Below are 55030 nucleotides of genomic sequence, written 5' to 3'. Positions count from 1 at the left end.
CGATCAGGAAGCTCGGCTGATGGCCGAACAGCTTGAATGCCGCCTTCGACTTCTTCTCGGCCTCGGCATCGAGATAGTGCTTCTCCAGTTCGGCGCGCAGCGCGGCAACGTCCGGGTCCTCGGAAGGTTTATTGTCCTCTTGGCTCTTGGAATAGACGCACGCGATCATCGCGTCGGCGTCCGCGCGGGCAGTGTCGGCATCCAGCCCGCCGCGCTCCAGATCGGCGGCGATCACGGGGGCGAGCGCGGCGCGGTAGAGGATCACGGCCTCACGATCCACGACGACGATTTGCGCCTTGAAGCCGTCCGGCTGGCACACCGCCTTGAAGTGCTCCCAGATGTCGCGCGCGATCAGGCGGATGCGCTCCGGGTGCTTGGCGATGGTGGCGACGGTCAGCCCCTTGCGCTTCAATGCGTCGCGCTTGTCGTCGGGCAGATCGACGAACCAGCGGTCGAACAATATGTCGATCTCGGCCTCGTTGATCGCCCAGTCGGTCTTGCGGCCTTCGTAGAGGATCGGGACGGTCGCACCGTCGCGCACCGCATCGTCGATGCCGTATTTGTCGAGATAGCCCTCGCCCTCGATGCTGAAGCGGGCATAGGTATCTTTGTCGATGCTCTTGATCGGCGTGCCGGTGAAACCGAAGAAAAAGGCATCGGGCAGCGTGGCTTGCAGATAAGCCCCGAGGTCCTTCTCCTGCGTGCGGTGCGCCTCATCGACCAGCACGATCCAGTTGGCCGAGTTGGGGATCGGGTCTTTCGACCCGGCGAACTTGAAGATCGTGGAGAGCAGGATTTGCCCGTTGCCGCCGCGCGCGACGGCGTCGCGGAGTTCGCCGACCGACGCGGCCTGCTTGGGATTGGGCAGCCCGCACGCGACGAAGGTGGTGCTGATCTGATTGTCGAGGTCGATCCGGTCGGTCAGCACCAGAATGTTGGGATTGGCGAGCGTCGCCGCGTCGAGGGTCAGGTGCGTCTTGAGCTTGAGCGCTAGGAACACCATCGTCAGGCTCTTGCCCGAACCCTGCGTGTGCCAGATCAGCCCCTTGCGGTGCACGCCCTCTGCAACCCGTTGCACCGCCTTGTTGACCGCGCGGAACTGCTGATAGCGGCAGACCTTCTTGATCTTCCTGCCCGTCTCGGGATCGGTCTCGAACACGATGAAATGCGCGAGCAGATCGAGCAGCCGGACGGGCTCACACAGGCACCACAGGTCCTTGGCGAGATCGTCGGCGAAGTCGGCGCGCCTGCGCGGCCATGCGTCGGGCCAAGGCGCGTAGAACTGCGAAGGCGCGCCCGTCGCGCCGTAGAGCGTGGCGATGCCATCGGTGACGATGTTGAAGGCGTTGGACGCGAACAAGCGGGGCACGTCGCGCTCATATTGCTTGATCTGCTCGAACGCTTCCTCGGCCTTGGCGGTGGCCTTCAAGGGCGACTTGGCCTCGATCACCACCAAGGGGATGCCGTTCACGAACAGCACGATGTCGGGGATGCGCGAACGCTGGGCGGCGACGCGGAACTGGCGCACGACATGGAAGCGGTTATTCGCGGGGTGCTTGAAGTCGATCAGCGCGACGGGGCGATCCCGGTTCTCGCCCTGCAACCGGCGCGAATAGCCGCCGCGCAGCTTGCGCTGCCAATCCTCGTTTTCGGCCAGCGTGGCAAGGTCGTTATAGACCGCCTCGGCGTCCGCCTCGCCGATACCGTTGATCGCACGCACCGCCTCGATCAGCACCGGCTTGAGGATAGCGCGGTTCTCCTCGATCCGCATCGCCAAGGCTGTGTCGGGGTGAAGCGGCTCGTATCCCAACCCCTCCAGCACATCGAGCGCAGGCTTCTCGGCGAGGCGGTATTCGCTCATGCGGGCACCCGCACGCGACCGGAGAGTAGGTCGGACATGAGCGCCGCTTTCAGAGTGTTGGCTTGATCTCGTTCGGCTTCGAGCACAGCGATTTGGGCATTGAACGAAAGCAGCAAGTCTTCGATCTCTCGCACTTCCGTTGGGGATGGCAGCGGCACCATGAGATCACGTAGAGTGCCGGAACTGATGGCGCTCATGATGCCGCCCTGCGCCGATCCCCGAAGCTGCTCCAGCACAGGCCGCGAATGATTTATCTGCCACGCCAGCCACGCGGGGGAATAGCGGGATTGGTCGATGGTGAGCGTCCAGACGTGCTTCGAGGATATTGCTGTGCCAACATTGGGCGGCACAACGCAGCATCGCCCGACCGTCCCCATGATCGTGACCATCACATCGCCGGGATAGACAGTGTAGCGCGAAAGCTCCCTATATTTCTCCTCGGACACGAAACGCCGATAGACTGGCACAAACCGTTCCACATGCACATTGTCGATCCCCAAGAAGGGGACGCCCTCGGGATGCAGTTCCGACTTGAGCAGCGCGCTGCCAAATGGTCCGCTGCGCATCGGGTAGCGCGTTTCGGCCAGCAGTGTTTCAAGCCTGACCTCGGTGAAGCCGCCCGAGAGAACTTCTTCCATTGTCCCTTGCTTCACGGACCTAACGCCATCGAGCAGGGTCTCATTGGCCGCAATCGCCTCATCCACCGACCGCAGCACTTCTGCGATCCGCCGCTGTTCGTCGAGCGGGGGAAGAAGAATGGGTTGGAGATACGCTTTGTCGCGATTGAGGCCCGGAACCCCTGTCGCTTCGTTCAACTCGTTCAGGCGAGCGTGATGCAGGGTCGCTGCGAGCCAGTCCCAATCGAGGTTCTGACGTGCTTTCACGAAATAGGTGGTGTCGATTGGCCAGAAAGGATCGGGCGACACCGTTACCGAGCCTGCTGTTCCTTTCCGACCAATAATAATGCCTCCCGAGGGCACCAGTGCCTCGTCATGCCAACCGACAACGCCATTCGAACCGTAAACCGGCACAGAGCCGGGCTGACGCGATTTGTCGGGCAACGAGCGTCCATATTCGAGGGCGATGACGTCTCTCAGCGTGACCTGCCTCCATTCTGGCGGAGGCCCCGAGACAAGCTCAACTTGTAGGGGCGGGTTACAGATTGCCAGCGCCTCACCCGACATAGCCGAGCCTCTTGAGGTGCCCGAACATCACCGCTTCGGCCTCGTCGCGCTTGGCGATCAGGTGTTGCAGCTTGGCGACTTCCGCCGCGACATCCACGGCCTCGGCATCGCCGTTGGTCTGCACGTAACGGCTGATATTGAGATTGTGGCCGTTGGCGGCGATCTCCGCGACCGGCACGACGCGCGCCAGTTTCTCGACGTCGGCGAAGCCATGCACCGCATCGGCAAGCACCTTCACATGCCCATCGGTCAGCGTGTTCTGCGCCTTGCCCGGCTGATAGGTCGCATCGCCGTTGACGATCAGCACCTTGCCGCGTCGCTCCTGCGGCTTCTTCTTCCGGCACATCAGGATCGCCGCAGGAATGCTCGCTCCGTAGAACAGATTGGACGCGAGGCCCACGACCGCCTCGATCACGTCGGCGGTCAGCATGGCCTCCCGGATGCGCGCCTCGGCCCCGCCCCGGAACAGCACGCCGTGCGGCACCACCACGGCGAGCATCCCGTCATCCTTGAGGCTCGCCAGCATATGCTGCACGAAGGCGAGGTCGCCATAGCCCTTGGGCGGGCAGCCATAGACATCGCGCCCGAACGGATCGCCGTTCGACCACACCTCATAGCCCCATACCTTTTCGGAAAAGGGCGGATTGGCGAGCACCCGGTCATAGGCTCCGACACCCTCGACGAACTCTCGCGCCTTGGGATCATATCGTTTCGGCGAGAGGATCGTGTCGCCCTTAGCGATGAACGCGTCATCGACATTGTGGAGGAACAGGTTGATCTCCGCGATGCCCCATGTCGCGAAGTTCTTCTCCTGCCCGTAAAGCGACAGGCTCCGCGCGTCCTCGCCGCGATCCTTCAGATACTGGACCGCCTCCAGCAACATGCCCGCCGAGCCGCAGGTGGGATCGTAGATCGACATGCCGGGGCGCGGCTCGACGATCTCGACCATCAGCCGCACGATCTGGCGCGGTGTATAGAACTCGCCGCCCTTCTTGCCCGCGCCCTCGGCGAACATCTTGATGAGGTAGAGATAGGCGTCGCCGAGCATGTCGGCGGGCACGTCACTGTTGCGCAGCCGGTGCTTCTCGAAGTGCGCGAGCAGCTTCTCCAGCAGCGCGTCGGAGAAACGGTCCTGATTGGCGAAGTCCACATCGCCGAACACGCCGCGCAGCCGGAGATTGGCGTCTTCGATGGCGGCGAGCGCGTTGTTGAGCCGTTGGCCGATCTGGGTGGCGTGCTTGCGCACCTCATCCCAACGATGCTCACGCGGGATGTGAAAGCGGTGCTCGTCCGGGTCGGCGGCTTCCTCGCGGTCGCCGGTCTCGGCGAGCAGTGCCTCGAACTCCTCGTCCCACACGTCGCACAGGCGCTTATAGAATAGCAGCCCGAAGATATATTGCTTGTAGTCCGCCGCATCGACGGTGCCGCGCAGAATGTCCGCCGCGCCCCAGAGATGCCGTTCCAGTTCAGATTGTGTGAGCTTCGCCACAGGGTCCCCTCGTGAATGAGGAGGGCTTATCCCCGGACCCCGCCGCAATCCAGCCTCACTCCAAGTCCGGGAATAAATCATCTAGCAGCGCTGTGGCATCCTTCAACATCTCTGCCTGTGCAGCGAGATACTCCCGTCCTTTGCGGGTGAGCCTGAACTCCCCTCGCGCGACACGCTCGATCAGGCCGTTCCGGCAGAGCCGCCGTCGATCCTGAAGGGCGTTGGCTATGATTTGGTCAATCTTGGCTTCATTGCTGCGCTTGTTCGCTCGCGCCAAGTCCGTCGAAGTCAAAGGCAGCTTGGCTTTCACGCTCCGGGTGATCTCTTGCGTCGTCATGACGTGGCCGTGTGACAGGACGTTCAGGATCACGTCCTCGACCTCCTCTTGCCCGTGGGGACGTTCGCTCCGCACCTCCAACCTCCTGTCACCTAGTTCCGATTGAGCCCCATCTCGCGGCTCTGGAGCTTGGCCTTCCAAAGCCCCTCCATCGTGCAGATGTCGTCAACCGTTGCTGCCGATCCGGCGACCTCAAGAATGCTGATCTGGTAATCGGACGGTTCGCGGCTCTTGAGCCCCTCATTACCGCCGTGCCCGGTGGCGACATAGACTTGCCATCGGCCCCAGAAGCCATCCGCGCCATAGGCTGCGCCGACATATTGCTCGCGGGTTCGGGGGCAGGTCAGCAGGTAGACACCTCTCGCGGCGGATAGCGCCGCGATCCACGGCGCGGGGGTGGTGGCGAGGCTTGCGAGATTGGCGACGAAGCTGCTGTAGCCGGGAAAGTCGGGCTCACGAAATACGCGGGCCAGTTCGATGATGGGTTTGCTGCCTTTTGGGCCATCCGCCCGTTGTGCCCAGCTTCGCTTTCCTTCGCCCCATTCCACCTTCAGGCGACCGGCGAACTGATCGAACTCCGGCAGACGCTGATAGGCATAGATGTCCAACTCCCGTCCCACCTGCGTAGCGGTCGAGCGATGCAGCGGGTCAATCCAGTCGGAGGGCACGGGCTCGTGACCGTCGATCTCATACAGTCCGACAAACAAGGTGCTTCCATCGGGTGGCACGACGAAGCCAGCCCAATAGCGGCTGTCGAAGTATGCCCGGCGATCGGCGCGCTGCGCGCTCTGGTATCGCTCGAACTCGGCTGGATCATCCCGCCAAAGGGCGTAGGGCGTAAGGCCGGTGGAAGCAGCCTGCTGGTGCCGCATCAGTCGCACGTCGCGCGGATCGAGGCTGGCGTCGATCAGCAGCATGTTGAAGGTCAAGGCCATTTGGAGCCGCCGTCGCTATGTTGTTGTGCAACTAGTTGCACCAATCAGCCCTGATTTTCGGTTTACACCTCAATCTCAAGTCATTGAAACTGAAGACCCGATTTTAGGCTGGTTTACAGCAGGAATGGCGGAAATCGGCCAACGGCGCGAGCTTGGGAAGCTTCTGCTCTACCATTGAGCTACACCCGCGCGCGGCGGTCCGGTTGCCACAGGGTTGCGGCGGCCGCAAGCCCTTCAGCGGAAGGCGTAGGGGACGGTGCCGCGCGAATCGGGGTCGATGCGGATCTCGCTGCCCGCGGGGGGGAATGCGCGCTGGTCGCAGTCGTGGCGGGGGCAGATACGGCAACTGCTGCCGATCGGCGTCGCCGCGCCGTCGATGCGCAGCCCGTCGGCATAGATGAACTCGCGCGCGTGGCTCTCCTCGCATCCCAGCGCCACGGCGAAGCGGCGCGGGGCGCGGGCATAGCTGCCGCTGGGCTTCACCAGCCCCTTGGCCATCGAGACGTAGCGCACGCCGTCCGGCGTCTCCGCGAGCTGGACCAGGATGCGATCGGGGATCGCCACCGCCTCATGCACCACCCATAGCGGGCAGGCGCCGCCGAAGCGGGCGAACTGCAGCCGCGTGGCCGAATGGCGCTTGGTGATATTGCCCGCCATGTCCACGCGGCAGAAGAAGAAGGGGATGCCGGCGGCGCCGGGGCGCTGGAGGGTGGATAGGCGGTGGCAGGCCTGTTCGAAACTGGCGCCGAAGCGCTGGCGCAGGCGATCGATGTCGTGGCGCAGCTCGCGCGCCGCCGCGCGGAAGCGGGCATAGGGCATCAGCAGCGCGCCGGCGGCATAATTGGCGAGGCCGGCGGACAGCAGCTCACGCCCCGCCGCGCTGTCCAGCCCGCGATGCGCCGTCTCCGCGATCAGCCCGGCGAACTCCAGCCGCGCGAGCTGGTGCGCCACCGCGAAGGCCTGGCTCTCCGGCGGCTGCGCGGGATCGAGGCGCAGCACGCGCGCGTCCGGATCATAGGCGCGCAGCCGGTCTCCCCCCGTCTCCACGCGCACGCCGAAGCGATCGGCCAGCCGCGCCTCCAGCCCGCGGGCTCCCTCCAGCGCATCGGCGATCCGCTCCGCCTCGCGGTCGATCGCGTCGACATAGTTGCGCTCGGCATGGAACCAGTCGCGCACCTCCTCCCAGGGCAGCCGCGCCGCCTCGCCCGATCCCGCGTCATAGCGATCGTCGAGCACGGCGAGCTGGTCCTGCGATCGGCGGAAGGCGCGGTGCAGCGCCACCATCCGCCGCGCGAGCTGGGGCTGCTGCTCGACGCCGCGGCGCACCGTGTCCGGCGCCAGCGCGGCCTCCGGCACGCTGGGATCGCCCGCGGCATCCACCGCGTCGATCAGCAGCGATGTGTCCTCCTCCGGATCGATCGCCGCCCAGTCGCCGGGAAAGGCCTCGCCCAGCGCGGCCAGCACGGCGGGGGTGATCGGCCGGTCGGCATTCTCGATCTGTGACAGATAGCTGGTCGAGATGCCGATGCGCGCTGCCATATCGGCCTGGGCGATCCCCAGCCGGTCGCGCAGCGCGCGGACGAGGTGGCCGGCGAAGATGCGGCGGGACATGGCGTTCTCCAACGGGTTGCGGAGACTTTGCAAACACAGCTTCGGTCACTTTGCAACATCACAGTTGCGCCGCCGCGCCGAGTGGTGAAAGGGGAGCGGAATCAGGTTGGAGGATGCCCCTTGTCGTCGACGATCGAGGAACTGGAGCGCCGCCGCGCCGCGGCGCGCATGGGTGGCGGGCAGAAGCGCATCGACGCGCAGCACGCCAAGGGCAAGCTGACCGCGCGCGAGCGGATCGAGGTGCTGCTCGACGAAGGCAGCTTCGAGGAGCTCGACATGTATGTCGAGCATAACTGCATCGATTTCGGCATGGCCGACCAGATCGTGCCCGGCGACGGCGTGGTGACCGGCAGCGGCACCGTGAACGGCCGGCTGGTCTATGTCTTCAGCCAGGATTTCACCGTGTTCGGCGGATCGCTGTCCGAACGCCACGCGCAGAAGATCTGCAAGGTGATGGACACCGCGCTGAAGGTCGGCGCGCCCGTGATCGGCCTGAACGACAGCGGCGGCGCGCGCATCCAGGAGGGCGTGGCCAGCCTGGCGGGCTATGCCGAGGTGTTCCAGCGCAACGTGCTGGCTTCGGGCGTGGTGCCGCAGCTCAGCCTGATCATGGGGCCGTGCGCGGGCGGCGCGGTGTACAGCCCCGCGATGACCGACTTCATCTTCATGGTGAAGGATTCGAGCTATATGTTCGTCACCGGCCCCGATGTGGTGAAGACCGTCACCAACGAGGTGGTGACGCAGGAGGAGCTGGGCGGCGCGATTACCCACACCACCAAATCCTCGGTCGCCGACGTGGCGTTCGAGAATGATATCGAGGCGCTGCTGGCCGCGCGCGACTTCATCGATTTCCTGCCCGCGTCGAACCGCGAGACCGCGCCCGAGCGGCCGAGCGACGATCCCTGGGACCGTATCGAGCCCAGCCTGGACACGCTGATCCCGCCCAGCGCCAACCAGCCCTATGACATGCACGAGTTGATCCGGAAGGTACTGGACGAGGGCGATTTCTTCGAGCTTCAGCCGGGCCATGCGGCCAATATCATCATCGGCTTCGGCCGCATCGAGGGGCGCACCGTGGGCGTGGTGGCGAACCAGCCGATGGTGCTGGCGGGCTGCCTGGACATCAACAGCTCGAAGAAGGCGGCGCGCTTCGTCCGCTTCTGCGACGCCTTCGAGATCCCGATCGTAACCTTCGTCGACGTGCCGGGATTCCTGCCGGGCGTGGGGCAGGAGCATTCGGGCATCATCAAGCACGGCGCCAAGCTGTTGTTCGCCTATGCCGAGGCGACCGTGCCCAAGATCACCGTCATCACGCGCAAGGCCTATGGCGGCGCTTATGACGTGATGAGCTCCAAGCATCTGCGCGGGGACCTCAACTATGCCTGGCCCACCGCCGAGATCGCGGTGATGGGCGCCAAGGGCGCGGTGGAGATCATCTTCCGCGGCAAGACGCCGGAGGAGATCGCCGAGCGTACCGCCGAATATGAGGCGCGCTTCGCCAACCCCTTCGTCGCGGCGAGCAAGGGCTTCATCGACGAGGTGATCCAGCCGCATTCCACGCGCCGCCGCATCGCGCTGGGGCTTCGCAAGCTGCGGGGCAAGCAGCTCGAGAACCCGTGGAAGAAGCATGATAACATTCCGCTCTAGATTCTGAAGGAGGGGCGGATGGTCCGGTTTCGAGTCTGTGCGGTCGCAACACTGCTTGCGCTGGCGGGGTGCGGCGGAAACCCGCCGGGTGGCGGCAATGCCACCCAGCCGTCCAACGCCGCGGCGGCCGAATCCGGCGGGGCCGTGAAGACCGCGAGCGCCGCGCAGCTCGGCCAGGCGTTCGCGGCGGTGTTCGGCAAATCCTCGCCGGTCGTGCGCGTGGTGGACGGATCGAAGCAGACCACTAAGGCCGCGCAGTTGCTGCTGGTGGACGGCCGGGCGATCCTGCTCACGACCATGGAGATCGCCGACGGCTGCCATGCCTGCGCGGGCGCGCTGGGTGTCTATTATCTCGAGCCGCAGGGGGACGGTTATCGCGTCACCGCCCGGTATCCCGAGGCGATATCGGGAGACGGCTGGGGCGCGGCGCCGCAATGGTCGCTGGCGCCGGAATTCGCCGACGGCCTGATCATCAAGACAGAAGGCGGCTATATGGGGCAGGGCTATAGCTGCGAGGGGGCGGCCCTCTACCGGCTGGGCCCCAAGGGCCCGGAGGCCATCGCGGAAATCGCGTTGGGCAGCTCGAACGAGGGGGCGGTGGGCGAGGATTCGCCAGAGGCGAAGACACTGTCCGGAGCGATCGCCGGCATCGAGCGCAATCGCGGCTTCACCGTGCGCGTGACCGGCAGCGAGACGTTCACCGAAAGCTATGTCTATCGGGACGGCAAGTTCATCCGCCCCTCCGGCGAATCGCGAATCCAATGCTGAACGCCGGCCACGCCTCGATCGTGCTTGCCGCCGGGCTGCTCGCGGGCGGCTGCGCGGCGGGCGCGCAGGAAGCGCCCGGGGCGAACGCGACCGCCTATGGCGCGGACGACGCGCTGCCGGGGGACGGCGCCCTGAAGCTGGAGGATTCGTTCGACGAGGCTTCGCTGCGCGCGATGGGGCCGTCGGGGTGGCAGCGGCTTGCCCGCTACGGCAACTGGGACTTCGTTGGTACGGAGACCTGGATCTGGATCGTCAGCCAGCCCGATTGCGACCGCGCGACCGCGCTGGAGATCTTCTGGAAGGCGTCGCCCGACTATTATCTGGAATTCGCGTCGGAAGCGCGGATGTCCTCCTATGAGCGCGCCGACTATGCGCTGGTGAAGCTGATCCGCGAGCGTTGGCTGGCGGGCGCCTACACCCATTCCGAATATGCGTTCGATCCCGACAAGGATGTCGGGCCGATCGACATGGCGGCGCTGCGCCGGCGCTATGGCGCGCGCGCGGATGCCATGCTGCCCGCGGCGATGCGCGTGCGGCTGAAGGGGCGCGGCACGCCGAGCGAGGGGGTGCCGCTGCCCGGAGTGTTCATGAGGGGAGGCGCGGGCTGATGCGGCGATATTCGGGCGGGATGCAGCGCGGCGGCGCGGGGCGGGTTGCGCTGGGCGGCCTGGCCCTTTCGGCGGCGCTCGCCGCGGCTCCGCTGGCGGCGCAGACCGCCGACGGCTGGGAGCGCGCGACCGATCCCGCCACCGAGCTGAGGGGCCTGCATAACCTGGCCGGTGACGTCTATGTCTCCTGCTGGGAGCGTTCGGGAACGGTGCATGTCTCGGTTCCCGGCGGCAGCGCGGAACGGGTAACGCTCACGGCCGGCGATGCGAGCGCGGCGCTGATCGAGGTGAAGACCGTTTCCGGCCGCGTGACGGGGCTGATCCCGACTGCGGACCCGGTGCTGGCCAATGCGGCGGCGGGCGGCACGCTCACCGTGGCCGGGCGGGTGCTGGACTTCAGCGAGCGCGACCGGCGCTATTTCGGACTTTTCCTGCGGATCTGCGCGCTGTGACCGCGAAGACCGAGCGACAAACAGAGAGGCTTTCATGACCGATCCCGTCGTCATCCTTTCCTATGCCCGTACGCCGATGGGCAGCTTTCAGGGCAGCCTTGCCGGCGCCACAGCGACCGAGCTGGGCGCCGTCGCGGTGAAGGCGGCGGTGGCGCGCGCGGGCGTGGACCCGGCCGATGTCGAGCGCTGCTACATGGGCTGCGTGCTCCCCGCCGGGCTGGGCCAGGCGCCGGCGCGGCAGGCGGCGCGCTTTGCCGGGCTGCCCGATCATGTCGAGGCGACCACCGTCAACAAGATGTGCGGCAGCGGCATGAAGGCGACGATGATGGCCGCCGACGCGATCGCCGCGGGCAGCGCCGACGTCATCGTTTCGGGCGGCATGGAGAGCATGTCGAACGCGCCCTATCTGATGAAGAAGCACCGCGCGGGCGCGCGGATCGGCCACGACACGGTGTACGATCACATGATGCTCGACGGGCTGGAGGACGCCTATGAGCCCGGCAAGGCGATGGGCGTGTTCGCGGAGGCGACCGCGGGCGAATATCAGCTCACGCGCGAGGCGCAGGACGCCTATGCCATCGAATCGCTGACCCGTGCGCAAAAGGCGCAGGCTGCCGGCGCATTCGATGCGGAGATCGTCGCGGTCGAGGTGAAGACGCGCAAGGGCGTGGAGACCGTCGAAAAGGACGAGCAGCCGCTGAAGGGCGACCCTTCCAAGATCCCCACGCTGCGGCCCGCCTTCGCCAAGGACGGCACGATCACCGCCGCCAACGCCAGCTCGATCTCCGACGGGGCGGCGGCGCTGGTGCTGACGCGCGCTTCGGTGGCGGCGGCCAAGGGGCTGAAGCCGGTGGCGACCATCGTCGGCCACACCGCGCATGCGCGCCTGCCGGCACACTTCACCACCGCCCCGGTCGGCGCGATCGAGAAGCTGCTGAAGCAGACCGGCTGGACCGTGGCCGACGTCGACCTGTTCGAGGTGAACGAGGCTTTCGCCTGTGTCACCATGTTCGCCATGCGCGATCTGGGCATCCCGCATGAGAAGGTGAACATCCATGGCGGCGCGACCGCGATGGGCCATCCGATCGGCGCATCGGGCGCACGCATCCTGGCCACGCTGATCGCGGCGCTCCAGCGGACCGGCGGCAGGCGCGGCATCGCGGCACTGTGCATCGGCGGCGGCGAGGCGACGGCGATGGCGGTGGAGCTGGCATGAGCGCGGACCAGCTCGATATGGATCCGGCGACGCTGGCCGCGCTGTGGCTGGGCTTCGCCGGGCTCACATGGCTCGGCTGGCGCCGGCTGCGCACCGGCCGCATCCACGAAGCGGACGGAAGCTATACGACGCGCGCGAAGCAGCCGGCACACTTCTGGTCGGCGATCGGCGTCGGCGCCTTTTGCATGTTGTGCGGCTACACCGTCCTGATTGCGGCGACCGCGCGCCAGTTTGGATTGTTCTGATGAGTCTCTACGAAGCCACGGTCGAATGGAGAGCGGGCGGCGGCGAGCCGTTCCTGAGCCGCAAGTACAGCCGGGCACACCGCTGGAAGTTCGACGGCGGGGCGGACGTGCCCGCATCGGCCTCGCCCCAGGTGGTGCGCGTGCCCTTCTCCGATCCGGCGGGCGTCGATCCGGAGGAGGCGCTGGTGGCCGCGCTGGCGAGCTGCCACATGCTGTTCTTCCTCGATCTCGCATCGCGCGCGGGGCTGGACGTGGTCTCGTACACCGATCGGGCGACCGGCGAGATGGGCACGCGCGAGGACGGCCGGGTGGCGATGGTGAAGGCGATACTCCACCCCCAGGTGGTCTTCGCGGGCGAGGCCGATCCGGACAATGTCGCCGCGGTGCATCAGCGGGCGCACGAGCTCTGCTATATCGCCAATTCGGTTAATTTCCCCGTATCTGTGGAACCAATATCGTGAAGCTTGGCCGTCTGAACCATATCGGCGTGGTGACGCCTTCGATCGAGGCGTCGATCGCCTTCTGGCGCGACACGATGGGCGCGGAGGTGATCCGCGAGCCGTTCGACCTGCCCGCGCAGGGCGTGCGCGTGTGCTTCGTCGATACGCCGCTGGGCGCGGCGGGCGGGTCCGGCGGGCCGCAGATCGAGCTGATCGAGCCGCTGGGTGAGGCTTCGCCGATCCACGGCTTCCTGGCGAAGAACCCCGCGGGCGGCCAGCACCACCTGTGCTTCGAGGTGCCCGATATCCACGCCGCCAAGGCCTGGTTCGAGGGGCAGGGCAAGAAGGTGCTGGGCGAACCCCGCATCGGCGCGCACGGCACGCTGATCTTCTTCGTCCACCCCAAGGACATGGGCGGCGTTCTGACCGAGATCATGGAAACCCCGAAGGACGCGCACTGATGACCGGCAAACCCACCGCCGCCGACTGGCAGGCCGCCGCTTCGAAGGAGGTGAAGGGCAAGGACCTCACCTGGCACACGCCGGAGGGGATCGCGGTGAAGCCGCTGTACACGGCCGAGGATGTTGCGGACATCGACCCCGGCCTGCCCGGCTTCGCGCCGTTCACGCGCGGGGTGCGCGCCAGCATGTACGCGGGCCGCCCGTGGACGATCCGCCAATATGCGGGTTTCTCGACCGCGGAGGAATCGAACGCCTTCTATCGCCGCAACCTGGCGGCGGGGCAGAAGGGGCTGAGCGTCGCCTTCGATCTGGCCACGCACCGCGGCTATGACAGCGATCACCCGCGCGTGGTGGGCGACGTGGGCAAGGCGGGTGTCGCGATCGACACGATCGAGGACATGAAGATCCTGTTCGACGGCATCCCGCTCGACCGGATGTCGGTCAGCATGACGATGAACGGCGCGGTGATCCCTATCCTGGCCTTCTTCATCGTGACCGGCGAGGAACAGGGCGTGCCGCAGGCGCTGCTCGACGGGACCATCCAGAACGACATCCTGAAGGAGTTCATGGTCCGCAACACCTATATCTACCCGCCCGAGCCGAGCATGCGGATCATCTCGGACATCTTCGCCTACACCTCGGCCAACATGCCGAAGTTCAACAGCATCTCCATCTCCGGCTATCACATGCAGGAGGCCGGGGCGACGCAGGTGCAGGAGCTGGCCTTCACCATCGCTGACGGCATGGAATATGTGAAATACGGCGTCGCATCGGGGCTGGACATCGACAAGTTCGCCGGGCGGCTGAGCTTCTTCTTCGCGATCGGCATGAACTTTTTCATGGAAGTGGCGAAGCTGCGCGCGGCGCGCGTGCTGTGGCATCGCGTGATGACCCGGCTGGGCGCCAAGGACGAGCGCAGCAAGATGCTGCGCACCCATTGCCAGACCAGCGGCGTCAGCCTGACCGAGCAGGACCCGTACAACAACGTCATCCGCACCACGATCGAGGCGATGGCGGCGATGCTGGGCGGCACGCAGAGCCTGCACACCAACGCGCTGGACGAGGCGATCGCGCTGCCCACCGATTTTTCCGCCCGGATCGCGCGCAATACCCAGATCGTGATCCAGGAAGAGACCGGGATGACCAAGGTGGTCGATCCCCTGGGCGGCTCCTACTATGTCGAGGCGCTGACGCAGGAACTGGTCGACAAGGCCTGGGAAATCATCGAGCGCGTCGATGCCGAGGGCGGGATGGCCAAGGCGGTGGCCGCCGGATGGCCCAAGGCGATGATCGAGGAAGCCTCCGCCGCCCGCGCCGCGCGCGTGGACCGGGGCGAGGACGTGATCGTCGGCGTGAACAAGTATCGCCTGGCCGACGAAGCGCCGATCGACATCCTGGAGGTGGACAACCACGCCGTCCGCGATGCCCAGATCGCGCGGATCAAGCGCGTGAAGGCGGAACGCGACGAGGCCGCGTGCCAGGCGGCGCTCGATGCGCTGCGCGAGGGCGCCAAGGGAACGGGCAACCTGCTGGCGCTGGCGGTCGAAGCCGCGCGGGCGCGCGCGACGCTGGGCGAGATCAGCGCGGCGATGGAGGCGGGCTTCGGCCGGTACGAGACTGTGCCCAGCCCGGTGAAGGGCGTGTACGAGGCCGCGCACCTGGACGACGCGCGCTGGGCGCGGCTGAAGGACGGGGTGGAGGCCACAGCGCGCCGCATCGGCCGCAAGCCGCGCATGCTGGTCGCCAAGATGGGGCAGGACGGCCATGATCGCGGCGCCAACCTGGTCTCGTCGGTGTTCGGCGATCTGGGGTTCGAGGTGGTTCCCGGCCCGTTGTTCCAGACCCCGCCGGAGGCCGCCGCGCTGGCGGTGGCGCATGGCGTGGACGTGGTCGGCGCTTCCAGCCTGGCCGCGGGGCACAAGACGCTGATCCCGGAGCTGATCGCGGCCTTGAAGGATGCCGGCCGCGCGGACATCAAGGTGATTGCCGGGGGCGTGATCCCCGCGCAGGACTATGATTTCCTCCGCGACGCAGGCGTGCAGGCCATCTTCGGCCCCGGCACCAACCTGGTATCGGCCGCGGAAGAGGTTTTGCGGCTGCTGGGGCATAACCTGCCGCCGCTGGAGGAGGCTGCCGAGTGAGCGGACACAAGATGGATACCCTGGCGGTGCATGCGGGGACTGCCCCCGATCCCGCCACCAATGCGCGCATCACGCCGATCTATCAGACGGCGTCCTATGTCTTCGACGATGTCGATCACGCCGCCGGGCTGTTCGACCTGGAGATTTTCGGGAACATCTACACGCGCCTGATGAACCCCACCAACGGCGCGCTGGAAGGCAAGATCGCCGCGCTGGAGGGCGGGGCGGCCGCGCTGGCGACGGCATCGGGCCATGCCGCGCAGTTCCTGGCCTTCCACACGCTGATGGAGCCGGGCTGCCATATCGTGGCGGCGAAGAAGCTGTACGGCGGATCGCTCAACCAGATCGGCCACAGCTTCCGCAAGATGGACTGGCATTCGAGCTTCGTCGATGCCGACGATCCCGCCAATGTCGCCGCCGCGATCACCGGCAAGACCCGCGCCGTCTTCATCGAGAGCCTGGCGAACCCGGGCGGCGTGGTGCAGGACATCGCGGCGATCGCAAAGGTGGCGCATGACGCGGGCGTGCCGCTGATCGTGGACAACACCATGGCCACCCCGGTGCTGTGCCGCCCGATCGAGCATGGCGCAGACATCGTCGTCCATTCGGTCACCAAATTCCTGAACGGCCACGGCAATTCGGTGGGCGGCGTGATCGTGGACGCGGGCAGCTTCGATTGGGCGTCGTCGGGCAACTATCCTTATCTCAGCCAGCCCAACCCCTCCTATCACGGCAAGGTCTTTACCCAGGCGTTCGGAAACCTGGCCTTCATTCTGGGCTGCCGCGCGCTGGGCATGCGCGACCTGGGGCCGCAGATGGCGCCGATGAACGCCTTCCTGACGCTGACCGGCATGGAGACGCTGTCGCTGCGCATGGAGCGGCATTGCGCCAATGCGCTGGCGCTCGCGCAATGGCTGAAAGCGCATCCCAAGGTGGACTGGGTGTCCTATGCCGGGCTGCCGGAGGACCCCTATCATCCGCTCGCCCAGCGTTACCTTGGCGGGCGCGGCGGGGCGGTGTTCACCTTCGGGCTGAAGGGCGGCTATGACGCGGGCGTAAAGCTCGTCTCCTCGGTCAAGCTGTTCAGCCATCTGGCCAATATCGGCGACACCCGCTCGCTGATCATCCATCCCAGCTCGACCACCCACCGCCAGCTTTCGGCCGAGGGCCAGGAAGCCGCCGGGGCCGGCCCCAGCGTGGTCCGCGTATCGGTGGGCATCGAGCATATCGACGACATCATCGCCGACATGGCGCAGGCGCTGGAGGCGGCATGAGCGAGACCCGCAACGACTGGACCCGCGAAGAGATCGCCGCGCTGTTCGACCTGCCGTTCACCGAACTGGTGTTCCGCGCCGCCGAGGTCCACCGCGCGCACCATGCGGCGAACGCGGTGCAGCTTTCCACGCTGCTGTCGATCAAGACCGGCGGTTGCCCGGAGGACTGCGGCTATTGCAACCAGTCCACCCATGCCGAGACGGGGCTGAAGGCGACCAAGCTGATGGACGTCCGCGCCGTGCTCCAGGCCGCGGCGCAGGCGAAGGACAGTGGCTCCTCGCGCTTCTGCATGGGCGCGGCGTGGCGCAACCCCAAGGACCGCGACATGCCCGCCATCGTGGAGATGGTGAAGGGCGTTCGCGGCATGGGCATGGAAACCTGCATGACGCTGGGCATGCTGACGGAGAAGCAGGCCGGGATGCTCGCCGACGCGGGGCTCGACTACTACAACCACAATATCGATACCGCGCCGGAACGCTATGGCGAGGTGATCTCCACCCGTACCTTCGAGGACCGGCTGGAGACGCTGGAGCATGTGCGCGAGGCGGGCATCAACGTGTGCTGCGGCGGCATCGTGGGCATGGGCGAGACGCGGGCCGACCGGGTGGGCTTCCTCCATGCGCTGGCCACGCTGCCCCGGCACCCGGAAAGCGTGCCGGTGAACGCGCTGGTGCCGGTGAAGGGCACGGTGCTGGGCGACATGCTGGCCGATACTCCGCTGGCGAAGATCGACGAGATCGAGTTCGTACGCACCGTGGCGGTGGCGCGGATCACCATGCCGGAGTCGATGGTGCGCCTCTCCGCCGGGCGCGAGAGCATGAGCGATTCGACGCAGGCGCTGTGCTTCCTGGCGGGCGCCAATTCGATCTTCACCGGCGAAAAGCTGCTGACCACCGGCAACGCCGGCGACGACAAGGACGCGGCGCTGTTCGCCCGGCTGGGCATCATGCCGATGGCGGCGGCCTGCAAGGCGGAGCTGGAGGCGGCGGAATAAAGATGGCGGCCGCGCGTGCCCGGATGCCCCGTGCGGGGGCGCTGCTGGCGGCCGCCGGGCCGGGCGGCATGCGGAGCGATCCCGAATAGCCATGGCCGCCGCGCTCCGCCTCTTGCTGCTGGCGCTGCTCGCGCTGCTTCCCGTGCCCGCCGTGGCGCAGGATGAGGGCGTGCCGGTGGTCATCGGCCGTTCCTATGTGCTGCCGTCGAAGGCGATGGGGGCGGGGCGCACGATCAACGTCTGGCTGCCGCCGGGCTATGAGGGCGGGACGCAGCGCTATCCGGTGCTCTATCTGCTCGACGGGGGGCTGGCGCAGGATTTCCACCATATCAGCGGCATCGCCCAGCTCGGCAATGTCGCGGGCATGACGCGCGACATGATCGTGGTGGGGATCGAGAGCGTCGACCGGCGCAACGAGCTGGCCTTCGCCCCCGCCGATCCGGAGCTGCGGACGAAATATCCCACGGCCGGGGAATCCGCGCGCTTCCGCCGCTTCCTTGCCGGGGAGCTGAAGCCCTGGGTCGCCGCGCGCTATCGCACCAGCGGCGAGGACGCGCTGATCGGGGAATCGCTCGCGGGGCTGTTCGTGGTGGAGACGCTGCTGCGCCAGCCCGCGCTGTTCGGCGCCTATATCGCGATCAGCCCCAGCCTGTGGTGGGACGATATGGCGCTGGTGAAGGCCGCGCCGCCGCTGCTGGCGGGCACGGGCGGGCGCAGGCTGTGGCTGATGGTGGCGGACGAGCAGGGGATGGGCGTGGAGCCCTTCGCCGCGCTGCTGAAGGCGCAGGCTCCGGCCGCGCTGCAATGGACCTACAAGCCGCGGCCCGAAGAGAGCCACGCGACAATCTATCACGGGGCGGCACTCGCGGCGATCCGCGAGCTGTTCGCCGTACCCGCGCAATAGGGAAGAGCCATGTTCAAGAAAATCCTGGTCGCCAATCGTGGTGAAATCGCCTGCCGCGTGTTCCGCACGGCCAAGCGGATGGGGATCGCGACGGTCGCGGTCTATTCGGACGCGGACGCGCGCGCCCCGCACGTGCTGATGGCGGACGAGGCGGTGCGGCTGGGGCCGGCGCCGGCGGCGGAGAGCTATCTCAAGGCCGATCTGATCCTGGAGGCGGCGCGCGCAACGGGCGCGGACTGCATCCACCCCGGCTATGGCTTCCTTTCCGAGCGCGAGAGCTTCGCCAGGGCATGCGCCGAGGCCGGCATCGCCTTCGTCGGCCCGCCGCCCAACGCCATCGCCGCGATGGGCGACAAGATCGAATCGAAGAAGCTGGCCAAGGCCGCGGGCGTCAACGTCGTCCCTGGCTTCGTCGGTGAGATCGACAGCACCGATCACGCGGTCGAGATCGCCAACGGCATCGGCTATCCGGTGATGATGAAGGCGTCGGCCGGCGGCGGCGGCAAGGGCATGCGCCTGGCCTTCAGCGAAAAGGACGTGCGCGAGAATTTCGAGAGCGTGAAGCGCGAGGGCCTCGCCAGCTTCGGCGACGACCGCGTGTTCATCGAGAAATTCATCGAACAGCCGCGCCACATCGAGATCCAGGTGATCGGCGATCAGCACGGCAACGTCCTCTATCTGGGCGAGCGCGAATGCTCGATCCAGCGGCGCCACCAGAAGGTGGTGGAGGAGGCGCCGTCGCCCTTCGTCACGCCCGGGATGCGCAAGCGGATGGGCGAACAGGCCGTCGCGCTGGCCCAGGCGGTGGGCTATTACAGCGCGGGCACCGTCGAGCTGATCGTCTCCGGCGCCGACACGACCGGCGAGAGCTTCTACTTCCTTGAGATGAACACCCGCCTGCAGGTGGAGCATCCGGTGACCGAGGCGATCACCGGCATCGACCTGGTGGAGACGATGATCCGCGTCGCGGCGGGCGAGCCGCTGGGCTTCGCGCAGGATGATGTGACACTCACCGGCTGGGCGATCGAGAACCGCGTCTATGCCGAGGACCCCTATCGCGGCTTCCTGCCCTCCACCGGCCGGCTGACGCGCTATCGCACACCGCCCGCGCAGGAGACGCCCTATCGCCAGCAGCCGGGCGGCGCCGGCTATGTCCGCGTCGATGACGGCGTGGTCGAGGGCGGCGAGGTGAGCATGTTCTACGATCCGATGATCGCCAAGCTGGTCACCTGGGGGCCGACGCGCGATGCGGCGGCGGACCTGCAGGTAGCGGCGCTCGACCGGTTCGAGCTGGAGGGCGTGGGCAACAATATCGATTTCCTCTCCGCGCTGATGCAGCATCCGCGCTTCCGCGAAGGCGCGCTGACCACCGGCTTCATCGCCGAGGAATATCCGGAGGGCTTCGCGGGCGCCGCGGCCTCGCCCGAGCTGCTGCGCCGGCTGGCCGCGGTGGCGGTTGCGGTCGATCTGGCCCAGGCCGCGCGCGCGGCGGAGATCTCGGGGCAGCTCGCCAGCCCGCCCGCGTCCTCGCCCGAACGGGTGGTGCTGATCGGCGGCGAGCGGTTCGACGTCACCGTCGAAGGATATGACGGCGGGCTGCTGGTGAAGATCGGCGATGCCGCACCGCTCGACGTGGTGGGCCGCTGGCATCCGGGCGATCCGCTGTTCGCCGCGCGGATCGACGATGTCGAGCTGGCGGTGGGCATCGCGCGCACGCGCGGCGGATGGCGGCTGCGCGCGCATGGCGCATCGCATGCCGTGAAGGTCTTCAGCCGCCGCGTCGCCGATCTGGCCGGGCACATGATCGAGAAGGTGCCGCCCGACATGAGCAAGTTCCTGCTCGCGCCGATGCCGGGGCTGCTCACCAAGCTGCATGTCGCGCCGGGCGACACGGTGGAGGCCGGCCAGCCGCTGGCGGTGGTCGAGGCGATGAAGATGGAGAATATCCTTCGCGCCGAGAAGGCGGCCACGGTAAAGGCGGCGAACTTCGGCCCGGGCGACAGCCTGGCGGTCGATGCCGCGATCCTGGAGTTCGAATGACCGGCAAGAACCCGCAACCCGGCAAGCCGGCGCCCGCCGCCGGCCAGCCGCAGAAGAAGGCACCTTTACCCATGGGCACCTGGATCGCGCTGGGCGTGATCGCGATTGCGGTCGTGGTCGCGATCTTCATGTCGCAGCCGCGCAAGGCGCCCGCCGCCGATCCCGGTTGGGCCGCCAAGCAGGAACAGGCGCTGGCCGAGCGCAAGGCGGCCGGATGGGAGGAGATCGAGCGCGGCCTGCTGTGGCGCCGGGTGAAGGGCGACGGCAGCGGCCGCCACCCGCTGCCCAGCGATACGGTGACGATCCATTACGAGGGCAAGCTGGTCGACGGCACGGTGTTCGACAGCACGCAGGGCGGCAAGCCGGCCAGCTTTCCGCTGGGCGGGCTGATCGAGGCGTGGCAGCTCGCGCTGCCCAAGGCGGGGATCGGCGACACGATCGAGATCGCCGTGCCCCCGGCGCTGGGCTATGGTGATCGCGGCGGCGGGCCGATCCCGGGCGGCGCGGTGCTGCTGTTCAAGATCGAGCTGCTGAGCATCGAATAGGCTGCGGCTCGAGCATCGCGCGCCAAATCCAGATCCCAGTCCATGACCGTTCGCCCTGGGCCCGTCGAAGGGCGGCCTTCCACGAGCGTATCGCTAGCGGCAACGTGCCCTTTGACAGGCTCGGCGCGAACGGGTCAGATCATAAGCACCTTGCTCTTTGGGCCGGGGCGGTTGACGTGCCCGCGCGGGCATTGGAGAACGGCGGCATGATCCGCACCACGCTCGCCGCGCTTACGCTTGCCGCCATTCCCGCCGCTGCCCCCGCCGCCCATGCCCAGGATGCGGCGGTACCGCCCGTGCCCGCCACCGCCCAGGATTCGGCCTGGCACAACCGGCAGATACTGGCCGTGGTCGGGCTCAAATGGCAGGACGGCTGGCGCTGGCTCGATCGCATGCGCTGGCGCCGCGTCGCGGGCGACGGCAGCGGCGCGCATCCCAAGGTGAGCGACACCGTCACCGTCCATTACGAAGGCACGCTGACCGACGGCACCAAGTTCGACAGCTCCTGGGATCGCGGCGAACCCGCCACCTTCCCGCTCGAACGGCTGATCAAGGCGTGGCAGCTCGCCATCCCGATGGCCGGGGTGGGCGACACCATCGAGATCGCGATCCCCGCCGACCTGGGCTATGGCCCGAAGGGCAAGGGACCCATCCCCGGCAACGCCACGCTGCTGTTCAAGATTCAACTGCTGGGGATCGAGACCGCCGAATAGGCGCAACGCCCGCAGGACCGGAGGAAGCATGCGCCGTCTTGATCCGCGGAAGCTTGTGGCGCCGCACGGGGCGAAGCTGAAGGCGATGCGCCTCAACACGGTGTTGGCGCCGATAAGCTGGGAGCTGATCGAGCCCGCCGAGGGCCGGTTCGACTTCGCCACGGTGGACTGGCTCAACGGGGATCGGACGGACCAGGGCCGCCACGTCCGCCTCCCGCCCGACGGGTTCGGCATCCAGAAGATACGCCTCTGCCGCGACTGAGGCGAAACGGGCGCGGAAGCGTTTGCACCCCATGCGGAAACTCTGGTTCATCACCAATCCCGGCTCCGGCTCCACCAATGCGGCCAAATGTGCCGCGCTGGAGGCGGTGTTCGGCGAACGCGGGCTCGAACTGGCGGGCCGCACCGACTTTCCCGAACAGCCGGTCCCCGATGCCGTGGCGCTGGATGCGGCGGGGGTGGATACGGTGGTGCTGTTCGCAGGGGACGGCACGATCAACGCAGCGCTGCGCGCGCTGGCCGCATGGGGCGGGGCCTTCCTGATCCTGCCCGGCGGCACGATGAACCTGCTCGCCAAGGCGCTGCACGACACGCTGGATCCGGAAGCGATCATCCATGCCGCGCACGGCGCGGGCGCGCGCCGCGTGGCGCTGCCGTTCATCGCGGCGGGCGAGCATCGTGCCTTTGTCGGCCTGATTCTCGGCCCGGCGGCGGCCTGGGCACGCGCGCGCGAGGCGGTGCGCAAAGGGCGGATCGCGCGGCTGGCGCGCGCGATCCGCGCAGCATGGAGCGCGACCTTCCATCGGCGCGGAATCCGCGTGCGCGGGGCGCCTGGGCTGGCTCGGCGATACCAGGCGGTATTCGTCTTCCCCGGCGCCGGGGGGATGGACGTAGCCGCCGTCGATGCGCGCGATTGGGGCACGATCGCCCAGCTCGGCTGGGAATGGCTGACCGGGGACTGGATCGCGGCGCGTGCGGTAACCCAGGTCCATGCCCGCGAGCTGCGCGTGCGCGGCAACCGCCGGGCGCTGGCGCTGTTCGACGGCGAGCCCGTAACGCTCGATCCCGCCACGCGCATCCGCAGCGCGATGAGCGGCAAATCCTTCCTTGCGACCCGCGCGGCCGATCCCGCGTCCGCGCCGTGACCCGGCTGTTCCACGTCAGCGACCTGCATTTCGGCGCGGAGGATCGCGCCGCGCTCGACTGGTTCGCCGGGCTGGTGGCGGCGGAGGCGCCCGACGCGATCGTGGTGACCGGGGACCTGACGCTGCGCGCCCGCGCGCGCGAGTTCGCCGCCGCCGCCGCGTGGCTTCAGGGTCTCGGCCGCCCGGTGACGGTGGAGGCGGGCAACCACGACCTGCCCTGGTTCAACCCCTGGGCGCGGCTGGTGGCGCCCTATCGCCGCTATCGCGCGCTGGAGGCGGCGATCGAGCGGCCGCTGGGGATCGCGGGCGTCAGCGTGGTCCCGCTGAAGACCACCGCCCGCGCGCAATGGCGGTTGGATTGGTCCAAGGGGCATGTCAGCGGCGATGCGCTGCGGCGCACGCTGGCGCTGGTCGCGGCGACCCCGGCGGGCGGGCTGCGCTTCGTGGCTTGCCACCACCCGCTGGTGGAGCCGGGCACGCGCATGTCCTCACGCACGCGCGGGGGCGGGCGTGCACTGGCGGCGCTGGCGGCGGCGGGGGTCGATGCGGTGCTCACCGGCCATGTCCACGATCCGTTCGATCATGTGCATCGGGCGGGGGGCAGGGCGGTGCGGATGATCGGCGCGGGCACGCTTTCGGAACGCATCCGTGCGCAGCCGCCCGGCTTCAACGAGATCCGGATCGCCGGCCGGGAGTTCGAGACGGTCGCGCGCACCATGGCGTAGCCTGTGCCCGCCTTTGGTGGCGCAGCCGAAACAGGACAGGCTCTTGCGCTGCCGGAGCGGCCGTTCGTTCCCGGAAAAGGAAGCGGGGCCGCTCCCCGGAGGGAACGGCCCCGCGATAGGTGCCGCCGGAGCGGCGCGGCTCAGAACTTGAAGGAGATCGAGCCGCGATAGGTCTGGGCGGAGATGTCGTCGCGAGCGACGGTGGTCTCTGCCGAGAGCGAGATGTCGATGTTGCCGGTGTTGACGGTCAGGCCGCCGCCGACCTCGCCCCAGGCGCCTGCCGCTTCCGTGGTCTGGAAGAGCACGCCCGGCGTGGCGCTGCCGACGAAGTTCGACGAGAACACCGCGCCGCGCCCATCGAACTCATGGACCAGCGTGCCGCTCAGGTACGGCCGGAACTTCGTGCCGTTGCCCGCCAGCGTCACGCCGCCACGCACCTGCGCGCTGCGCAGCTTGTCGCGCTTGTAGAGCAGCGCGGTCGGCCCGCCGGTCTCGATCGTCGGCGAGAAGCCCACCTGCGCCGTGCGCAGCGCAAGCCGCGGGGTCAGCGTCATCGGGCCGGCGTCCACCGCGCCGCTGATGCCGACCTCGCCGGTCAGCGCCAGCGCCTGATCCGAGGCGCGCAGCGTGTAGCTGTTGCCCAGGAACGACACGGTGCGGCGCGTGCCGATATCGAACAGGCCCGCGCTGAACATGCTGTCGACGCGCAGCGCGTTGGTCAGCTTGTAGTTCGAGTAGAGCGTGCCCTGATACAGCTTGCCCGTCGCGGTCTGCCCGGGAACGGCGGCCGTGCCGTCAAGGTCGGTGTACGACAGCGCGAAGCCAAGCGCGGCGTTCTCGCCCAGCGCGGTTTCGATGCCGCCGGCCATGTACCAGCCGTTGTAGTTGTCACGGCCGCCCCAGCCGGTGCCCGGCATCGACAGCGCATCGCCGTTCAGATAGCCGCCCGCCACGAACGCGCTCATGTTCTCGGGCAGCGTGCCCTCCTGCACGAACGAAGAGGCGCCGGCCTGCATCGGGGCGCCGGTGCGCATGCCGGTCAGGTCCACCGAGCTCAGGTTGGCGGGCGCGCTGATCCGCGCGATGCCGCCGCTCATGTTCGAACCATCGAGCGACATCGCGCGATCGCGGAAGAAGCCCGACATGGCTTCCAGGCCGACGGTGCCGATGGTGCCCGCGGTGGTCTCGCTCGCGGGCGCCAGGCCGTTGAGCGCGTTGCGGATGCTCGCCGCGTCGAGCAGGTCGAGCGGGCCGTAGAGCGAGTCATAGTTGTTCGCGTTGCTGCGGTTCTGATCGAGCAGCAGCGCATAGGCATAGGCGATCGGCGTCTGCGGGCCGATGACGTCGCGATAGTTGCCCGCCTGAACGTTCACCTGCACCGAATTGGCGGTGTAGATCATCTGCGGCTTCAGGATCGCGCTCAGCGACTGCGGCGTAACGAAGGTGCCCTGCACGCCGCCCGCTGCGGTGAGGATCGTGTAGGTGTTGTTCGCGCGCACCGCGCCGTTGAAGGTGAAGTTCACCTGGCCGCCGATGCTGGCCACGCCCGTGGTGCCGTCGGCGCCGGCCTTCACCACGATCTTGTCCGAAGCGCCGGTGTTCGACAGGTCGATGTACAGCTTGCTGCCCGACGAAAGGATCACGTTGCCGTTGAAGGTCAGCGTGCCGATCGTGCCCGTGGTGCCCGGCGCGATGCCGCCAGCCACGTTGGTGAAGTACGGCGTGTTGATCGTGCCCGAACCGTTGAGCCCGCCCGACATCATGAAGAAGTCGCCCGGGGTGCTCAGCGTGCCGTTCACCTGAACCGCACCCGCCAGCAGGTTGATGTCCATCAGGCTGGTGAGCGAGCCGCCCGACGCGACGTTGAGCGCGGTGTTCGTGCCCGAGATCGTCAGGCGATCGATCGTCACGCTGCTGCTCAGCGTGGTGGTGCCCGCCGCGGAGAGCGTCACGTCGAAGTAGCGCGGCGTGGCGCCCTGGCCGGTGTTGATGTTGTTCGGCACGAAATTGGTCGCGCCCGGCAGGCCGTTGGCGATCGTCGCCGACGGCAGCACGGCCGCCTGCTGCTGGGCCTGTGCCTCGGGCGAAACCGCCGCGAGGTCAAAGTCCTGGGCCTCGAGCAGCGCGTCGGCATCGTCGCCCAGGATCGAACGGATGCTCACCACCGCGCGATCCGATACGGCCGAGGTGCCGATCGGGCGCTGGGTCTGGGTATAGGTACCCGTTTCCATGTCCAGACAGTCGCTGAAGCCGCCGTTGATCGGCCCTTCGAAACAGGCCTGGCCGAACTTGCCGTCGGTGCCGTTCACGCCCTCGCCCGGGGTGGTCGGCACGCCGTTCACCAGGTTCCCGTTGGAATCCAGGATGAAATAGTTCGGATCGACCGTCGTCACCCAGTGGTTGGGATCGGTCCAGTCGCCGTTGCCGGCCTTGGCGGCGACATAGCGGTACGGGTTGTTCTCCGCGATCCAGTCCCAATAGAGATAGAGCGGCTGATAGAAGCTGGCGGTGCCATAGCCGTTGGCGGGGGCGCCGTTGAAGAAGCGCGTGTAGCCGCCCGAAAGCACGCCGATCACGAGCTGCTTGGCATACTGCTGGTCGAGGATCAGCGGGCCGCCGGAATCGCCGCTGGCGGTGATGCCTTCACGCGGCAGCGGATTGTCGCGCCACGCATTGAAGTCGCGCGGGTCGGCCGACTGGGTGCCGCGGCGGGGATCGTCGAAGTCGATCCAGTACAGGTTCTGCGGCAGGCCGCCACCGCCACCAAACAGGAAGCCCTCGAAATCGTCGATCGAGGCCAGCGCGCCGACGATGTTCTCGGCGATGCGGCGGCGGAAGTCGATGCCGCCGGTCGAGCCGCTCGAGCCCGTGCCGTTGTTGCCATAGCCGGTGATGGTGACGTGATAGCCGCTGCCGTTGGCCGTGATCGGCACCTGGGGCAGCGCGGAGAACAGCATCGCCCAGGTCGGCACGTTCTTGGCCGGGGTGTCGAGCGATGCGATCGCGATGTCGCTGTACAGGAACTGGTTCGCTTCGGGCTCCAGCGAGCCGGGGTGATAGGTGACGAAGTTCGAGTTGTAGAAGGCCTGGGCGACGTTGGTCTGGAACCGGCCCGCGCCACCGGCGCCGCCGAGCAGCCAGCGGACCAGCTCGTCGGTCTCGCCCGGGGCGTTGGCGCGCAGGTTGTTCTCGAAGCCGAAGCCGATCGCGGTGCCGCCGTTGGCCGCGCCATAGGAGCTGCCCGGCAGATCGTTCACGCAGTGCGCGGCGAAGATCACGGTGCGCGGGTTGATCAGCGTCGCGGTACACAGGCCGATGAAGCCGCCGCCCTGATCGACGATCATCTGGCCTACGCCGTTGACGTTGACCGGATCACGCGCGGTGGTGGGGGTGCCCGGGGCACCGATCACGATCTGCGGATCGCGCTCGACCTCGACGATGTCGGGGCGGCCGGGGACCAGCGAGATGCTCGCGTCCTGAGGCTCCAGCACGGACTCGGTGATGTCCAGCAGGCCGTTGCCCTCATCGGACTGGGCGTGTGCGGTACCGGCCGCTGCGACGCAGAAGGCCGCGGCGGAGATAAAGAGCGACGCGCGCCGGAAGCGCGACAGCTTGCTGTTGGTCATCATTTGAGCCCCTCGTTTATTCATTCGGCTGTACCAAAGGCACGCGCGATTCTGGCAGGTTATTGATCTTAAACGCACAGGACAAGCATCTGTTGCGCTGCGGAAACGCTTTGCGCAATTTCGATGCCCGGCGGCAACAGTGGCGGGGACGGCCGCCCGGCGCCCCGGCTCAGCTTCTCCGGACGCCGATCAACGTGCCCTTCGTTCCGGCATGGACCAGCCGGAAGTCGAAATTCGGCCAGCGCCGCTTCCACTTGCGCGCCACCACGCGCTCGCCCGGCCGCGCCGCATCGTCGAGCAATACGGTGCCGCCCACCGGAATCCGGTCGAACAGGCTGTCGGCCGCGCCGCGGACGAAGGGGTGGATCGCCCAGGGCGGGCCATCGACGATCAGCAGGTCGATCCGGTCGGGCAGCGGCCCATGATCGTACCACATGCCCGGCCAGCCGTTGGGCGGCCGGCGGAACGGCGTGGCACGCAGTTCCGCCTCCACGCCATGTTCTTGCAGCCAGGTGCGGGTCGCATCGACGAAGCCGGCATGCTGGTCGCAACTGATCAGCCGTCCGCCGCCGTGAAGCTGCAGCGCGCGCCCGATCACCAGGCTCGATGCGCCCGCGCCCAGTTCCAGCACGGTCTGCGGCTGGTGCTGCTCGATATGGTCCACGATCAGGTTGAGGAAGCCGGTATCCGCCTTCCAGCTTCCCAGATAGGGTAGGGCATCCGCGGCCAGACCCAGCCGTTCCAGCAGCGCCTGCTTGGCGCTGGGCTTGCCGCCGGAAAGGCTGCGCACCAGCCAGGGCCAGCCGATCGCGCCGAATGCCATCACGTGCAGCTTGCCCGAAAAGGCGCCCGCCGGCGGCGCAGCATGCACCCCCTCGTCGGCGAGCGGCATGAACTGCGTAATCTCGCGGGACGTCATCCCTGATACTCTCCCCCGGTCCGGCGGCCGCGCGCCGGTCCCGGACATGGGACGAAACGCGGACACCGGCACCGCGAAACACTCAGCAGCCCGCAATGCCCTGCGTCAAGCTGGGATATCATCGGCCTGCCGCAAACGCGGCGGCCGCGTGCCGTCGTGGAACGCTGGGTGCATGACCCCCGCACGGCCGGCTTGACTCCATTCCTTGAATTTGCGATATTTCTGTTATGACAGAATTTACCGATCATACGAACCTGCTTCCAACCGCGGTGCAGCAGTTCGTGCTGCACTGGGGCGAGATGGGCGGCCAATGGGGCGTCAACCGCTCGGTCGCGCAGATCCACGCGCTGCTCTACCTCAGCGATCGCCCGATGCATGCCGAGGAGATCAGCGACACGCTGAAGATCGCGCGCAGCAACACCTCCAACAGCCTGAAGGAGCTGCTGGGGTGGAAGCTGATCCGGCGCGTGCCCGTGCTGGGCGACCGGCGCGATCATTATGAGGCGGAGACCGACCTTTGGCAGATGCTGACCCGCGTCGCCCAGGGCCGCAAGGAGCGCGAGATCGATCCCGCGGTGGCCGCGCTCCAGACCTGCGCCGACGAGGCCGCGCGCGATCCGCGTATCTCGCCCGTCGCGCGCGAGCGGATCGATGCGATGCACGGCTTCGTCCGCACGATGGACGATTGGTACCGCCAGATGATCGCGATCCCGCCCGGCCGGCTGATGATGCTGATCGCGATGGGCAAGCGGGTGCTGGCGTTCCTGCCGAAGGGCAAGGGCGAGAAATAGGCGCTGGAAACAGGAGGCGGCGATGGGCGCGCAGGCGACCGGATGGCAAGGCGAATGGTGGAGCGAGCCGGTGCGGCGGCGCTGCCGTTCGTGGCATCGCCCGGCCGTGCGCACGGACGGGGATGCGCCCTTCCGCCGCCTGCTGGGCGACACGCGCTGGGCGCTGCTGCCGCCCGCGGTGCGCCGCCGCTTCGCCCGCCATGTCGCCGCGGGCGCCTGCGTCACCTATGCCGGGCAGGTCACCGAATGCCGGATGCGCGGCGCGGGCTGGCTGCTCGCCCAGGCCTGCCGCCTGATCGGTGCGCCGCTGCCGCTCGGCACCGATACCGGCGTGGCGGCCAGCGTCACCGTGACCGGGGCAGAGGACGGCAAGGGCCAGTATTGGATGCGTCAATATGGCCGCGCGCATGGCTTTCCCCAGGTTATCCATAGCTGCAAGCGCTTCGCCGGGCCGACCGGGCTGGAGGAGTATCTGGGGCTGGGCATCGGCATCGCGCTGCGGCTGGATGCGGCGGACGGCAGCCTGTTGTTCCTGGGCGATCATTATTTCCTCCAGCTCGGCCGCTGGCGCCTGCGCCTGCCGCGCTGGCTGGAGCCGGGGCGGCTGGTGATCGGCCATGTCGATCTGGGCGCGGGCCGGTTCGCCTTCACGCTGGACCTGATCCATCCCTGGCTGGGCGAGCTGGTCCACCAGCTCGCGGTGTTCGAGGATGAGGAGGGAGAACGATGAGCGGGCGCGGCGCGGCCGGCGCGGTGGCGGCGGCGATCGTGGCTCCGGCGGTGATCGGACTGATGATCGCGGCGTCGGTTCCGCACCCCCTTGGGTTCGGCGATCAGTGGTGGCGCTGGATGGCGCTGGCGGTGCTGTTCGGAAGCCCGGTCGCCATGCTGCACCTCCTGCTGCTGGCGCTCCCGGCGTATCTTCTGCTCAGGCAGCGTTGGCGGATCCGCTGGTGGAGCGCTGCGCTTGCGGGTGCCATCATCGCTGTCATGCCCGCAGCGGTGATTAGTTTGGTGCCCGACGCGCTTTCCGCAAGCTCGCTGGCTGAGTTTATAGGGCGGGCCTATTGGAGCGTTCAGCCGCTGCCAGCGCTGGGCCTGGCCGGGATCGCGGGCGGGCTGGTCTTCTGGTCGTTCGTGCGCGAACGGCGCGAGGATTTTGCCGCATGAGCCGCATCCTCCTGATCGGCGGCTATGGCGGGTTCGGCGCGCGGCTGGCGCGGCGGCTGGCGGGGCGGGGGCATCGCGTGATCGTGGCGGGACGCAGCATGGAGCGCGCCGCCGCCTTCAGCGCGACGCTGCCCGGCGCCGAGCCGCTGGTGGCGGACCGCACCAACGGCATCGGCCTGGCGATGGCGCGCGAGCGGCCGGATCTGGTGATCGACGCCGCCGGCCCCTTCCAGGGCAGTGGCCATACCGTGCCCGAGGCGTGCATCGCGATGCGCATCCCCTATCTGGACCTGGCCGACGCGCGCGATTTCGTGTGCGGCATCGGCGCGCTGGACAAGGACGCGCGCCGCGCGGGCGTGCCGGTGATCTCGGGCGCTTCCTCGGTTCCCGCGCTGTCGGGCGCCGTGGTGCGCGAACTGGCCGCCGGCATGGCGCGCGTGGACCGGGTGGAGATGGCCATCAGCGCCTCCAACCGCGCCAGCGCCGGCCCCTCTGTCGCCGCCGCGATCCTGAGTTATGTCGGCCGCCCGGTGAAGCTGTGGCGCGGCAGGCGCTGGGCCACCGGCTGGGGATGGCAGGAGATGCGGCGCCAGGATTTCCTGCTGCCGGACGGCACCGGGCTGCGCGGCCGGCTGACCGGCATCGCCGACGTGCCCGATCACGCCATCCTGCCCGAAGCGCTGCCCGGCCGCCCCGCCGTCACCTTCCGCGCGGGCACCGAGCTGGGCTTCCAGATGCGCACGCTGTGGCTGGCGAGCTGGCCGGTGCGCTGGGGCTGGATCGCCTCGCTGACGAAGCTGCGCGGGCTGCTGATGCCGCTCTATCGCGCCACGCTGCGCTTCGGCGGAGATCGTTCGGCGATGCACGTCACGCTAAGCGGCGAGGCGGAAGGGCGCGCCGTCGAGCGCCGCTGGACCCTCGTCGCGTCGAACGGCGACGGGCCGGAGATTCCGGTGCTCGCCGCCGAGCTGCTGGCGGAGGCGATGCTGGCCGGCCGCGTCGCCCCCGGCGCGCGCCATGCGGGGGACGAACTGACGCTGGAGGCCTTCGCGCCGCTCTTCGCCGCGCTCGCGATCCGTCACGCCACGGCGGAGCGCGCGCTGCCCGCGCCGCTCTATGCCCGCATCCTGGGCGATCGCTTCGCCGCGCTGCCCCCGCTGGTCCGCGCGATGCACCAGGTCAGCTCCGATCACGGTGCGCGTGGGGAGGGGACGGTGCGCCGCGGCACATCGCCCGCCGCGCGGATGCTGGCGGCGATGATGGGCATGCCGCCCGCGGGCACCGTGCCGCTCCACGTCCATTTCACCGAAGCGGACGGCCGCGAACGCTGGACCCGCGATTTCGGCGGCCACCGTTTCACCAGCGAGTTGAGCGCCCGCCGCGGCCGCGCGATCGAGCGCTTCGGCCCGCTCCGCTTCGCCTTCGATCTCCCCGCGGACGCGGACGGGCTGCGCATGGAATTCGCCGGCTGGAGCGCCTTCGGCCTGCCGCTCCCCCGCTGGGCCGGCCCCCGCATCACCGCCCGCGAGTGGCAGGAAGACGGCCGCTTCCGCTTCGAGGTGACGGTACGCATGCCGCTGATCGGAGAGGTGGTGGGGTATTCGGGGTGGTTGGAGGTGGATTAAGGGAGAATGGCAACGGCATATCGGCATCTTGCGGTCCCGGCGATTGTATTCCGGGGCTGCTTTTCGATATGCTGCCGTCATGAAGATAGATGGGCTATGGCTCCTGTCATTTGCGATATTTTTGAGCGGATGTGGAGATAATCGTTCCGCCGACCCTCGAAGCGATCCAGTATTCGCTGGAATATGGGGGAATGAATATCGGAAAGGCACCGATATACTTCAGGAGCGGGTACGAAAACGGTTTCCCGGGGGGAGCCCGGAACGCGATCTGGCACAATATATGGAGCATCTGGGTCTTAAGGTGGAGCGCCAGCAGCACCCGTCGGGAGGAACCAGTGGCACCGCGTCCATCAGATACGACGCCTTCATCTGCGGCAGCCAGTTTCGCATCGGCTGGACTGCCGATGCACGGGGCAGGATAGAAGCCACCCACGCGCTGTACGGCGATACGGGCTTCCCCTAGCGTTCAGGCAATCCCCTATGTGCGAAGCACCCCCTTCAGCGCAGCCATCGCGCCATGGCGGGGTATTCCGGCAGGCCTGCGGCTTCTCCCTTGCCGGGGGCGGCGGTCATGCCGAACCATTCGAGCATCGGCAGTCCCACGTAGCGCCCGCCGGTGAAATCCGACAGCAGCCGCGCCGACTCGCCCTTGTAGCCGAAGGGGTGGAATACCTCGGCCGGGTCCACGCCTGCCTCCAGCGCCGCGGCATAGGACCAGGCGATCGCCGCCATCTCTTCGCCCGGGTCCTGCGAAACCTCTGTCAGGGCGGGGCGCAGCGCCGGATCGGTGACCGCGATGTGCCCCGCCTCGTGCAGCAGATCGCCGGGGTAGGGCAGCATCATCGGATCGAACACCAGCCCGCCGTCACGCACCTGGGCGCCGGGGATGAAGGTCTTGCCCGCCACCGGCTCGATCGTCACGGGAATGCCGATCCGGGCCAGGAAGCCGACGATCGTCTCGGTTACGGGGTCTTCGATCTCCATCTCCGTCTTTTATTGCTCGGCGGCGAGCGCGTCGAGATCGGCGATGGCGCGTTCCAGCCCGCGCGCCGCGCGGATGTTGAGACGCCAGACCATCCCGAAGATGGCGGTGGAGATCGCGATCGCCACCCATTGAAACGGCGGCATCGCGCCCAGCCCGCCGATCAGCGCCGGGGCGAGCATCATCAGCGCCATGCCGGGCACCAGCGGCAGGATGTACCAGCGGCCGACCTGCAACAGCGCGGCATGCTGGCGGGCCAACTGGGCGCGCTGGTGGACCAGCACCGGCTCCAGCGCGGCGGCGGCGGGCGGGGCCACGGCCGGCGCGCGGCGGTGGAGCTGCCATGCGACGACAAGCGTGCCGAGCACAACCAGCAGCGCCCCTGCCCGCGTCACCGGATCGCCGGCCCCGGTCAGCCCGCGCAGCCCGAAGAACAGGATGACGAAGGCGCAGGCGGCATATTCCACGCGGTTGCGGCGTCGGATGATGCGGTGGAAACGGTCCGCACCCGCGCGCACCCGGTCGATCGGGGGCAGCGCGGCGTCGCCGCTTGCCTGCCAGGCGTGGCGAAGGGGGTCGTTCATGGCAGTTCCTTCCTGTCGAAGCGTTGGGCCAGCAGCGCCTTGGTCCGGTGGATGCGCACCGCCACCGCGCCGGGCGACAGCCCGGTGACCTCGCCGATCTCCGCGGCGGTCAGGTCTTCGAGGTAGAGGAGCATCACCTGCCGGTCGGCGGGCTTCAGCCGGTGGATGGTGGCCAGCAGCCGGTCCACGATGCGACGGTCGCCGGTCTGTGCCTCGGTATCGGCGGGGCCGGGGATGTCGGCGATCTCGTCGAGCCCCGACAGCGCCTCGGCGCGCAGGCGGCGGCGCATCGTCACATGCGTCACCGCCACATTATGCGCGACGCGATAGACCCAGCTCCGTTCGGAGCATTGCCCCTCGAAATAGCCGAAGCTGCGCCACAGCGCGGCGTGGATTTCCTGCACCAGGTCGCGGCGCAGCTCCGGGTCGGCCTCATATCCGCGGGCGAGCCGCTCGATCGCCGCGCCATAGCTGCGGGCGGCGGCGGTGTAGCGGGCGTCCTGGTTCGGTTTATCCTGCATGGCATGGGGATAGTCGCCGGACGCGCGGCTTTCTTACAGGAAAAAGGGCGGCTTACGGGAAATAGGGCAGCTTACAGCAAAAAGGGCGGCCCGTTTCCGGACCGCCCCTTTTGGCTGGCTGACGCCGTGGCGGGTCCGGGGATTGCGATGCAATCCCGGTCCGCCCGGGGACCTTAGCGCTTCGAGAACTGGAAGCTGCGGCGGGCCTTGGCCTTGCCGTACTTCTTGCGCTCCACGGTGCGGCTGTCGCGGGTCAGGAAGCCGGCCTGCTTCACCGCGGTGCGCAGCTTCGGCTCATACTTCGACAGCGCCTGCGCGATGCCGTGCTTCACCGCGCCGGCCTGGCCCGAAAGCCCGCCGCCCTTGACGGTGGCGACGACGTCATACTGGCCCTCGCGCTCGGCGACGCCGAACGGCTGGTTGATGACGAGGCGCAGCGTCGGGCGCGCGAAATAGACTTCCTGATCGCGGCCGTTGACCGTGATCTTGCCGGTGCCCGGCTTCAGCCAGACGCGGGCGACCGCGTCCTTGCGGCGGCCGGTGGCATAGGCGCGGCCGAACTTGTCGAGCTCCTGCTGGCGCAGCGGGGCGGTCTCGACCACCTCGGCACCCGCCAGATAGGCGTCGGCGCTGGCGGCTTCGTCCGCGGCGGGGGCGGCCGGGGCGGCGCCGGCCTGGGTCAGCGACGCGAGGTCGGAAAGGGACTGGCGATTGTCGGTCATTACGCGCCCACCTTGTTCTTGCGGCTCATGCCCGCGATATCGAGGACTTCGGGGTTCTGGGCCGCGTGCGGATGCTCCGAGCCCGAATAGATGCGCAGGTTGCGCATCTGCTGACGGCCCAGCGGGCCGCGCGGGATCATGCGCTCCACGGCCTTCTCAAGCACGCGCTCCGGGAAGCGGCCGCCCAGCACCTTGTCGGCGCGGACTTCCTTGATGCCGCCGGCATAGCCGGTGTGCTTATAGTACATCTTCTGGGTCAGCTTGCGGCCCGTGAAGCGCACCTTGTCCGCGTTGATGACGATGACGTTGTCACCGCAATCGACGTGCGGGGTGAAGCTCGTCTTGTGCTTGCCGCGCAGGACGTTGGCGATCACGACCGCGGCGCGGCCAACCACCAGACCTTCGGCATCGACCAGATGCCACTTCTTTTCCACTTCGGCCGGCTTCACCGCCTTGGTGGTCTTCATCAGCGCCTTCATGGGGCCTGGACCTTTCGCTAGAAACGCATCGCAATAAACAATAGCGCGCCACCGTTTCCGGTAGCGCGGACGGCGGGCAATTGGCGGAAGCGCCCGGGAAAGTCAAGCAAATGCGCGGCTTTGCTGACGGGTATCTGAATACCATAGTGCAAGCGTCAGCGCCACGCATCCTCCGGCTCGATCCGCACGCGCACCTCCGAACGGCGTACCGACGCGCGCGCGCCGGTGCTGGTGCGGATCGTCTCGCTGGTGCCCGTGAGCAGCCCGGTGAGCGGGTCCAGGCGCCGCACCCGCTCGATCTCGACGCGGCCGGAGGTTCCGTCCGGCCCCGCCATGTCCGCGGCGCCGCGCGTGGTGCTGACGACCAGCAGCCCGTCGAAGGCGATCGTCTGGGTGCCTTGGATCGCCACCGGGCCGCCGAAGGGCGAAACCGCGCTCAGCGCCGCCGGCCGCGTGCCCGGCCGCGCCACCGCCTCGCCGCCCGCGAGCTGCTCCACCATCGAGGCGAGCGTGGCGAACTGGCGGTCGGCGGGCAGCGCGCACAGCGGGGCGGCGACCCGGTCGGCCAGCATCCGCGCCGCCTCCGGGCTCGCCTTGCCGCGCCGCATCGCGATCAGGGTCTTCACGCCGTCGCAGAACGCCTGCCAATGCCCGGCCTGATCGTCGAGTGCGGTCGCGCGGCCCTGGGCGTCGAGCCGGAACACCAGCGTGCGGCCCGCCAGCGCGCCATAGCCCGCGCTGAACATCGCCTGCGCCTCCGGCCCGCCGTCGGCCGAACCGGCCAGCGTGCGCACCTCGGCGCGCCAGCCCTCGCCGTCGCGGGTGAAGCGGATCTGGCGTTCGGAGCGATAGGTGCGGCGGTCCTCGCCCTCGCCGTCGCTCCGTTCGGTGATCACGCGCACCGGCCGGCCGGGGGGCGGGGCGAAGCTGGCGGCCTGTACGAGCGGCGCAAGGATCGCCACCACGGTCAACAGCATCAGGCGCCCGTCTCGGCCGATACCCAGGCGTACACCGCGTCGCCCGCCGCGGCCGGCCAGGTTTCGATTACGGGCAGCTCATAGCCGTGCAGCGCCGCGATCCGATCGCGCAGGCGGCGGGCCAGCATCGGCGTGGTCTTGAACAGCGCGGGCACCTCCTCGCCGCGATGGACCTCGCCCTGCCAGCGATAGATGGAGGTGCAGCCGTTCAGGATGTTGGCGCATGCCGCCAGCCGTTCGGCCAGCACGGTCTCTGCCACGCGCTCCGCCTCCGCGCGGCTGGCGAAGGTGACCCACAGCAGCGCGACGTCGCTCATCCGCGCCGCCCGATCGCATGGGCGCCCCACACCGCGGCAGCCACCAGCAGCGCGCCGACAAGCTGGTGCAGCGCCGCCAGCGCGATGTTCATGCCGCTCATCACCGTGACGATGCCGAGCAGGATCTGCGTGCCGAACGCGCTGTGGATCGCGATCGAGGCACGGCGATCCACACCGCGCACCGCGCGCGCCAGCACGATCAGCGCGCCCACCGCCACCCAGGCCCACCAGCGGTGGATGAAATGGACGATCGCCGGATCGTTGACGATCGCGTCCAAGAAGCCGCGGCCCTGCTGCGTCGCGCCGGGGAAGAAGGCGCCGTTCATCAGCGGCCACTCATCGGTCACCAGGCCCGCGTTCAGCCCCGCGACGAGCGCGCCGTACAGGAGCTGGACGAACAGCACCGCCCCCGTGATCGCGCCCACCCGGGTCAGCCGCGCGGGCCGCCCCGCCGGGTTGCGCTCCAGGTCGATCAGGTCCAGCGCGGTCCACACCACCGCCGCCAGCAGCGCCAGCGCGAACAGCAGGTGGATCGCCAGCCGGATATGGCTGACGTCGGTGCGCACGCTGAGCCCCGACATCACCATCCACCATCCGATCGCGCCCTGCATCCCGCCTAGCACGAGCAGCGCGGTCAGCCGCAGGCCGAAGCCGCGCGGGATCATCCGCTTCACCGCGAACCAGATCAGCGGAACCGCGAACACCAGCCCGATCAGCCGCCCCCACAGCCGGTGGAGATATTCCCAGAAGAAGATCGCCTTGAACCCGGCCAGCGTCATGCCCTGGTTGAGCTGCTGATACTCGGGGATCTTCTTGTAATTCTCGAACTCCGCCTGCCATTGGGCGTCGTTCAGCGGCGGGATGGCGCCGCTCAGCGGCTTCCATTCGGTGATCGAAAGGCCGCTCTCGGTAAGGCGGGTGATGCCGCCGATCACCACCATCGCCACGATCATCGCGGCAACGGCGAACAGCCAGAGCGCCAGCGCGCGCGGCCGGGCGGTGGCGGGAATGGGGGAGGGCTGAAGCATGGTGCTGCCTCTACGCCGCCGCGGCTGCGAAGGCGAGTCCGCAGCATGGCTTCCGGCCAGGCACCAGGTTTAAAAGCCCCAGATTTCTGCGTCCTGGCGCCGCTTCTCACGCTTCTCGCGGAGCAACTTATCGAAAGGGCCGGAGACGTGGCGGATGGCCACGCGCGATCCGTCTAGCGGGAGGGTGCCGGTGTAGGTGCCCTCCAGCAAGAGCCGCTCCCCGCGCAAGCCGACGGCTTCCAGCTTGACGAGCACGGCAAGCTTCCCGCCTGAATATTCGCAAGTGCGCACCAGTACATCCTTGCTTCGCGGCGCCACCATATAGTCCTCCAAATCTACCAAGAGCCGCCGTTCAACGGCGGAGGTGGCCTCCTGCTGTAGACCGGGCGTACAATGCGTCTCCTCCGGCGGAGACGCTGTCCGGCTCGGGCTGGGGCTAGGGCTTGGGGTAGGTGTTGGTGAGGTAGTCGGCGTGGCCGTCGGGGTAGGCGTGGGGGTGACGGGCGTCGCTCCGCCCCACCACCCCAGAAGAAAGCTCAAGGCTCCAAATATGGCCGCAATAAGTGCCACGATCGCCGCCATGGAGCTGAACGCTTTTTCATGTGCCTCGAAGAAGCGGTATATCCTGCGTATTAAGGTCAACATGAAAATCTCGTCAAAGTGCGCGTATTGATGAGAAGTGCAAATATACCCCTCCGGATTCAAGGGGCCAAATGAGTGCAGGCAGGGCAGATGCCGGCGCGGCCTTTTGGCCGCCCCTTGTGTGTATGCCCGTCAGTTCCGCTTCTCCGTCACCCCGCCCGGATCATGTCGAACGCTATCGAGAGCCGCAGCCCCGGCGCGCCCAGGGGAATGGTCCAGTGCGTGTAGAAGCTGGGCATCAGGATCAGCATGCCGGGTTCGGGGCGGATGCGGGCGTCGGGCCAGCCGGGGTAGCGCTGCTTCAGCCGGGGCGGGGGGCCGACACAGATATCGCCGCCGCCCTGATGCCCTGCGCCGCCCTCCACCGCGATCGGATAATAGACGCCGGTCGCCCAGCCGCGGTGATGGATGTGCGGCGTGTTGAAGCCTTCCCCGCGTGAGATCAGGCCCCAATATTTGACGCGGATGTGACGTGGCACCTGGTCCGCCAGCGGATGATCGCTCGCGGCCCAATCGGCCAGATAGCGGTCCGCCTCGGTCCGCAGCGCGGCGATCAGGGCGGGGGCGGGGCCGCCGAGCTCCTCCAGGCCGTCGATCCGGCACATCTGGTTCACCGAGAGTTCCGATTGGCGATAGTCGGCGGGGTTCTCCGCGCGCAGCAGCATGTCGCGCGCCGCAGGCCCCAGCGCAGGATCGATGCGGACGATGCGCAGCAGCCGCGCGGCGTCGAAGAATGCGGCCACGCGATCCGCCTCGCCGCGGCGCGACAGCCCGGCCAGATAGTCCTGCACCATGCGCGAATTCACCAGGCCGCGGGCGAACAGCGCCTCATACTCGGCCGCGGGGTCGATCGGCGTGCCGTCCAGCGCGGCCCCGCGCCGGGCCAGGATGCCGCCGCGTTCCAGCGTCAGCGCCCGCAACGCTGCCGCCTCGCCGGCCCGCCCCGCGCGCTCCAGCAGCGCCAGATGGTTGCCGACCGGCATCGCCTCTGCCCGCCCTGCGCGCAGCAGATCGAGATAGATCGCCAGCCCCGCCTCGCGCTCTCCCGCGATCAGATGCGCCAGCGCCCGGCGGAGCAGGGGCTCGATCGCCTCGTGCCGGGGGTCGGCCATCGCGCCGTCAGGCCCTGACGCCCCCGTCGGCCACGGCGGCCTCGTTCCAGCGCAGCGCGGTCAGCACGGTATCTACGATATGCTCGGCGTTCAGCCGGGCGTCGTCATATTGCTTTTCGGGCTTGTCCTGGTCCTGGAACAGATCGGGCAGGCGCATCGTGCGCAGCTTCAGCCCGGCGTCGATCAGCCCGGCGTCGCTGGCGAAGGTGAGCACATGCGCGCCCAGGCCGCCGATCGCGCCTTCCTCGATCGTCACCGCCACCTCGTGCGTGGTCAGCAGGCGGCGGATCAGTTCCTCGTCCAGCGGCTTGGCGAAGCGCAGGTCGGCGACGGTGGTGGAAAGCCCGCGCGCCTCCAGCGCGTCGGCGGCCTTCAGCGCCTCCGCCAGCCGCGTGCCGAGCGAGAGGATCGCGACCTTCTTGCCTTCGCGGACGATGCGCCCCTTGCCGATCTCCAGCTTCTGCGGGACCTGGGGCAGCTCCACGCCCACGCCGTTGCCGCGCGGATAGCGCAGCGCGATCGGGCCGCTGTCATGCTCGGCGGCGGTATAGGTCATGTGGACCAGCTCCGCCTCGTCGGCGGCGGCCATCACCACCATGTTGGGCAGCGTCGCCAGATAGGCGATGTCGAAGCTTCCCGCATGCGTCGCCCCGTCCGCGCCGACAAGGCCCGCGCGATCGATCGCGAAGCGCACCGGCAGATTCTGGATCGCCACGTCATGGACCACCTGGTCGTAGGCGCGCTGGAGGAAGGTGGAATAGATCGCGCAGAACGGGCGCATCCCCTGCGCCGCCAGGCCGGCTGCGAAGGTTACCGCGTGCTGCTCCGCGATGCCCACGTCGAACGCGCGATCGGGGTGCGCCTTGGCGAACTTGTCGACGCCCGTGCCGGAGGGCATGGCGGCGGTGATCGCGCAGATGCGGCTGTCGGCATCGGCCAGCTTCGCCAGCGTCTCGCCGAAGACATTCTGATAGGCCGGCGGCCCCGGCGGCGCCTTCACCTGCGCGCCGGTGATCACGTCGAACTTCTGGACGCCGTGATATTTGTCGGCGCTGTTCTCGGCCGGGGCGTATCCCTTGCCCTTCTGCGTCACGACATGGACCAGGATCGGCCCTTCCTCGGCATCGCGGACATTCTCCAGCACCGGGATGAGGTGATCCAGGTTATGCCCGTCGATCGGGCCGACGTAATAGAAGCCCAGTTCCTCGAACAGCGTGCCGCCGGTGGCCATGCCGCGGGCATATTCCTCGGCCTTGCCCGCCACCGAGCTCAGGCGGCGCGAAACGCGGCGGATCGCGCGCTTCGCCAGGCTGCGCAGCCCCAGATATTCGTGGCTGGAGATCAGCCGCGCGAGATAGGCCGAAAGCCCGCCGACGGGCGGCGCGATCGACATATCGTTGTCGTTCAAGATCACGACCAGCCGGTTGCCCGCCGCCTCGGCGTTGTTCATCGCTTCATAGGCCATGCCGGCGCTCATCGCGCCGTCGCCGATCACGGCGATGCCCTTGCCCGGCGCGTCGCTCAGCTTGTTGGCGACGGCGAAGCCCAGCGCGGCCGAGATCGAGGTGGAGCTGTGCGCCGCGCCGAACGGGTCATACTCGCTCTCGCTGCGCTTGGTGAAGCCGGAAAGCCCGCCGCCCATGCGCAGCGTGCGGATGCGGCTGCGCCTGCCGGTCAGGATCTTGTGCGGATAGCATTGGTGGCCGACGTCCCACACCAGCCGGTCTTCGGGCGTGTTGAAGACATAGTGGATCGCGACCGTCAGCTCGACCACGCCCAGGCCCGATCCCAGATGGCCGCCGGTGACGCCCACGGCGCTGATCGTCTCGGTACGCAGCTCGTCCGCGAGCTGGCGGAGCTGGGACGGCTTGAGCTTGCGGAGGTCGGCCGGGGTGTCGACGGTGTCGAGCAGCGGCGTATGCGGTACGTCGGACATCGCGGCCTGATACCTCAGCGCGCGTAACGAGTCGAACATTGTGATTCAGCAGCCGGGGTGCAGATTTCGTGCAGGCGGCGCTGGTGCAGAGGGTTGATCGGCCGCGCTCAGGCTCTCGAGAACAAGCGTAGATCGGCGCTTGATCGCGATGATCCGCCCGTGCCAGCATCGTAACGATCGAGAGTCGCGTTGAAAGGCAGATCGATGGGTGCGTTGCGTTGGATATCCGGAGTGTCGGTCGCGGGTGCATTGTGTTGGTCTGCCCTGCCCGCAGCGGTTCCGGCGCAGTCTGCAAGTGCCCCGGGCTGGTGGCGTGGAGAAGCCGGCGTAACCCGCGACGAACGGTGCGATTCGCATTTCCGGACGTTCGCGCAGTTCTGGCGCGCCGGCAGCGACGAATATGACGGCCGCAATTGCTATATGCCGGCGGCGCCCTCCGGCTTTCGACAGGGCAGTTACACGCTCACGACCCGCCTGCCTGAAATGGAATATTCCTGGAAGCAGGACTATCGTTACGTCTCGCTAATGGTCCTCTGGAACAGCGACGGAAGCGCGCCGGTCAGCGCCGGTCAGTTCGGAAGCGACTTTGCCGGAGCAAAATGGTCGGAAGGCCTGATCATGTACGGCCCCTATGACACGCCGGTTCGCCAGGAGGCCGGGCTTTGCCCTGGGGGCAAGGCGATGCTTCGCGACCTGTTTCGCTATTCGCTGAAAGAGGAGTTGCCGGGCAACGCCTTTGTCGCGGCCTGCTCGGTCAACAATTATCTCAACGCCGCACGAAAGCGGGTCGTGGGCCTGATCGTCGTCGTCGCTGTCCCGAAGAAAGCCGCGAGTTCGGCCCCCGGCCCGGTGCGGGCGGCGCCTGCGGCCTGCTCCACCTCGCTCCTAGCGGGCCAGTGGCGCGCGTCCGGGCCGCAGCTTTCGGCCAAGGGGCTGTCGATCGACTTCGCCAATTTCGGCGCGGTCCGGCCGCATGGGGCGAACCAGCCCGCGCTGCAGGGCCGCTTCGGCATCCACTCCGCGCACCGCAACCACCTCTCGCTGCTGCCCGAGGCGATTTATACCAACGCGCCGGGGCAGATGATCGGCGGCAAATGCCTGATCCCGCTGGTCCGCGCGCCGATCGACAGCAATGTCTCGCGCACCGCCGCGCTGGTCGATCCGGCAACCGATTCGCTGCGCTTCATCAGCGACGGCACCGGCTATGGCGGCCAGCCCGGCAATTACCGGCTGTTCGCCGCGGCAGCGACGGAGGGGCTGCCCAACATGGGCGGGCGATGGGTGCGCGGCGCCGCGGCGCCCGAGCCGGAGCGCATCTGCAGGCCCGCAGACATCAACGGCCAGTGGAGCCGGCCGGACGGCGCGCTCGTCACCTTCGCGGGCGTCGGCAGCTACAGGGACGGCGGCAATGCGTCGATGCAGCGGCACCCCGGCTTCTGGCTGCAGAGCCAGATGAAGTTCACCGGCGTGCGCCACGTGCGCGGCTGCACCTATTCCGCGAAATGCTTCACGACCAAACGCACCTATGTCGACGGGAAGCCCAATTACAGCATCCTTGAAGACACCTGCGAGATCACCGTCGATCCGGCCGGGAAGAAGATGCGCACCACCGGATCGCACGGAAGCTATGTGCGCGGCAATATCCCGGCCCCGCCGCAACCGCGCACGATCAAGCGGGCGGATGTGCTGAAAAGACCCGATATGTCGTTGGTCAACTATCCGGACAGGGCTGCAAAGGCTGGAATCGGCGGCAAGGTCGACATCACCCTGACAGTCGGAACCGATGGGAGAGCGACGGACTGCGTGGTGACGTCGCCTCCTCTGGGCGCGGGGCTGGATGAGGCTTCCTGCCAGATTTGGATGCGGCAGGCCCGTTTCAGCCCCGAGCTGGTCGATGGCGAGCCGGCCGAGTCAAAGGTCAGAACCTCGGTGGTCTGGCGCGCGCCCAGCGATTGAGCGTCAGTCGCAATCGGCGCACTTGCCGCGCACTTCGATCACCGGGCGTTCGGGGCTGAAGCCCGCGCCCCGGGCGGCGGCGCGCACCGTCTTGGTGATCGCGTCGTCGTCGATGTGCGTGGTCTGGCCGCAAGCGTCGCAGACCAGGAAGATGCAGTCGTGCAGGCAATCCGGGTGCGCGTTCGCGACATAGGCGTTGGCGCTCTCCACCCGCCGGGCCAGGTTGGCGCCGACGAACAGGTCGAGGATGCGGTAGACGCTGTTGGCGGCCACGCGGCGGCCCTCCAGCTTCGACACCGCTTCGGCGATGTCATAGGCGGACGCCGGCTTGTCGAACCCGGCCAGCGCCTCGAACACGCGCTCGCGCATCACCGTCCACTGCTCGCCCGATTTCTCGAGCGTGGTCTGCGCGGCGCGGGTCAGGTCGGCGCCGTGATGCTCGTGATGGTGGTGATGCGCGGCCATGGGTGGGATTTAGGCCCGCCGCGCCCAACCGGCAAGATCAGGGGACGATCAGTAGGTGGCGCGGCGGTTCAGATCGTGGCCCAGCGCGACGAAGCTGACGCCGATCAGGGTCCACATGATCTCGAAATCGCCGTGCGGCAGGGTGAGCGCGCCGGCCATGATGCCCAGCCCGAACGCCCCGACCGCGGCCGGAAGGATATAGCCGTGCGACACGATCCCGCGCCCCAGCGCGACGATGCCGAACAGGATCGCCAGCATCAGTCCGATCTCATGGATGCGCGGATCGAGCAGCCCGCCCGCGGACGAGATCAGCGCCAGCAGCACCGTCGTCGCCACGCAATGCGCCAGGCACAGGCCGGAAATCCCGATCGCAACGCGATCGAGACGCGAATCCAACTGCCCCCAAAGGCGCGAAAGCGAAAGAGTCGCCGGCATGGGCGGGGATATAGACCCGCGGGGTTGAAGTTACAACATATCATGTCCGGCATTTTGCCGGTGCCGGGGCGCGCCTGGCGGGGGCCGATGGCCGGTTCGGCCGGGGCCTGCGGCGGATGGGCCGGGCGGCGCTCTAGGGGGACGCCGCCCGGCCGTGCCCGCACATGCCGAACTTAGGCATGTTTGCCGGCACTGGCCAGCCGGATCGCGGTTGCCCGTGCGATCCGGCCGCCCAGCGCCTCCGGTCAAACCGGCAGGCGGGCGGATAGATAATGCGCCTGGGCCGCTTCGGTTGCATGGATCGCCAAAAGCGATCGTGCCTCGGCGGCGCTGCCGGGCCGTCCGCCGCGATCGGAGGCGGCGTCCAGCACGCGATCGAGCAGCGCCTGGCCCTCGTGCCACCAGCCGATTCCGCTGGCGGCGTTCAGATGCCCCTGCGCGCCTGCGTCGACGAAATGGCTGCCCCAGGCGGTGGCCAGCGCGCGGGCGCGATCGATGCCGATCCACGCATCGTCCTGGCTCGCCACCAGGATGGAGGGGAAGGGCAGCAGCCGCGCCGGGCTGGGGCGGAAGGTGGCCAGCTCGCGCGGAGCGTCGCCGCGGTCGACGTCGGGCGGCGCCACCAGCAGCGCGCCCGCCACCGGCAGGCCGAACGGCTGGCCGGCAAGCTCCGCCCACCACGCCACCGCCAGGCAGCCCAGCGAATGCGCGGCGAGCACCACCGGCGCCTGCGCCTGGCGGATCGCCTGGTCCAGCTTGGTCACCCAGGCGTTGCGATGCGGCGAATCCCACATGCCCAGCTCCACGCGCCGCGTGTCGGGCCGGGATTCCTCCCACAGCGTCTGCCAGTGCGATGGGCCGGAACTGCCGAGCCCGGGCACGGTCAGCACGATCGGTGCGGGGCGGTCGGGCGATGCGTAGAAGGTCATGGAGGACTCTCCCGAATTGCGGCCGGTATCCGGGGATTTAATTCCTACTGATTAGATATGCTATTTGGTTGCGGCGAGGCGGGCGGCGGTTGCGCCGGGCCGAAGCCGCCCCCTAAAGAGGCGCCATGGCAAAGCTTCGCGCCGATCAGATGCTCGTGGACCGCGGACTCGCGGAAAGCCGCACGCGCGCGCAGGCGCTGATCATGGCCGGGCTGGTCTTCGCGGGCGATCGCAAGGTGGAGAAGGCGGGCCAGACGCTGGCGGAGGATGCCGCGCTGGAGGTGCGCGGGCGCGATCATCCCTGGGTATCGCGCGGGGGGATCAAGCTGGCGCACGCGCTCGATCGCTTCGGCTGGGATGTCGCAGGCGCGGTGGCGATCGACGTGGGCTCCTCGACCGGGGGCTTTACCGACGTGCTGCTCACCAAGGGCGCGGCGCGGGTCTATGCGGTCGATTCGGGCACCAACCAGCTTGCCTGGAAGCTGCGTCAGGACCCGCGCGTGATCGTCCACGAACAGACCAGCGCGCGCGTGCTCACCGACGCGCATGTGCCCGAAGCGGTGGACCTGATCGTGTGCGACGCCAGCTTCATCGGGCTGGCCAAGGTGCTGGAGGTGCCGTTGCGCTTCGCCGCGCCGGGCGCGCGGCTGCTGGCGCTGATCAAGCCGCAGTTTGAGGCGGGGCGGGGCGAGGTGGGCAAGGGCGGCGTCGTCCGTGATCCGGAAATCCATGCCCGCGTCTGCCGCGAGGTCGCCGAATGGCTCGAATCGACCGGCTGGCGGGTCGAGGGCGTCGTAGAAAGCCCGATCACCGGGCCGGAGGGCAACGTCGAATTCCTGATCGCCGCGCATCGCGGCGTCGCCGGAAATTGATCGATTCGGCTGCGAATTCGCAACACTGCGGACATCGAGCGATGCGCAGAATGACGCGGTGCGGAATTATCCCCGCAAAGCCTTGCCTTTAGTTGGCGCGCGGAATAGCCGCAGAGGGTGCGCATGCGATTTTCATTGGCTTTGGCAACGATCGCCGCCCTGCTGGCCGGCTGTGGAGGAAAGCCCGCGGCAGGCGGTCCCCCGCGTGAAGCGCCGCTGGTAACGGTGGCGCCGGTCCAGTCCGCCCGCTTCGTCGAGGCCGTGGACGCGGTGGGTACCGCACGCGCGAACGAGCAGGTGACGCTCGCCGCGCCGGTGACCGAGCGGGTGCTCCGCCTCAACTTCGACGACGGGGCCTTTATTCGCAGCGGCCAGGTGGTTGCCGTGCTGGCTTCGGGTCAGGAGAACGCCCAGCTAGCGGAGGCCGGCGCGCGCGAGCGCGAGGCACGCCAGCAGCTCCAGCGGCTGCAGTCGCTCAAGGCGCGCGGCTTCGCCACCAACAGCGCGGTCGATGCCCAGGAGGCGCTGGCCGCCCAGGCCGCGGCACAGGCGGCCGAGGCGCGTGCCTCGATCGGCGATCGCGTGATCCGCGCGCCCTTCTCCGGCTGGGTGTCGCTTCGCACTATCTCCGCCGGCGCGGTCGTCTCCGCCGGGACGGAGATCGCGCAGATCAGCGACATCTCGCAGATCAAGCTCGATTTCGCGGTGCCGGAGACGCTGCTCGCGCGCGTGGCGCCGGGGCAGGTGATCGAGGCGCGCGCCGCCGCCTTCCCCGATCTGGTGTTCCACGGCACCGTCGCCAGCGTCGATCCGGTGCTGAACGCAGAGACGCGCGCCGCCACGGTGCGCGCGATCCTGCCCAACCCCGATCTGAAGCTGAAGCCGGGGATGCTGCTCACCGTGCGCGTCCAGTCGACCGAGCGCAACTCGCCGGCCGTGCCGGAACTGGCGGTGGTGGGCGAGGGCGATCGCAACTTCGTCTATGTGATCGACGGCGATGTGGCGCGGCGCGTGCCGGTCCGCATCGGCCAGCATCAGGACGGCATGGTCGAGATCCTGGACGGGATCCGCCCCGGCCAGCGCATCGTGACCGAGGGCGTGGTCAAGCTTACCGACGGCCAGAAGGTTCGTACCGGCGGCGGCGGCGGTGGTGACGGCGCGCCGAAGGGCAAGCCCAAGGGCGGGGCAGGCTGATGCAGCTTTCGGACCTTTCCGTCCGCCGCCCCGTCTTCGCCGCGGTTCTGGCGATGCTGCTCACGATCGTCGGGCTGGTGGCCTACACCTCTCTCTCGGTCCGCGAATATCCTGACACCGATCCGCCGATCGTTTCGGTGCAGACCACCTATACCGGCGCCGCCGCCAGCGTGATCGAATCGCGCATCACCCAGCCGCTCGAAGACCGCCTGTCGGGGATCGAGGGGCTGGAGACGATCACCTCGCGATCGCGCGACGGCAATTCGGACATCACGCTGGAGTTCCGCCCCGGCCGTGACGTGGAGGAGGCGGCCAACGACGTGCGCGATCGCGTCGGCGGCGCGGCGAACGACCTGCCCGAAGACGCGCTGGCGCCCCAGGTGCAGAAGGTCGACGCCGACGCGCTGCCGATCATGTTCGTCACGGTATCGCGGCCCGGCTGGTCGCCGCTGGAGCTGTCCGACTGGGTGGACCGCAACCTCGCCGACCGGTTCGCCAACCTGGACGGCGTGGCGCGCGTGTTCGTGGCGGGCGAGGCGCGTCCCTCGATGCGCGTGTGGCTCCAGCCGGCCCGGCTCGCCGCGTTCCAGATGACCCCGGCCGATGTAGAGGCGGCGCTGCGCCGGCAGAATGTCGAGCTGCCCGCCGGGCGCCTCGAATCGCGTCAGCAGAACGCCACGCTGCGCGTCGAGCGGCAGTTCCGCACGCCGGAGAGCTTCGCCGCGCTGGTGATCGGCCGCGGCCCTGACGGCTATCAGGTCAAGCTGGGCGACGTGGCCCGTGTCGAGCAGGGGGCGGAGAATCCCTACACCGTGTTCCGCGTCAACGGCGCGCAGGGGGTGGGGCTGGGCATCGTCCGCCAATCGGGCGCGAACACGCTGGCGGTGGCGGACGCCGCCAAGCAACTGATGGAAGAAATCCGGCCCACGCTGCCTCCCGGCGTGGAACTGGGCGTGGGATCGGATGATTCGCTGTTCATCGGCCGCGCGATCGAGGGGGTGTGGCACACGCTGGGTGAGGCCGCGGTGCTGGTGGTGCTGGTGATCTTCCTGTTCCTGGGAAGCTGGCGGGCCACGCTGATCCCGGCGGTTACCGTGCCGATCTGCCTGCTGGGCGCGATGGCGGTGCTGTGGCTGTTCGGCTTTTCGATCAATCTGCTGACGCTGCTGGCGATGGTGCTGGCGATCGGACTGGTCGTCGACGACGCGATCGTGGTGCTGGAGAATGTCTATCACCGGATCGAGGCGGGCGAGCCGCCGCTGGTGGCGGCGTTCCGCGGCACGCGCCAGGTGGGCTTCGCGGTGATCTCCACCACGCTGGTGGTGTGCGCGGTGTTCGTGCCGGTGTGCTTCCTGGCGGGGCAGACGGGGCTGTTGTTCCGCGAACTCGCGGTGGCGATGATCGGCGCGATCGCCTTTTCCGGCTTCCTGGCGCTCAGCCTGACGCCGATGCTCTGCTCGAAGCTGCTGCGGCACGAGGGGCGCGGACGGCTGACCGGCTGGATCGATGCGCGGTTCCGCAGTTTCGAGGGTTTCTACGGCCGCAAGCTCGACTGGGTGCTGCGCAAGCCGTTGCTGCCGCTGCTGGCGGTGGTGCTGTTCCTTGGGCTGGCGGGCGCTGCCTTCGTCACGCTGAAGTCCGAACTGGTGCCCGCCGAGGACCAGGGCGTGGCCCAGGTCCAGATATCGGCGCCGGAAGGCACGGGCTTCGCCGAAATGAACCGGCTGATGACCGACGCGCAGAACCAGTTGCTGCCCATGGTGGGGCAGGGCGCGGTGCGCACCCTGATCACGCGCGCGCCGCAGGGGTTCAGCGCCAGCGACGATTTCAACGGCGGCGCCTTCATCGTCTTCCTGAAACCCTGGGAGGATCGCAGCCAGACCACCCAGCAGGTGGCGCAGCAGATCAACGCCAAGCTGGCGCAGATGCCCGCGATCCGCGGCAACGCCCAGGTGCGTTCCGCGCTCGGCCGCGGCCGCAACCAGCCGATCGGCTTCGTGATCGCGGGCAGCAGCTATGACGATCTGGCGCGCGCGCGCGATCGCATCCTGCGCGCGGCATCGGCCAACCGCGGCATCGTCAACCTCGATTCGGACTATAAGGAGACCAAGCCCCAGCTCCGCATCGACGTGGACGCCACCCGGGCTGGCGATCTGGGCATATCGGTCCAGTCGGTCAGCGAGGCGCTGCAGAGCCTGCTCGGCAGCCGCCGCGTCTCCACCTATGTCGATCGCGGCGAGGAATATCGCGTGATCGTCCAGGCCGAGGAGGCGGATCGCGCCAACCTGTCCAACCTTGCCTCCATTTATGTCCGCGCGCGCGACGGCGGGCTGGTGCCGCTTTCCAACCTGGTGAACGTGCGCCAGCAGGCGGGGCCGCGCGACCTGGGACGGTTCAACAAGCTGCGCGCCATCACGCTCTCGGGCGGGCTGGCCCCCGGCTATTCGCTGGGCGAGGCGCTGGCCTTCCTCCAGGACCAGGCCCGCCAGTCGCCCGAGGTGCTGGCGGTGGGATACCGCGGCGAGAGCCAGGCCTATATCGAGACCGGCGGATCGATCCTGATGGTGTTCGCGCTCACCATATTGATCGTCTACCTGGTGCTCGCGGCGCAGTTCGAAAGCTTCCTCCATCCCGCCGTCATCATCACCACGGTGCCGCTGGCGGTGGCCGGGGGCGTGATCGGCATGTGGGCGACGGGCACGTCGCTCAACCTCTACAGCCAGATCGGCATCGTCATGCTGGTCGGGCTGGCGGCGAAGAACGGCATCCTGATCGTGGAATTCGCCAACCAGCTCCGCGACGAGGGTCTCGAAGTGGCACAAGCGATCCGCCAGGCGGCCCAGCGGCGCCTGCGCGCGATCCTGATGACCTCGATCGCCACAGTGGCGGGCGCGGTGCCGCTGGCGATGGCTGGCGGGGCCGGCGCGGCCGCGCGATCGGCGATCGGCGTGGTTGTGATTTTCGGCGTGGCGCTTGCCACCTTGATCACGCTATTCCTGATCCCGATACTGTACAGCCGGTTAGCCGGACGCACGAGCTCTCCGCAGGCGGTGGGCCGGGCGCTCGACGCCGCGCTGGAGGATGGCGATTCCGGCGGCGGCGACGGCGAACCGTTGCGTCAGGCGGCGGAATAGGAGGTTCGCGGACTTGAGAGAGATTGCATCGAAGGGCCAGCTACGCCTCGCCTATCTGCGCTGGGCGGTGGTCACGGTGCCCTTTATCCTGCTGCTGGGGTTCACCTCCGCGCGGCTGCTGCCGGCGGGGCAGGCCAACCCCTGGTACCGCCAGCTCGCGCTGCCGCCCGACATGCCGGAGGAATGGATGTTCCCGGCGGCCTGGGCAGCGATCTATGTGCTGCTGGGCCTGGCGCTTGCGATGATCATCAACGCGCGCGGATCGACGCTGCGCGGCCCTGCGATCGTGGTGTTCACGGTGCTGATGGGCGGCAACTTCCTGTGGCCGCTGCTGTTTTTCGGCATGCACCAGATCTTCTGGACGCTGGTGCTGGTCGGTGGTCTTGGCGCGCTGGCGCTGGTGGCGCTGATCCTGTTCGGCCGCATCCGCATCGCCGCCGGGCTGCTGATGGTTCCGTATATCGCCTGGCTGGGCTATGCGGGCTTCCTGCTCTATCAACTCGACCGGATGAATCCGAATGCGGAGAGCATCGTTCCCTCCCGGTCCAGCGACCAGATCCTGGTCATCTAAAGGTATCGTGACATGCAGACCGACAACCGCCTGTTCGACGATTTCGTCAAGTTCGTGAACGGCGCGGCGGGCACGCTCGCCGGGATGGCGCGCGAGACGGAAAGCGCCGCGCGCGATCGTGCCAAGGAATGGCTCGGCGGGCTCGATTTCGTGAGCCGCGACGAATTCGAGGTGGTGAAGGCGATGGCCGTCTCCGCGCGGGACGAGGCCGATGCGCTCGCCGCCCGCGTCGCCGCGCTGGAGGCCCAGCTTGCGGCTTCCGCGCCCGCCGCCCCCAACGCCGCCGCGGCGCCCAAGGCGGCTGCCAAGCCTGCCGCGAAGGCGCCGCGCAAGCCGAAGGCCTAACGGCTTGTCCACAGCTTTTCGACAGGCGTGCCCACGCCGCACTTGTAGCCGGGCCGCGCGATTGGCAGGATTCCCGCCGGGGCCCGCGTGCGGGGTGTGGAGGTTGTGATGCTCGACGAAGCGGAGTTCGACCGCGACGACGCGGCGCCCATCGACATGCTCGAAAGCTATTTCGCCGCCCATGGCTGGAGCCATGAGCGCGAGGACGAAGAGATCGTCGCCAGGGTCAAGGGCAGTTGGACCGAATATGAGCTGCGCGCCATCTGGCGCGAGGACGATGGCGTCCTTCAGTTCCTGGCCTTCCCCGACATCCGCGTGCCCGACGAACGCAGGATCGCGCTGTATGAGGCGATCGGGCTGGTCAACGAACAGCTCTGGATCGGCCATTTCGAGCTTTGGTCGTCCAGCGGCATCCTGCTGTTCCGCCACGCCGCGATGGTGGACGGCGATGAGCCGACGCTCAGCCTGGGCCAGGCCGAGATGCTGGTGGAAAGCGCGATCGACGAGTGCGAGCGCTTCTATCCGGTGTTCCAGTTCGTGCTATGGGGCGGCAAGACCCCGGCCGAGGCGCTGGCCGCCGCGCTGATCGAGACGCAGGGCGAAGCTTGAGCATTTCCGCGCCGGGCAGCATCTGGCTGGTCGGGTGCGGGAACATGGGGGCCGCGATGCTGCGCCGCTGGATCGCGGCCGGCATCGATCCCGCCAGCGTTACCGCCATCGATCCCTATACCGCCGCCGTCCCCGATGGCGTCACCCTGCTGCGCCAGGCGCCCGCCGATGGCGCGCCCGACGTGCTGGTGCTGGCGATCAAGCCGCAACAGCTTGGCGCGATGCCGCCGCTCGGCGGGCCGGGCACGCTGCTGATCTCGATCCTGGCGGGGGTGGAGGAGGCGACGCTGGCCGCGCGCTTCCCCGTGCGTGCGGTGGTCCGCGCGATGCCCAACCTGCCGGTGAGCATCGGCAAGGGCGTGGTGGCGCTGCACGGGGCGCAGGCCGATGCCGCCGCGCGCGCGACTGCGGACCTGCTGATGGCGCCGCTCGGCCGCGTCGAATGGCTGGCGGATGAGGGGCTGTTCCACATCGTCACCGCGCTTTCGGGCAGCGGGCCGGGCTTCGTCTATCGCTTCATCGATGCGCTGGCGCAGGCCGGGACGGCGCTGGGCCTGCCCGAGGATCAGGCGCTACGCTTCGCCATCGCCACGGTGGAGGGCGCCGCCGCGCTGGCCGATGGCGCGGGTGCCGGCCCCGCCGAGCTGGCCGATCGCGTCGCAAGCCCGGGCGGCACGACGCGCGCGGGGCTGGACGTGCTCGATCGCGACGCGGGGCTGATGCGGCTGGTCCGCGAAACGCTCGACGCCGCCGCCCGCCGCAGCGCCGAACTGGCCGAGGCCGCGCGCAACGCCTGAGGGCGGGGCGGTGGCCCGATCAGCCGTTCAGCGGAATATCCCTAACGCCCCAGCCCGGCGACCCGCGCGCGCTCGTCCTCCGGGATCAGCCCCTCCAGCACGGCCCAGAATCCGCCCACCGCGCCCTGGCCCGCGCTCGAATAGGCCGCCGCCATCTTCGCCCGCAGCGCCTCGAACAGCTCGGCCTCGAACGCCGTCCCCTCGGCCGTCAGCCGCAGCAGCCGCTGGCGCCGGTCGCGATCGCCGGCGCGCGTCTCCACCAGCCCGCGCTCGGTCAGCTCGGTCAGCACGCGGCCCAGCGATTGCTTGGTGATCGCCAGCAGCTTCAGCAGCTCGCTCACCGTCAGATCGGGCTTGCGCGCGATGAAATAGAGCGCGCGGTGGTGCGCGCGGCCCATGCCCTTGTCGGAAAGCCCCGCGTCGATCGATCGGGTGAGGTGGCTGTAGCCGAAATAGAGCAGCTCCACGCCGCGGCGGATCTCAGGCTCGCGCAGGAACAGCGGGGATGCGGGAATTGGGGCAGCCATGTTGACCAATCCTGCCACCGGCCCTAGGCGTTGGCAAGCGGTGCGCGGCACGGATTCCCATGATCGCCGCGCCTTAGCGGGACAGGATGATGGAAGACGCCACGACTCTCGATTTCGCGTTTCAGCCGCACGCCAGCCCGGTTCCGGCCGATGTGCGTGCCGGATTGCTCGCCAATCCGGGCTTCGGCAAGACGATCACCGATCACATGGTGGTGATCAACTATGCCGAAGGGCGCGGCTGGCACGATGCGCGCGTGGTGCCCTATGGCCCGCTTTCGATCAGCCCGGCCTGCGCGGTGCTCCATTACGCACAGGAGATTTTCGAGGGGCTGAAGGCATATCGCCTGCCCGATGGCGGCGCCGCGCTGTTCCGGCCGGAGGCGAACGCCCGCCGCTTCAACGAATCGGCCGATCGCATGGCGATGCCGCGCATCCCGGAGGCGCTGTTCCTCGCCGCGCTGCACCAGATGGTGCGCGCCGACGGCGCCTGGATCCCGGAGATCGAGGGCGGATCGCTCTATCTGCGCCCCTTCATGTTCGCGTCGGAGAATTTCCTGGGCGTGAAGCCTGCGTCGGAATTCCTGTTCATCGTCATCGCCTCGCCCGCGGGCTCCTATTTCAAGGACGCCGATTCGGTGACGCTGTGGGTGTCCGAACACTATACGCGCGCGGCGCCGGGCGGCACGGGCGCGGCCAAGTGCGGCGGCAACTATGCCTCCAGCCTGATCGCCCAGGCGGAGGCGATCCGCGAGGGATGCCATCAGGTGGTGTTCCTCGACGCGGCCGAGCGCAAATGGGTGGAGGAGCTGGGTGGCATGAACGTGATGTTCGCGTTCGACGACGGTTCGATCCAGACGCCGCCGCTGGGCGGCACGATCCTGCCCGGCATCACCCGCGATTCGCTGCTCACGCTGGCGCGCGACGCAGGGTTCACGGTGCGCGAGGAGCCCTATTCGATCGATCAGTGGCAGGCCGACGCCGCCAGCGGCCGCCTGCGCGAGGCGTTCGCCTGCGGCACGGCGGCGGTGGTGACGCCGATCGGCAAGGTGCGCGGCCGCGGCTTCGAATTCTCGATCGGCAATCAGGGGCCGGGGCTGGTGGCGCAGAAGTTCAAGGATCAGCTCGTCGCCATTCAGCGCGGCCGGGCGCCCGATCCGCACGGATGGTTGCACCGGCTCTCCTGAGCCCCTTCCATCCCGCGCCCGCCCGGCTATAAGCCGCGCGGCCTGCTGGGGCGTAGCCAAGTGGTAAGGCAACGGTTTTTGGTACCGTGTACCGAAGGTTCGAATCCTTCCGCCCCAGCCAGCATTGCGGCCTGTTCCAGCAAACACACCCTGCGCTGCGGGTAGTTGGCCGGCGGTGCCCGGCCCCCAGTCGCCGGCGTCAAGCCGCGGGGAGGGCGGGGAAGCCAAATTCGGCGGCGATGGCGGCGTTGTCCGCGCCCAGTTCGGGGGGAGGGGCCAGCCGGTCCAGCCGGGCGCCGTCGAAGGTGATCGGGCTCTTGATGCCGACCACCTCGCCCATCGCCGGATGCGTGCTGCGGGTGAAGGTGCCCAGATGCGCCACCTGCGGATCGTCCTGCACCTGGTCCACGGTGTGGACGGGCGCCGCGGGCACCTCGGCCGCGGCGAGCCGCTCGATCCATTCGGCGCGGCTGCGCGTCACGAAGACCCCGCCCAGGATATCGCGCAGCAGCGGATAGTTGCGAATCCGCGCGGCTGGGGTGGCGAAGCGTTCGTCGTCCGCCATCTCCGGCCGGCCGATCGCCTCCAGCAGCCCCTCCCAGAACTTCCGCACGGACGATAGGTGGACCGTCACCATCAGCCCGTCCGCCGCGATCAGCGTATAGGCCTGGGAGATGCGGATGCGCGTCTCCGGCGTCGATATCACGCCCGCGCGCGTATATTGGGCGAAGGCATCGGGGATGAAGGCGATCGCCGCCTCCAGCATGTTGACCTCCACATGCCCGCCGGTGCCGCAGGCTCCGCGCCGCAGAAGCGCGCCCAGCACGCCCTGCACCGCGAACATT

General features: G+C 68.4%; 57 protein-coding genes and 1 tRNA gene (2 of these 58 running past the window's edge). 34 read left to right on the top strand and 24 right to left on the bottom strand.

Features of this window, described 5'->3' with window-relative positions; genetic code table 11:
- The 5 genes in view from OM513_RS13565 to OM513_RS13545 are tightly spaced (at most 59 nt apart) and all read right to left on the bottom strand, a layout consistent with a single transcriptional unit that may run on beyond the window.
- Positions 1-1861 carry the 5' portion of a type I restriction endonuclease subunit R gene (locus tag OM513_RS13565; protein ID WP_264944976.1) on the bottom strand. 1184 nt of this gene lie to the left of the window's left edge, so the window shows 1861 of its 3045 coding nt (coding positions 1-1861); its start codon is at positions 1859-1861; the stop codon falls past the left edge of the window.
- Positions 1858-3045: a restriction endonuclease subunit S gene (locus OM513_RS13560; RefSeq protein ID WP_264944975.1), complete on the bottom strand. Its 1188-nt coding sequence runs from the start codon at positions 3043-3045 to the stop codon at positions 1858-1860. Before OM513_RS13560 ends, OM513_RS13565 begins: the two co-directional genes overlap by 4 nt.
- Complete coding sequence (locus OM513_RS13555; protein ID WP_264944974.1) at positions 3035-4534, bottom strand: type I restriction-modification system subunit M; 1500 nt, start codon at positions 4532-4534, stop codon at positions 3035-3037. Before OM513_RS13555 ends, OM513_RS13560 begins: the two co-directional genes overlap by 11 nt.
- A gap of 55 nt (positions 4535-4589) precedes the next feature.
- Entirely contained in the window at positions 4590-4904 is a 315-nt protein-coding gene (locus OM513_RS13550) for a winged helix-turn-helix domain-containing protein (RefSeq protein ID WP_264944973.1), read from the bottom strand.
- Positions 4905-4963: 59 nt separating this feature from the next.
- Positions 4964-5788 (bottom strand): GIY-YIG nuclease family protein, encoded by an 825-nt coding sequence (locus tag OM513_RS13545; RefSeq protein WP_264944972.1) that lies wholly within the window; start codon positions 5786-5788, stop codon positions 4964-4966.
- Here OM513_RS13545 and OM513_RS13540 point away from each other — a divergent pair.
- Positions 5787-5984, top strand: a complete 198-nt coding sequence (locus OM513_RS13540; protein WP_264944971.1) for a hypothetical protein — start codon at positions 5787-5789, stop codon at positions 5982-5984. The genes OM513_RS13545 and OM513_RS13540 overlap by 2 nt on opposite strands.
- A 56-nt stretch (positions 5985-6040) precedes the next feature.
- On the opposite strand, the gene OM513_RS13535 is transcribed toward OM513_RS13540, so the two are convergent.
- The gene (locus tag OM513_RS13535; RefSeq protein ID WP_264944970.1) at positions 6041-7417 is read right to left on the bottom strand and encodes a helix-turn-helix domain-containing protein; all 1377 of its coding nucleotides are present in this window, start codon (positions 7415-7417) and stop codon (positions 6041-6043) included.
- Between the two features lie 120 nt (positions 7418-7537).
- Here OM513_RS13535 and OM513_RS13530 point away from each other — a divergent pair, with 120 nt between their 5' ends.
- The 18 genes from OM513_RS13530 (at position 7538) to OM513_RS13445 (ending at position 23736) form a co-directional block, all read left to right on the top strand.
- Complete coding sequence (locus OM513_RS13530; RefSeq protein ID WP_264944969.1) at positions 7538-9064, top strand: acyl-CoA carboxylase subunit beta; 1527 nt, start codon at positions 7538-7540, stop codon at positions 9062-9064.
- 18 nt (positions 9065-9082) lie between these two features.
- The gene (locus tag OM513_RS13525; protein ID WP_264944968.1) at positions 9083-9832 is read left to right on the top strand and encodes a hypothetical protein; all 750 of its coding nucleotides are present in this window, start codon (positions 9083-9085) and stop codon (positions 9830-9832) included.
- The gene (locus OM513_RS13520; RefSeq protein ID WP_264944966.1) at positions 9826-10440 is read left to right on the top strand and encodes a DUF4274 domain-containing protein; all 615 of its coding nucleotides are present in this window, start codon (positions 9826-9828) and stop codon (positions 10438-10440) included. The genes OM513_RS13525 and OM513_RS13520 overlap by 7 nt, the downstream gene beginning before the upstream one ends.
- Entirely contained in the window at positions 10440-10892 is a 453-nt protein-coding gene (locus OM513_RS13515; RefSeq protein ID WP_264944965.1) for a hypothetical protein, read from the top strand. The genes OM513_RS13520 and OM513_RS13515 overlap by 1 nt, the downstream gene beginning before the upstream one ends.
- Before the next feature lie 34 nt (positions 10893-10926).
- Positions 10927-12108, top strand: a complete 1182-nt coding sequence (locus OM513_RS13510; RefSeq protein WP_264944964.1) for an acetyl-CoA C-acyltransferase — start codon at positions 10927-10929, stop codon at positions 12106-12108.
- On the top strand, positions 12105-12353 hold the full coding sequence (locus OM513_RS13505) for a hypothetical protein (protein WP_264944963.1): 249 nt from the start codon (positions 12105-12107) through the stop codon (positions 12351-12353). The genes OM513_RS13510 and OM513_RS13505 overlap by 4 nt, the downstream gene beginning before the upstream one ends.
- Entirely contained in the window at positions 12353-12814 is a 462-nt protein-coding gene (locus OM513_RS13500) for an OsmC family protein (RefSeq protein WP_264944962.1), read from the top strand. The genes OM513_RS13505 and OM513_RS13500 overlap by 1 nt, the downstream gene beginning before the upstream one ends.
- Positions 12811-13254: a methylmalonyl-CoA epimerase gene (gene mce, locus OM513_RS13495; RefSeq protein WP_264944961.1), complete on the top strand. Its 444-nt coding sequence runs from the start codon at positions 12811-12813 to the stop codon at positions 13252-13254. The genes OM513_RS13500 and mce overlap by 4 nt, the downstream gene beginning before the upstream one ends.
- Entirely contained in the window at positions 13254-15395 is a 2142-nt protein-coding gene (gene scpA / locus OM513_RS13490) for a methylmalonyl-CoA mutase (RefSeq protein ID WP_264944960.1), read from the top strand. Before mce ends, scpA begins: the two co-directional genes overlap by 1 nt.
- An 11-nt stretch (positions 15396-15406) precedes the next feature.
- Positions 15407-16669, top strand: a complete 1263-nt coding sequence (locus tag OM513_RS13485) for an O-acetylhomoserine aminocarboxypropyltransferase (RefSeq protein WP_264945051.1) — start codon at positions 15407-15409, stop codon at positions 16667-16669.
- Positions 16666-17664: a biotin synthase BioB gene (bioB, locus tag OM513_RS13480; protein ID WP_264944959.1), complete on the top strand. Its 999-nt coding sequence runs from the start codon at positions 16666-16668 to the stop codon at positions 17662-17664. The genes OM513_RS13485 and bioB overlap by 4 nt, the downstream gene beginning before the upstream one ends.
- Positions 17665-17755: 91 nt before the next feature.
- Positions 17756-18568, top strand: a complete 813-nt coding sequence (locus tag OM513_RS13475) for an alpha/beta hydrolase (protein WP_264944958.1) — start codon at positions 17756-17758, stop codon at positions 18566-18568.
- 9 nt (positions 18569-18577) lie between these two features.
- Positions 18578-20608 (top strand): acetyl-CoA carboxylase biotin carboxylase subunit, encoded by a 2031-nt coding sequence (locus OM513_RS13470; RefSeq protein WP_264944957.1) that lies wholly within the window; start codon positions 18578-18580, stop codon positions 20606-20608.
- The gene (locus OM513_RS13465; RefSeq protein ID WP_264944956.1) at positions 20605-21153 is read left to right on the top strand and encodes an FKBP-type peptidyl-prolyl cis-trans isomerase; all 549 of its coding nucleotides are present in this window, start codon (positions 20605-20607) and stop codon (positions 21151-21153) included. The genes OM513_RS13470 and OM513_RS13465 overlap by 4 nt, the downstream gene beginning before the upstream one ends.
- Positions 21154-21359: 206 nt before the next feature.
- Positions 21360-21866: an FKBP-type peptidyl-prolyl cis-trans isomerase gene (locus OM513_RS13460; RefSeq protein ID WP_264944955.1), complete on the top strand. Its 507-nt coding sequence runs from the start codon at positions 21360-21362 to the stop codon at positions 21864-21866.
- A gap of 28 nt (positions 21867-21894) precedes the next feature.
- Entirely contained in the window at positions 21895-22128 is a 234-nt protein-coding gene (locus OM513_RS13455; protein WP_264944954.1) for a beta-galactosidase, read from the top strand.
- 31 nt (positions 22129-22159) lie between these two features.
- The gene (locus tag OM513_RS13450; protein WP_264944953.1) at positions 22160-23011 is read left to right on the top strand and encodes a diacylglycerol/lipid kinase family protein; all 852 of its coding nucleotides are present in this window, start codon (positions 22160-22162) and stop codon (positions 23009-23011) included.
- Entirely contained in the window at positions 23008-23736 is a 729-nt protein-coding gene (locus OM513_RS13445; protein WP_264944952.1) for a metallophosphoesterase family protein, read from the top strand. The genes OM513_RS13450 and OM513_RS13445 overlap by 4 nt, the downstream gene beginning before the upstream one ends.
- A 140-nt stretch (positions 23737-23876) precedes the next feature.
- Here the strand turns inward: OM513_RS13445 and OM513_RS13440 are convergent, their stop codons facing one another.
- Positions 23877-27362, bottom strand: a complete 3486-nt coding sequence (locus OM513_RS13440) for an autotransporter domain-containing protein (protein WP_264944951.1) — start codon at positions 27360-27362, stop codon at positions 23877-23879.
- Positions 27363-27531: 169 nt separating this feature from the next.
- The gene (locus tag OM513_RS13435) at positions 27532-28281 is read right to left on the bottom strand and encodes a class I SAM-dependent methyltransferase (protein WP_264944950.1); all 750 of its coding nucleotides are present in this window, start codon (positions 28279-28281) and stop codon (positions 27532-27534) included.
- 227 nt (positions 28282-28508) lie between these two features.
- On the opposite strand from OM513_RS13435, the gene OM513_RS13430 reads away from it, so the two are divergent.
- The 5 genes from OM513_RS13430 (at position 28509) to OM513_RS13410 (ending at position 32330) form a co-directional block, all read left to right on the top strand.
- Positions 28509-29072: a GbsR/MarR family transcriptional regulator gene (locus OM513_RS13430; protein ID WP_264944948.1), complete on the top strand. Its 564-nt coding sequence runs from the start codon at positions 28509-28511 to the stop codon at positions 29070-29072.
- Positions 29073-29094: 22 nt separating this feature from the next.
- Complete coding sequence (locus OM513_RS13425) at positions 29095-29802, top strand: DUF4166 domain-containing protein (RefSeq protein WP_264944947.1); 708 nt, start codon at positions 29095-29097, stop codon at positions 29800-29802.
- Entirely contained in the window at positions 29799-30242 is a 444-nt protein-coding gene (locus OM513_RS13420; protein WP_264944945.1) for a hypothetical protein, read from the top strand. The genes OM513_RS13425 and OM513_RS13420 overlap by 4 nt, the downstream gene beginning before the upstream one ends.
- Positions 30239-31867 (top strand): SDR family oxidoreductase, encoded by a 1629-nt coding sequence (locus OM513_RS13415; RefSeq protein ID WP_264944943.1) that lies wholly within the window; start codon positions 30239-30241, stop codon positions 31865-31867. Before OM513_RS13420 ends, OM513_RS13415 begins: the two co-directional genes overlap by 4 nt.
- Before the next feature lie 79 nt (positions 31868-31946).
- Complete coding sequence (locus OM513_RS13410) at positions 31947-32330, top strand: hypothetical protein (protein WP_264944942.1); 384 nt, start codon at positions 31947-31949, stop codon at positions 32328-32330.
- Positions 32331-32365: 35 nt separating this feature from the next.
- Here OM513_RS13410 and OM513_RS13405 read toward each other — a convergent pair whose 3' ends face one another.
- The 11 genes from OM513_RS13405 to dxs form a co-directional block, all read right to left on the bottom strand.
- Positions 32366-32851 carry a hypothetical protein gene (locus OM513_RS13405; protein WP_264944940.1) on the bottom strand — a complete coding sequence of 162 codons (486 nt, stop codon included), beginning with the start codon at positions 32849-32851 and terminating at the stop codon, positions 32366-32368.
- Positions 32852-32860: 9 nt separating this feature from the next.
- A complete protein-coding gene (locus OM513_RS13400; protein WP_264944938.1) occupies positions 32861-33433 on the bottom strand; it encodes a hypothetical protein in 573 nt (190 codons plus the stop codon).
- Entirely contained in the window at positions 33430-33954 is a 525-nt protein-coding gene (locus tag OM513_RS13395) for an RNA polymerase sigma factor (protein ID WP_264944937.1), read from the bottom strand. Before OM513_RS13395 ends, OM513_RS13400 begins: the two co-directional genes overlap by 4 nt.
- A 173-nt stretch (positions 33955-34127) precedes the next feature.
- Positions 34128-34676, bottom strand: coding sequence for a 30S ribosomal protein S9 (gene rpsI / locus OM513_RS13390; RefSeq protein WP_264944936.1), 549 nt, complete (start codon positions 34674-34676; stop codon positions 34128-34130).
- Positions 34676-35155, bottom strand: coding sequence for a 50S ribosomal protein L13 (gene rplM, locus OM513_RS13385; RefSeq protein ID WP_264944934.1), 480 nt, complete (start codon positions 35153-35155; stop codon positions 34676-34678). The genes rpsI and rplM overlap by 1 nt, the downstream gene beginning before the upstream one ends.
- 155 nt (positions 35156-35310) lie before the next feature.
- Positions 35311-36132 carry a hypothetical protein gene (locus tag OM513_RS13380; protein WP_264944932.1) on the bottom strand — a complete coding sequence of 274 codons (822 nt, stop codon included), beginning with the start codon at positions 36130-36132 and terminating at the stop codon, positions 35311-35313.
- On the bottom strand, positions 36132-36449 hold the full coding sequence (cutA, locus tag OM513_RS13375; RefSeq protein ID WP_264944930.1) for a divalent-cation tolerance protein CutA: 318 nt from the start codon (positions 36447-36449) through the stop codon (positions 36132-36134). Before cutA ends, OM513_RS13380 begins: the two co-directional genes overlap by 1 nt.
- Positions 36446-37477 (bottom strand): COX15/CtaA family protein, encoded by a 1032-nt coding sequence (locus OM513_RS13370; RefSeq protein ID WP_264944928.1) that lies wholly within the window; start codon positions 37475-37477, stop codon positions 36446-36448. The genes cutA and OM513_RS13370 overlap by 4 nt, the downstream gene beginning before the upstream one ends.
- Before the next feature lie 69 nt (positions 37478-37546).
- Positions 37547-37732, bottom strand: a complete 186-nt coding sequence (locus OM513_RS13365) for a hypothetical protein (protein ID WP_264944927.1) — start codon at positions 37730-37732, stop codon at positions 37547-37549.
- A 536-nt stretch (positions 37733-38268) separates the two neighbouring features.
- Entirely contained in the window at positions 38269-39231 is a 963-nt protein-coding gene (locus OM513_RS13360; protein WP_264944926.1) for a 2OG-Fe(II) oxygenase family protein, read from the bottom strand.
- Between the two features lie 7 nt (positions 39232-39238).
- Positions 39239-41167 (bottom strand): 1-deoxy-D-xylulose-5-phosphate synthase, encoded by a 1929-nt coding sequence (gene dxs, locus OM513_RS13355; protein WP_264944925.1) that lies wholly within the window; start codon positions 41165-41167, stop codon positions 39239-39241.
- Positions 41168-41650: 483 nt separating this feature from the next.
- Here dxs and OM513_RS13350 point away from each other — a divergent pair, with 483 nt between their 5' ends.
- On the top strand, positions 41651-43123 hold the full coding sequence (locus OM513_RS13350) for an energy transducer TonB (RefSeq protein ID WP_264944924.1): 1473 nt from the start codon (positions 41651-41653) through the stop codon (positions 43121-43123).
- 3 nt (positions 43124-43126) lie between these two features.
- Here OM513_RS13350 and OM513_RS13345 read toward each other — a convergent pair whose 3' ends face one another.
- From OM513_RS13345 to OM513_RS13335, 3 genes are all read right to left on the bottom strand, one after another.
- Entirely contained in the window at positions 43127-43588 is a 462-nt protein-coding gene (locus OM513_RS13345) for a Fur family transcriptional regulator (RefSeq protein ID WP_264944923.1), read from the bottom strand.
- Between the two features lie 48 nt (positions 43589-43636).
- Entirely contained in the window at positions 43637-44023 is a 387-nt protein-coding gene (locus OM513_RS13340; protein ID WP_264944922.1) for a MerC domain-containing protein, read from the bottom strand.
- Between the two features lie 245 nt (positions 44024-44268).
- Positions 44269-44952, bottom strand: coding sequence for an RBBP9/YdeN family alpha/beta hydrolase (locus OM513_RS13335; protein ID WP_264944921.1), 684 nt, complete (start codon positions 44950-44952; stop codon positions 44269-44271).
- 125 nt (positions 44953-45077) lie between these two features.
- Between OM513_RS13335 and OM513_RS13330 the strand changes: the two genes are divergently transcribed.
- The 7 genes from OM513_RS13330 (at position 45078) to OM513_RS13300 (ending at position 52474) form a co-directional block, all read left to right on the top strand.
- Complete coding sequence (locus tag OM513_RS13330; RefSeq protein ID WP_264944920.1) at positions 45078-45824, top strand: TlyA family RNA methyltransferase; 747 nt, start codon at positions 45078-45080, stop codon at positions 45822-45824.
- A gap of 123 nt (positions 45825-45947) precedes the next feature.
- On the top strand, positions 45948-47018 hold the full coding sequence (locus OM513_RS13325) for an efflux RND transporter periplasmic adaptor subunit (protein ID WP_264944919.1): 1071 nt from the start codon (positions 45948-45950) through the stop codon (positions 47016-47018).
- Entirely contained in the window at positions 47018-50152 is a 3135-nt protein-coding gene (locus OM513_RS13320) for an efflux RND transporter permease subunit (protein ID WP_264944918.1), read from the top strand. The genes OM513_RS13325 and OM513_RS13320 overlap by 1 nt, the downstream gene beginning before the upstream one ends.
- Positions 50153-50165: 13 nt before the next feature.
- Positions 50166-50723: a TspO/MBR family protein gene (locus OM513_RS13315; RefSeq protein ID WP_264944917.1), complete on the top strand. Its 558-nt coding sequence runs from the start codon at positions 50166-50168 to the stop codon at positions 50721-50723.
- Positions 50724-50735: 12 nt separating this feature from the next.
- The gene (locus OM513_RS13310; protein ID WP_264944915.1) at positions 50736-51068 is read left to right on the top strand and encodes an accessory factor UbiK family protein; all 333 of its coding nucleotides are present in this window, start codon (positions 50736-50738) and stop codon (positions 51066-51068) included.
- A gap of 105 nt (positions 51069-51173) precedes the next feature.
- On the top strand, positions 51174-51677 hold the full coding sequence (locus tag OM513_RS13305) for a YbjN domain-containing protein (protein ID WP_452653609.1): 504 nt from the start codon (positions 51174-51176) through the stop codon (positions 51675-51677).
- Positions 51674-52474, top strand: a complete 801-nt coding sequence (locus tag OM513_RS13300; RefSeq protein WP_264944912.1) for a pyrroline-5-carboxylate reductase family protein — start codon at positions 51674-51676, stop codon at positions 52472-52474. The genes OM513_RS13305 and OM513_RS13300 overlap by 4 nt, the downstream gene beginning before the upstream one ends.
- Before the next feature lie 41 nt (positions 52475-52515).
- Here the strand turns inward: OM513_RS13300 and OM513_RS13295 are convergent, their stop codons facing one another.
- Positions 52516-53001 (bottom strand): MarR family transcriptional regulator, encoded by a 486-nt coding sequence (locus tag OM513_RS13295; protein WP_264944911.1) that lies wholly within the window; start codon positions 52999-53001, stop codon positions 52516-52518.
- Positions 53002-53090: 89 nt separating this feature from the next.
- Between OM513_RS13295 and OM513_RS13290 the strand changes: the two genes are divergently transcribed.
- Positions 53091-54185, top strand: coding sequence for a branched-chain amino acid aminotransferase (locus OM513_RS13290; RefSeq protein ID WP_264944910.1), 1095 nt, complete (start codon positions 53091-53093; stop codon positions 54183-54185).
- A 46-nt stretch (positions 54186-54231) separates the two neighbouring features.
- Positions 54232-54306, top strand: a tRNA-Gln gene (locus tag OM513_RS13285).
- Positions 54307-54384: 78 nt separating this feature from the next.
- On the opposite strand, the gene OM513_RS13280 is transcribed toward OM513_RS13285, so the two are convergent.
- Positions 54385-55030, bottom strand: partial view of a CaiB/BaiF CoA transferase family protein gene (locus OM513_RS13280; RefSeq protein WP_264944909.1) — the 3' portion only. Its footprint extends 506 nt past the window's final position; only the last 646 of its 1152 coding nucleotides appear in the window; the start codon falls outside the window, past its right edge; it ends in the stop codon at positions 54385-54387.

The organism is Sphingomonas canadensis (genome assembly GCF_026013525.1).
GTDB classification, from domain to species: domain Bacteria; phylum Pseudomonadota; class Alphaproteobacteria; order Sphingomonadales; family Sphingomonadaceae; genus Sphingomonas; species Sphingomonas canadensis.
The sequence above is the reverse complement of the archived record's forward strand: the minus strand, read 5'-3'. Positions and strand labels throughout refer to the sequence as shown.

Excerpts from the sequence above, each read along its gene's own strand:
- OM513_RS13545 (WP_264944972.1), bottom strand. The coding sequence starts at position 5,788 with ATGCTGCTGATCGACGCCAGCCTCGATCCGCGCGACGTGCGACTGATG.
- OM513_RS13400 (WP_264944938.1), bottom strand. The coding sequence starts at position 33,433 with ATGAACGACCCCCTTCGCCACGCCTGGCAGGCAAGCGGCGACGCCGCG.
- OM513_RS13350 (WP_264944924.1), top strand. The coding sequence starts at position 41,651 with ATGGAATATTCCTGGAAGCAGGACTATCGTTACGTCTCGCTAATGGTC.
- OM513_RS13465 (WP_264944956.1), top strand. The coding sequence starts at position 20,605 with ATGACCGGCAAGAACCCGCAACCCGGCAAGCCGGCGCCCGCCGCCGGC.
- dxs (WP_264944925.1), bottom strand. The coding sequence starts at position 41,167 with ATGTCCGACGTACCGCATACGCCGCTGCTCGACACCGTCGACACCCCG.
- rpsI (WP_264944936.1), bottom strand. The coding sequence starts at position 34,676 with ATGACCGACAATCGCCAGTCCCTTTCCGACCTCGCGTCGCTGACCCAG.
- OM513_RS13370 (WP_264944928.1), bottom strand. The coding sequence starts at position 37,477 with ATGCTTCAGCCCTCCCCCATTCCCGCCACCGCCCGGCCGCGCGCGCTG.
- OM513_RS13470 (WP_264944957.1), top strand. The coding sequence starts at position 18,578 with ATGTTCAAGAAAATCCTGGTCGCCAATCGTGGTGAAATCGCCTGCCGC.
- OM513_RS13520 (WP_264944966.1), top strand. The coding sequence starts at position 9,826 with ATGCTGAACGCCGGCCACGCCTCGATCGTGCTTGCCGCCGGGCTGCTC.
- OM513_RS13540 (WP_264944971.1), top strand. The coding sequence starts at position 5,787 with ATGTTGAAGGTCAAGGCCATTTGGAGCCGCCGTCGCTATGTTGTTGTG.
- OM513_RS13380 (WP_264944932.1), bottom strand. The coding sequence starts at position 36,132 with ATGCTGTTGACCGTGGTGGCGATCCTTGCGCCGCTCGTACAGGCCGCC.
- OM513_RS13325 (WP_264944919.1), top strand. The coding sequence starts at position 45,948 with ATGCGATTTTCATTGGCTTTGGCAACGATCGCCGCCCTGCTGGCCGGC.
- OM513_RS13405 (WP_264944940.1), bottom strand. The coding sequence starts at position 32,851 with ATGGAGATCGAAGACCCCGTAACCGAGACGATCGTCGGCTTCCTGGCC.
- OM513_RS13525 (WP_264944968.1), top strand. The coding sequence starts at position 9,083 with ATGGTCCGGTTTCGAGTCTGTGCGGTCGCAACACTGCTTGCGCTGGCG.
- OM513_RS13510 (WP_264944964.1), top strand. The coding sequence starts at position 10,927 with ATGACCGATCCCGTCGTCATCCTTTCCTATGCCCGTACGCCGATGGGC.
- OM513_RS13430 (WP_264944948.1), top strand. The coding sequence starts at position 28,509 with ATGACAGAATTTACCGATCATACGAACCTGCTTCCAACCGCGGTGCAG.
- rplM (WP_264944934.1), bottom strand. The coding sequence starts at position 35,155 with ATGAAGGCGCTGATGAAGACCACCAAGGCGGTGAAGCCGGCCGAAGTG.
- OM513_RS13500 (WP_264944962.1), top strand. The coding sequence starts at position 12,353 with ATGAGTCTCTACGAAGCCACGGTCGAATGGAGAGCGGGCGGCGGCGAG.
- OM513_RS13360 (WP_264944926.1), bottom strand. The coding sequence starts at position 39,231 with ATGGCCGACCCCCGGCACGAGGCGATCGAGCCCCTGCTCCGCCGGGCG.
- bioB (WP_264944959.1), top strand. The coding sequence starts at position 16,666 with ATGAGCGAGACCCGCAACGACTGGACCCGCGAAGAGATCGCCGCGCTG.
- OM513_RS13410 (WP_264944942.1), top strand. The coding sequence starts at position 31,947 with ATGAAGATAGATGGGCTATGGCTCCTGTCATTTGCGATATTTTTGAGC.
- OM513_RS13310 (WP_264944915.1), top strand. The coding sequence starts at position 50,736 with ATGCAGACCGACAACCGCCTGTTCGACGATTTCGTCAAGTTCGTGAAC.
- OM513_RS13335 (WP_264944921.1), bottom strand. The coding sequence starts at position 44,952 with ATGACCTTCTACGCATCGCCCGACCGCCCCGCACCGATCGTGCTGACC.
- OM513_RS13395 (WP_264944937.1), bottom strand. The coding sequence starts at position 33,954 with ATGCAGGATAAACCGAACCAGGACGCCCGCTACACCGCCGCCGCCCGC.
- OM513_RS13460 (WP_264944955.1), top strand. The coding sequence starts at position 21,360 with ATGATCCGCACCACGCTCGCCGCGCTTACGCTTGCCGCCATTCCCGCC.
- OM513_RS13450 (WP_264944953.1), top strand. The coding sequence starts at position 22,160 with ATGCGGAAACTCTGGTTCATCACCAATCCCGGCTCCGGCTCCACCAAT.
- OM513_RS13330 (WP_264944920.1), top strand. The coding sequence starts at position 45,078 with ATGGCAAAGCTTCGCGCCGATCAGATGCTCGTGGACCGCGGACTCGCG.
- OM513_RS13515 (WP_264944965.1), top strand. The coding sequence starts at position 10,440 with ATGCGGCGATATTCGGGCGGGATGCAGCGCGGCGGCGCGGGGCGGGTT.
- OM513_RS13435 (WP_264944950.1), bottom strand. The coding sequence starts at position 28,281 with ATGACGTCCCGCGAGATTACGCAGTTCATGCCGCTCGCCGACGAGGGG.
- OM513_RS13415 (WP_264944943.1), top strand. The coding sequence starts at position 30,239 with ATGAGCCGCATCCTCCTGATCGGCGGCTATGGCGGGTTCGGCGCGCGG.
- OM513_RS13485 (WP_264945051.1), top strand. The coding sequence starts at position 15,407 with ATGGATACCCTGGCGGTGCATGCGGGGACTGCCCCCGATCCCGCCACC.
- OM513_RS13340 (WP_264944922.1), bottom strand. The coding sequence starts at position 44,023 with ATGCCGGCGACTCTTTCGCTTTCGCGCCTTTGGGGGCAGTTGGATTCG.
- OM513_RS13345 (WP_264944923.1), bottom strand. The coding sequence starts at position 43,588 with ATGGCCGCGCATCACCACCATCACGAGCATCACGGCGCCGACCTGACC.
- OM513_RS13420 (WP_264944945.1), top strand. The coding sequence starts at position 29,799 with ATGAGCGGGCGCGGCGCGGCCGGCGCGGTGGCGGCGGCGATCGTGGCT.
- OM513_RS13560 (WP_264944975.1), bottom strand. The coding sequence starts at position 3,045 with ATGTCGGGTGAGGCGCTGGCAATCTGTAACCCGCCCCTACAAGTTGAG.
- OM513_RS13320 (WP_264944918.1), top strand. The coding sequence starts at position 47,018 with ATGCAGCTTTCGGACCTTTCCGTCCGCCGCCCCGTCTTCGCCGCGGTT.
- OM513_RS13505 (WP_264944963.1), top strand. The coding sequence starts at position 12,105 with ATGAGCGCGGACCAGCTCGATATGGATCCGGCGACGCTGGCCGCGCTG.
- OM513_RS13295 (WP_264944911.1), bottom strand. The coding sequence starts at position 53,001 with ATGGCTGCCCCAATTCCCGCATCCCCGCTGTTCCTGCGCGAGCCTGAG.
- OM513_RS13425 (WP_264944947.1), top strand. The coding sequence starts at position 29,095 with ATGGGCGCGCAGGCGACCGGATGGCAAGGCGAATGGTGGAGCGAGCCG.
- OM513_RS13290 (WP_264944910.1), top strand. The coding sequence starts at position 53,091 with ATGGAAGACGCCACGACTCTCGATTTCGCGTTTCAGCCGCACGCCAGC.
- cutA (WP_264944930.1), bottom strand. The coding sequence starts at position 36,449 with ATGAGCGACGTCGCGCTGCTGTGGGTCACCTTCGCCAGCCGCGCGGAG.
- OM513_RS13535 (WP_264944970.1), bottom strand. The coding sequence starts at position 7,417 with ATGTCCCGCCGCATCTTCGCCGGCCACCTCGTCCGCGCGCTGCGCGAC.
- OM513_RS13475 (WP_264944958.1), top strand. The coding sequence starts at position 17,756 with ATGGCCGCCGCGCTCCGCCTCTTGCTGCTGGCGCTGCTCGCGCTGCTT.
- OM513_RS13455 (WP_264944954.1), top strand. The coding sequence starts at position 21,895 with ATGCGCCGTCTTGATCCGCGGAAGCTTGTGGCGCCGCACGGGGCGAAG.
- scpA (WP_264944960.1), top strand. The coding sequence starts at position 13,254 with ATGACCGGCAAACCCACCGCCGCCGACTGGCAGGCCGCCGCTTCGAAG.
- OM513_RS13440 (WP_264944951.1), bottom strand. The coding sequence starts at position 27,362 with ATGACCAACAGCAAGCTGTCGCGCTTCCGGCGCGCGTCGCTCTTTATC.